41 protein-coding genes are annotated in these 45926 nt (G+C 38.6%); 21 read left to right on the forward strand and 20 right to left on the reverse strand.

The genetic code is table 11. The annotated features are described in order from the left end of the window. Nucleotides 1-110: 110 nt before the first annotated feature. Both BI291_RS05075 and BI291_RS05080 read right to left on the reverse strand, forming a co-directional pair. Nucleotides 111-1427: a hypothetical protein gene (locus tag BI291_RS05075; protein ID WP_074496671.1), complete on the reverse strand. Its 1317-nt coding sequence runs from the start codon at nucleotides 1425-1427 to the stop codon at nucleotides 111-113. A 63-nt stretch (nucleotides 1428-1490) separates the two neighbouring features. Further along, nucleotides 1491-2081: a hypothetical protein gene (locus tag BI291_RS05080; protein ID WP_074496672.1), complete on the reverse strand. Its 591-nt coding sequence runs from the start codon at nucleotides 2079-2081 to the stop codon at nucleotides 1491-1493. Between the two features lie 153 nt (nucleotides 2082-2234). Here BI291_RS05080 and BI291_RS05085 point away from each other — a divergent pair, with 153 nt between their 5' ends. Together BI291_RS05085 and yfbR are read left to right on the forward strand one after the other, a co-directional pair. After that, entirely contained in the window at nucleotides 2235-3452 is a 1218-nt protein-coding gene (locus BI291_RS05085; RefSeq protein WP_074496673.1) for a pyridoxal phosphate-dependent aminotransferase, read from the forward strand. 12 nt (nucleotides 3453-3464) lie between these two features. Next, on the forward strand, nucleotides 3465-4082 hold the full coding sequence (gene yfbR / locus BI291_RS05090) for a 5'-deoxynucleotidase (RefSeq protein ID WP_074496674.1): 618 nt from the start codon (nucleotides 3465-3467) through the stop codon (nucleotides 4080-4082). 35 nt (nucleotides 4083-4117) lie between these two features. Here the strand turns inward: yfbR and BI291_RS05095 are convergent, their stop codons facing one another. The 4 genes from BI291_RS05095 to BI291_RS05110 all read right to left on the reverse strand — a co-directional run bounded on the left by BI291_RS05095 (nucleotide 4118) and on the right by BI291_RS05110 (nucleotide 9796). Then, entirely contained in the window at nucleotides 4118-4648 is a 531-nt protein-coding gene (locus BI291_RS05095) for a VC2046/SO_2500 family protein (RefSeq protein WP_074496675.1), read from the reverse strand. Between the two features lie 128 nt (nucleotides 4649-4776). Further along, complete coding sequence (gene deoA, locus BI291_RS05100; RefSeq protein WP_074496676.1) at nucleotides 4777-6084, reverse strand: thymidine phosphorylase; 1308 nt, start codon at nucleotides 6082-6084, stop codon at nucleotides 4777-4779. Nucleotides 6085-6095: 11 nt separating this feature from the next. Next, nucleotides 6096-6512: a cytidine deaminase gene (gene cdd / locus BI291_RS05105; protein WP_074496731.1), complete on the reverse strand. Its 417-nt coding sequence runs from the start codon at nucleotides 6510-6512 to the stop codon at nucleotides 6096-6098. A 107-nt stretch (nucleotides 6513-6619) separates the two neighbouring features. Beyond that, nucleotides 6620-9796 carry a TonB-dependent receptor gene (locus tag BI291_RS05110; RefSeq protein WP_074496677.1) on the reverse strand — a complete coding sequence of 1059 codons (3177 nt, stop codon included), beginning with the start codon at nucleotides 9794-9796 and terminating at the stop codon, nucleotides 6620-6622. 638 nt (nucleotides 9797-10434) lie between these two features. Between BI291_RS05110 and BI291_RS05115 the strand changes: the two genes are divergently transcribed. The 4 genes from BI291_RS05115 (at nucleotide 10435) to BI291_RS05130 (ending at nucleotide 14662) form a co-directional block, all read left to right on the forward strand. After that, nucleotides 10435-11064, forward strand: a complete 630-nt coding sequence (locus BI291_RS05115; protein ID WP_074496678.1) for a TetR/AcrR family transcriptional regulator — start codon at nucleotides 10435-10437, stop codon at nucleotides 11062-11064. Between the two features lie 2 nt (nucleotides 11065-11066). Further along, nucleotides 11067-12245: an endonuclease/exonuclease/phosphatase family protein gene (locus BI291_RS05120; RefSeq protein WP_074496679.1), complete on the forward strand. Its 1179-nt coding sequence runs from the start codon at nucleotides 11067-11069 to the stop codon at nucleotides 12243-12245. 16 nt (nucleotides 12246-12261) lie between these two features. Further along, the gene (locus tag BI291_RS05125) at nucleotides 12262-13644 is read left to right on the forward strand and encodes an alkaline phosphatase (RefSeq protein ID WP_074496680.1); all 1383 of its coding nucleotides are present in this window, start codon (nucleotides 12262-12264) and stop codon (nucleotides 13642-13644) included. Nucleotides 13645-13804: 160 nt separating this feature from the next. Beyond that, nucleotides 13805-14662 (forward strand): GyrI-like domain-containing protein, encoded by an 858-nt coding sequence (locus BI291_RS05130; protein ID WP_074496681.1) that lies wholly within the window; start codon nucleotides 13805-13807, stop codon nucleotides 14660-14662. Between the two features lie 79 nt (nucleotides 14663-14741). On the opposite strand, the gene greA is transcribed toward BI291_RS05130, so the two are convergent. From greA to BI291_RS05160, 6 genes are all read right to left on the reverse strand, one after another. Next, the gene (greA, locus tag BI291_RS05135; RefSeq protein ID WP_074496682.1) at nucleotides 14742-15218 is read right to left on the reverse strand and encodes a transcription elongation factor GreA; all 477 of its coding nucleotides are present in this window, start codon (nucleotides 15216-15218) and stop codon (nucleotides 14742-14744) included. Between the two features lie 113 nt (nucleotides 15219-15331). Beyond that, nucleotides 15332-18556 (reverse strand): carbamoyl-phosphate synthase large subunit, encoded by a 3225-nt coding sequence (gene carB, locus BI291_RS05140; RefSeq protein WP_074496683.1) that lies wholly within the window; start codon nucleotides 18554-18556, stop codon nucleotides 15332-15334. Between the two features lie 21 nt (nucleotides 18557-18577). Beyond that, the gene (gene carA / locus BI291_RS05145) at nucleotides 18578-19708 is read right to left on the reverse strand and encodes a glutamine-hydrolyzing carbamoyl-phosphate synthase small subunit (RefSeq protein WP_074496684.1); all 1131 of its coding nucleotides are present in this window, start codon (nucleotides 19706-19708) and stop codon (nucleotides 18578-18580) included. Between the two features lie 255 nt (nucleotides 19709-19963). Further along, nucleotides 19964-20773 (reverse strand): 4-hydroxy-tetrahydrodipicolinate reductase, encoded by an 810-nt coding sequence (dapB, locus tag BI291_RS05150; protein WP_074496685.1) that lies wholly within the window; start codon nucleotides 20771-20773, stop codon nucleotides 19964-19966. 21 nt (nucleotides 20774-20794) lie between these two features. Further along, entirely contained in the window at nucleotides 20795-21226 is a 432-nt protein-coding gene (locus tag BI291_RS05155) for a hypothetical protein (RefSeq protein ID WP_074496686.1), read from the reverse strand. Nucleotides 21227-21278: 52 nt separating this feature from the next. Next, entirely contained in the window at nucleotides 21279-21902 is a 624-nt protein-coding gene (locus tag BI291_RS05160) for an FKBP-type peptidyl-prolyl cis-trans isomerase (protein ID WP_074496687.1), read from the reverse strand. Between the two features lie 274 nt (nucleotides 21903-22176). Between BI291_RS05160 and BI291_RS05165 the strand changes: the two genes are divergently transcribed. Next, nucleotides 22177-23499, forward strand: coding sequence for a Na+/H+ antiporter NhaC family protein (locus tag BI291_RS05165; protein WP_074496688.1), 1323 nt, complete (start codon nucleotides 22177-22179; stop codon nucleotides 23497-23499). 95 nt (nucleotides 23500-23594) lie between these two features. Here BI291_RS05165 and bamC read toward each other — a convergent pair whose 3' ends face one another. After that, nucleotides 23595-24686, reverse strand: coding sequence for an outer membrane protein assembly factor BamC (bamC, locus tag BI291_RS05170; protein WP_074496689.1), 1092 nt, complete (start codon nucleotides 24684-24686; stop codon nucleotides 23595-23597). Between the two features lie 351 nt (nucleotides 24687-25037). Between bamC and BI291_RS05175 the strand changes: the two genes are divergently transcribed. After that, nucleotides 25038-25568 carry a glycine cleavage system protein R gene (locus BI291_RS05175; protein WP_074496690.1) on the forward strand — a complete coding sequence of 177 codons (531 nt, stop codon included), beginning with the start codon at nucleotides 25038-25040 and terminating at the stop codon, nucleotides 25566-25568. Between the two features lie 14 nt (nucleotides 25569-25582). Next, a complete protein-coding gene (gene bcp / locus BI291_RS05180; RefSeq protein WP_074496691.1) occupies nucleotides 25583-26050 on the forward strand; it encodes a thioredoxin-dependent thiol peroxidase in 468 nt (155 codons plus the stop codon). 69 nt (nucleotides 26051-26119) lie between these two features. Here the strand turns inward: bcp and BI291_RS05185 are convergent, their stop codons facing one another. Further along, entirely contained in the window at nucleotides 26120-27184 is a 1065-nt protein-coding gene (locus BI291_RS05185) for an AI-2E family transporter (RefSeq protein ID WP_074496692.1), read from the reverse strand. 4 nt (nucleotides 27185-27188) lie between these two features. Next, nucleotides 27189-27416 (reverse strand): sulfurtransferase TusA family protein, encoded by a 228-nt coding sequence (locus tag BI291_RS18725; protein WP_139302564.1) that lies wholly within the window; start codon nucleotides 27414-27416, stop codon nucleotides 27189-27191. A 103-nt stretch (nucleotides 27417-27519) separates the two neighbouring features. On the opposite strand from BI291_RS18725, the gene BI291_RS05195 reads away from it, so the two are divergent. The 5 genes from BI291_RS05195 to BI291_RS05215 all read left to right on the forward strand — a co-directional run bounded on the left by BI291_RS05195 (nucleotide 27520) and on the right by BI291_RS05215 (nucleotide 32440). Next, nucleotides 27520-28116 (forward strand): hypothetical protein, encoded by a 597-nt coding sequence (locus BI291_RS05195; protein ID WP_074496694.1) that lies wholly within the window; start codon nucleotides 27520-27522, stop codon nucleotides 28114-28116. Further along, nucleotides 28113-29630: a M48 family metalloprotease gene (locus tag BI291_RS05200; protein WP_254849523.1), complete on the forward strand. Its 1518-nt coding sequence runs from the start codon at nucleotides 28113-28115 to the stop codon at nucleotides 29628-29630. Before BI291_RS05195 ends, BI291_RS05200 begins: the two co-directional genes overlap by 4 nt. Before the next feature lie 7 nt (nucleotides 29631-29637). Further along, a complete protein-coding gene (gene arsC / locus BI291_RS05205) occupies nucleotides 29638-29976 on the forward strand; it encodes an arsenate reductase (glutaredoxin) (RefSeq protein WP_074496696.1) in 339 nt (112 codons plus the stop codon). 10 nt (nucleotides 29977-29986) lie between these two features. Continuing rightward, nucleotides 29987-30388: a DUF2069 domain-containing protein gene (locus BI291_RS05210; RefSeq protein WP_074496698.1), complete on the forward strand. Its 402-nt coding sequence runs from the start codon at nucleotides 29987-29989 to the stop codon at nucleotides 30386-30388. Between the two features lie 84 nt (nucleotides 30389-30472). Continuing rightward, entirely contained in the window at nucleotides 30473-32440 is a 1968-nt protein-coding gene (locus tag BI291_RS05215) for a hypothetical protein (RefSeq protein WP_074496701.1), read from the forward strand. Nucleotides 32441-32442: 2 nt separating this feature from the next. Here the strand turns inward: BI291_RS05215 and hda are convergent, their stop codons facing one another. Both hda and BI291_RS05225 read right to left on the reverse strand, forming a co-directional pair. Further along, the gene (hda, locus tag BI291_RS05220) at nucleotides 32443-33159 is read right to left on the reverse strand and encodes a DnaA regulatory inactivator Hda (RefSeq protein ID WP_083601909.1); all 717 of its coding nucleotides are present in this window, start codon (nucleotides 33157-33159) and stop codon (nucleotides 32443-32445) included. Beyond that, nucleotides 33156-34301: a DUF2066 domain-containing protein gene (locus tag BI291_RS05225; RefSeq protein ID WP_074496706.1), complete on the reverse strand. Its 1146-nt coding sequence runs from the start codon at nucleotides 34299-34301 to the stop codon at nucleotides 33156-33158. The genes hda and BI291_RS05225 overlap by 4 nt, the downstream gene beginning before the upstream one ends. A gap of 165 nt (nucleotides 34302-34466) precedes the next feature. On the opposite strand from BI291_RS05225, the gene purM reads away from it, so the two are divergent. Genes purM through BI291_RS05240 form a run of 3 tightly spaced genes read left to right on the forward strand, consistent with a single transcriptional unit; the run spans nucleotide 34467 to nucleotide 36925 of the window. Continuing rightward, nucleotides 34467-35513, forward strand: coding sequence for a phosphoribosylformylglycinamidine cyclo-ligase (gene purM / locus BI291_RS05230; protein WP_074496708.1), 1047 nt, complete (start codon nucleotides 34467-34469; stop codon nucleotides 35511-35513). A 7-nt stretch (nucleotides 35514-35520) separates the two neighbouring features. Next, entirely contained in the window at nucleotides 35521-36162 is a 642-nt protein-coding gene (purN, locus tag BI291_RS05235; RefSeq protein WP_074496711.1) for a phosphoribosylglycinamide formyltransferase, read from the forward strand. 22 nt (nucleotides 36163-36184) lie between these two features. After that, complete coding sequence (locus tag BI291_RS05240; RefSeq protein WP_074496713.1) at nucleotides 36185-36925, forward strand: DUF3108 domain-containing protein; 741 nt, start codon at nucleotides 36185-36187, stop codon at nucleotides 36923-36925. A 9-nt stretch (nucleotides 36926-36934) separates the two neighbouring features. Here the strand turns inward: BI291_RS05240 and BI291_RS05245 are convergent, their stop codons facing one another. Continuing rightward, entirely contained in the window at nucleotides 36935-37741 is an 807-nt protein-coding gene (locus BI291_RS05245; protein ID WP_074496715.1) for a class II glutamine amidotransferase, read from the reverse strand. A 153-nt stretch (nucleotides 37742-37894) separates the two neighbouring features. On the opposite strand from BI291_RS05245, the gene fadE reads away from it, so the two are divergent. The 4 genes from fadE to BI291_RS05265 all read left to right on the forward strand — a co-directional run bounded on the left by fadE (nucleotide 37895) and on the right by BI291_RS05265 (nucleotide 43625). Beyond that, nucleotides 37895-40333: an acyl-CoA dehydrogenase FadE gene (gene fadE / locus BI291_RS05250; RefSeq protein WP_074496718.1), complete on the forward strand. Its 2439-nt coding sequence runs from the start codon at nucleotides 37895-37897 to the stop codon at nucleotides 40331-40333. Between the two features lie 190 nt (nucleotides 40334-40523). Further along, a complete protein-coding gene (locus BI291_RS05255; RefSeq protein ID WP_074496720.1) occupies nucleotides 40524-41417 on the forward strand; it encodes an acyltransferase in 894 nt (297 codons plus the stop codon). 82 nt (nucleotides 41418-41499) lie between these two features. Continuing rightward, a complete protein-coding gene (locus BI291_RS05260) occupies nucleotides 41500-42168 on the forward strand; it encodes a TetR/AcrR family transcriptional regulator (protein WP_074496722.1) in 669 nt (222 codons plus the stop codon). A gap of 83 nt (nucleotides 42169-42251) precedes the next feature. Beyond that, a complete protein-coding gene (locus BI291_RS05265) occupies nucleotides 42252-43625 on the forward strand; it encodes an aldehyde dehydrogenase family protein (RefSeq protein WP_074496724.1) in 1374 nt (457 codons plus the stop codon). 110 nt (nucleotides 43626-43735) lie between these two features. On the opposite strand, the gene BI291_RS05270 is transcribed toward BI291_RS05265, so the two are convergent. After that, complete coding sequence (locus BI291_RS05270) at nucleotides 43736-45547, reverse strand: acyl-CoA dehydrogenase C-terminal domain-containing protein (protein ID WP_074496726.1); 1812 nt, start codon at nucleotides 45545-45547, stop codon at nucleotides 43736-43738. A gap of 183 nt (nucleotides 45548-45730) precedes the next feature. Further along, nucleotides 45731-45926: hypothetical protein (locus BI291_RS18495; RefSeq protein ID WP_074496728.1), on the reverse strand; the 196-nt coding region annotated here is incomplete at its 5' end.

Below are 45926 nucleotides of genomic sequence, written 5' to 3' on the forward strand. Positions count from 1 at the left end.
AGCCACACAAAGAAAAGCTGCAATTTATTGCGGCTTTTTTTATGTCTATTTTTAGAGTTTAAGGTTATCAACTACCGCTAGAGCGGTGGACTGTGCTACTTTAAAACCTGTTACCAACCTAACTGATACAAAGGTAACGTTTCTAATCGTGCATCTATTTCTTTTAACATTTGTTGGTAATCTTGATTATTGATATCACGATACGTTTGTTCAAATTCAGTTTGCGAAATTCCTTCATTAAGGCCTTGAATACTTGGCAATAACGCTTCATCAGTTATCGTTAATAGTAATGATTGCGCGCGCTTAGCTTTATTCTCACTTGCAACTACTATCTGGGCAAAACGAGTACCTGCCCTATCCGCCATTAAATCGGCAAAACTAAAGCCTGAACCACCTCGATTACTGTCTAAAAATTCTTTGTATTCACCAATAGCATCACTAGCCCCCAAAGTACTGAACATTTGAATAGCCATAGAATAGACGAAATGTTTTTGTAAATCATTTCGTCCCCGCAATGTTGCGTTACTTCTCAATTTATTACGAACAACAAGCTGATCAAAATCATCATCGATAATATCTCCCACGAGTAATTCAAAACGATCAGCACCAAAATAAATAATAAGTGCCATCGCTGCAGACTGGTTTTGTACAGTAGTATTGGTATTAGCTATTGAGTTAGATCGCTGACTGGCAAGCGAAAAGACTTCTCTAACATACCCAGCCAATGAAGCATTTGATTGTTGTTTTGCTGCATATTGAGCAATCGATTGATAATAAATAGCAATTTCCTTGGCGTTACCAAATAGCGATAAGTCATCTCTTAAGCGCATTAACAATGATTTATCATTATTTCGTGCCAGTAAACGCGTATCAAAGTACATATCAAACTCAACAAATGATTCACTGATAGACACACGTTTAATAATCGCCAACATATCATCAACTAGATTCGGCTGAATGAAAAAATCAGACATCAAACGCACCAAGGTAATAAAATGATGCCCGGCTAATGAAAGATGACCTATATTAACTTGTTCAATCATTAGCCCACGTTCAGAAGGCAACACCTTTATAGATACATTAAGGTATTTAATTAATTCAGGTAATGGCAAGGTCACTGACAATGAAGCATTTAATGCTTTGGGGGTTAGCGTTACATTGGCTGCAGATTGTGGCACAGCACGATGTAACAGTGCTGCTAAACCGTCTAGTTCATCTTTAGTTATTCGAACTTGTTGTTGGCCCTGCTGTTTAGCGCTAGTAATTAATTTTTTAACTAATTGTTGACTTTGCTTAGCTTTTTGCGCGGAAATTTGATGAAGCTGAACAGTTTTAGGCTGGGTTTGCAAAGACAACAATACAAGTGCACAAAAGGCAAAAATAAAAATAAACGTAAAAATAACAAAACAACGAAAGAGAGTTTTCAAAATACGATAACAGCTTGTTAAAAGTTAAGTGCTAGTGTACTAAAAACACAGCAACATTAAAGGTTAAACATCCAGTAAATCCCAATAAATAACGCGATCAAATTTAAAGGCAAGTTGCCGGTTTAATGATTTAAACGTTGAAACTTTACCTGCGTTTGGTGCGAAACATTGCCAAATAAATTGATGACAATTATTTTCAATCAAATGATAATTTCGATACTGATAGATTTGCTCAATTGCTCTTAGCGCGGCTTGTTCACTTGCTATAGGTTTAGCAGTAGAGTCGCATGCTATAAATACATTTTTTCCCGAACGCTCTTTAGTAAATCGAGCCAATGAAACAGGCTTTATCAGCCCTTCTCCGCCAAGTTCAATAATGGTATCGTCGTCTACCCAAATACCGGTATGATCAAGTACCCCACCAATTCCACAACATATTAGCGCACCAACAACGGGTTTCACTCGCTGCTCTGTTGCCATCAACTCAGATGGATATATAGCCACAGGCGATTCATGCCGATTTAAATCCCTAATACGTTGTGGCAATAAATATCTTAGCCGGCGCTGTTGTTGCTTTTTTCGATCAGTTGACAGCTCATTTAATGTTAACGCAGAAATTGCTGCCGCACCTAACCAAACTAAGGGTAATGGCATACTCCCTCCAAAATACGCAGTGTTTAATAACAAGATGACGACCTTTTAATGAAAAGGCTATAAAAAAAATGCAAGTAACTGTTTCATTGCTGGAAATAGTTGGCACAATAGAGTGTAAATTCACACTAAATCATTTAATAAAAGTAGTAAATAATGCAGAGCGTCAAAAAATCTTCCAAACTTAATAATGTCTGTTATGAAATTAGAGGGCAAATAGCGGCTGAAGCTCGTCGTTTGGAAGATGAAGGCCATAAAATTTTAAAACTCAATATTGGTAACCCTGCACCGTTTGGTTTTGAAGCGCCTGATGATATTTTAAAAGACGTTATACATAACTTACCTACCGCACAAGGCTACTGCGACTCAAAAGGCATATACTCTGCGCGTGTGGCTGTCATGCAGTATTTTCAACAAAATGGCATATTAGGCCTTAATGTCGATGATATCTTTATTGGCAACGGCGTTAGCGAATTAATCGTCATGTCAATGCAAGGTTTACTGAATGATGGTGATGAAGTCTTAATTCCTGCACCTGACTATCCATTATGGACAGCGGCAGTATCATTATCAGGCGGCACACCTGTACATTACCAATGTGACGAAGAAAACAACTGGTTTCCAAACTTGGATGACATTGAAAGTAAGATAACTGAAAACACAAAAGCTTTGGTGTTAATTAACCCAAATAACCCTACAGGTTCAGTGTATTCAGAAGAAGTTTTACAAGGCCTTTTAGCGCTCGCAAGGAAACATCAATTAATTGTTTTTAGTGATGAAATCTACGATAAAATTTTATATAACGGTGCTAAGCATATTCCAACAGCCAGTTTAGCCAATGACGTATTAATTATTACTATGGGTGGCTTATCAAAAAACTATCGAATCGCAGGGTTTAGAGCTGGATGGATGGTGATAACTGGTCCTAAATTACATGCAGAAGACTTTTTAGAAGGGTTGAACATACTTGCCTCTATGCGACTATGTGCAAATGTTCCTTGTCAGCACGCTATTCAAACGGCATTAGGTGGTTATCAAAGCATCAATGAATTAATCAGCGATAATGGCCGCTTAATTAAGCAGCGTAATATTGCCCATAAGATGATAAACGATATTGATGGACTTTCATGCAATAGCGCCATGGGCGCACTGTACTTGTTTGTTAAAGTTGATGCTGAAAAGTTCAACATTACCAATGATGAGAAAATGGTACTTGATCTACTAAAACAAGAAAAAATATTGGTGGTCCATGGCAGTGCTTTCAATATCCCGCAAAAAAATTATTTTCGTTTAGTTTTCTTACCGCATAAAGATGAATTAATTCCGGCTTTAGAGCGAATAAAAGACTTTTTTTCTACCTATAAACAAGCATAAATTGGAGTCAATATGGCGACGCTAAAACCGAAAAAACAAAGTACGTTTTTAGCATGGATGTTCCGCATGCCGTTGATCAAACGATGGGCATTAATGTTTTGTGTGAAACCTGAAAACGTTGCTGAACATTCACACCAAGTAGCCATAGTGGCACACTTGCTAGCGGTGATAAAAAATAAAAAATTCGGTGGTAATATCAATCCTGACAGAGCCGCAACGATTGCGCTTTATCACGAGGCAAGTGAAACCCGTTATGGGGATATAGTGTCCCCTACTAAGTATGCAAACCCTGAAATTGCCCGAGAGTTTAAAAAGATTGAATCGCATGCTGAACGAGAATGTTTGCAATCATTGCCCGAAGAATTTCAATCGGTATTTTACGACATTATTGTTCAAGATCATGTTGAACCTGCTTACAAGGCACTTGTAAAAGCTGCTGACATACTTGTCGCTTACATTAAAGCGGTTGATGAGCTTAATCATAACAACCATGAATTTGATCATGTAGAAGAACGTCTTGGTCGTAAGCTAGATGATTTGAAAAAAGACTTGCCCGAGGTTGAGTATTTCTTGGCAACCTTTTTACCCGCATGTTCTGCTACGGTTGATAAGCTGGCAAAAGACGGCTAATGATTAATACAGTTGTACTTGAAAGTTTGGCTAATTTAAATGACTTGAGGCTGCAAAGGTGAATTAACGACAGTATTTTGCAAAGTCTGTAGCCATGATTTAGCGTCAAATTCTTTACGTTTTGTCGGTAATACGTCTGATTTTTGATGCTTTAGCTGACAATATAAGCTTGTGTTTTCTAATACATTACTAGGAATATGACATTTATCATTTCTAAAAGCGATTGGTTTTTCCTTCAACATATTAGTCAAATGTATACTAGAAAATAAGCCTTTCTCAGCTAATTCTGCTTGGCCATATTGGCCAATTTGCGTAATCTGCGATAGCGCAAGAGGTGCTTTATCGGGCAATGAAAAATAACGCCTTAAGCTATCATCACTTACTTCTGGCTCGGTAATTTCATCATGAGGTAGATGAAATTGACTATGCATTCGAACATCATCAACCAGCATCGCCAACATTAATGAGAAGTCACTGTGCATAGGTTTGCGTACTGATTCATTCAGTCGTTGACCTAATTGTGCTTCTTCTAATAACGGTTTAGTTGTGGTTTCAGTGATAGCCAAAGTAAGTTCACTACAATAATGCTGACAACTTACTATCGGCAAAAAGATGAGTTACTTTAGCGATATTTCAGATATTTAATAATAAAAAAGCATGCGCTAAAAAACACATGCTTGCATTAAAAGCAGCACTAAACGATATGCTGATAGATTAGCGTTTGTTCTGGTGTGCTTTCTGAAATAGATACAGCATCAAGGTAACCTTGACTAGCTATCGCAAGCTCTTGTTTGTTATTAGCATGACAACGAGCAATCACATCGCCTGCGCAAACTTTAGCACCTAAAGGTTTAATAGCATTAAAACCTACACTATGATCAATTTTCTGACCATTTGCAGTGCGCCCACCTTTCATTCCTACCACTTGCATACCTATTTCACGGGTATTCATTTCACTAATGTAGCCACTTTTATCTGCCACAATATCACCGACCTGTTCGGCCTTTTGCATTGTTTTCCATGGGTTTTCGATAAAGTCAGTGGGACCACCCAACTGTGAAATCATACGATCAAATCGTTCTGCAGCTTGTCCTGAAGACAGCGCTTTATTGACTAAGACTTCAGCTGTACCTTTATCCTGTGTAACACCAGCGCTTATCAACATTGAACACGCAAGTTCGACAGTTACGCCATGTAATCTGGGACAACGACTTTTACCGGTTAAATAATCCACAGTCTCAATCATCTCTAACGCATTACCTGCCGAAAAACCTAACACTTGGTTCATGTCAGTGATAATAGCTTGTGTGCGCACACCTGCACCATTGGCAACACTAACAATAGACTTGGCGAGCGCTTGTGCTCCAGCTAAATCTGTCATCATGGCACCATTACCCACTTTAATATCCATCACTAATGAATCTAAACCGGCAGCCAATTTTTTGGATAAAATAGAAGCAGTGATCAATGGAATGGACTCGACAGTAGAGGTAACATCACGAATAGCATAGAGTCTTTTATCAGCTGGCGCTAAACGATCTGTTTGAGTAATAATCGCCATATTATTCTGTTTTACGAACTGCTTAAAATGTTCAACACTAGGCTGTACATCAACACCTGAAATACTTTCAAGCTTATCAGAAGTACCGCCGGTATGGCCCAAGCCTCTCCCTGCAATCATAGGTACATAAACACCACATGAAGCTACAATGGCTGCCAACATAAAGCTCACTTTATCTCCGACGCCACCTGTTGAGTGTTTATCAACTATTGGACCATCTAGTTCTGGCCATGACAAAACATCACCTGAACGCATCATATTATCTGTTAATGCAATCACCTCTTCTGTGACCATACCTTGTTGAAAGATCGCCATCGCCATCGCACCAACCTGGGCATCATTAAAAGTATTGTCGACTAAACCTGTCGCAAAAGCGTTTATTTGAGCATTATTAAGCGATTTTCCATCGCGTTTAAGACGTATTATTTCCTGTGGTAGCATGTTTAAAGTCCTTAGATTAAGTCTTTCGATAAAAAGGCATCGGGTAACAGATCCGCCACCGACCAGTGTTTTTGTTGATTCAAGTGGTTCACTGAGGTAACTTTTCCATCCTCAGGCATGAACTCTGCTATCACTTGTCTACACGCACCACAAGGAGGCGTGAGCTTCTCTTGCTCGGTATAAACAACAAGATGCTCAAACGTTTGATTACCCATTACTACCGCATTCGCGATGCAATTGCGTTCAGCACACACACCTAAACCATATGAAGCGTTCTCAACATTACAGCCATTGAATATTTGCTGATCTTTGGTCATTAAGCTTGCTCCTACCTGAAATTGACTATAGGGCGCGTATGCATTCTTGTAGGCAACTTTTGCCGCACTCACTAACGCATCAATGTTTTCAATTTTGTTGTTCTCTTGCATGTGCAACCTTAAAAATAAATTAACCATTTGGTCAGGTTTTATCTTAACGAATTCCATAAAAAAAGCCAACAGATTATCTGTTGGCTTTTTAGAGAGGTTAACTCAACTTAGAAAACGTACTTAATACCAATCTTCATTGACCAAGTAGACTCACGGTCTTTCCATTCAACTGGTGACTCACCTTGGCTTACGTTAGCACTTTCGTATACATATTGACCGGCATCATTAATGCTGTAATCAAGTATTTCTGTTGCTGACTGACCAAAAGGCAATTGATAAATTCTACCAGCATCCTCATCGAAAATTGCTAGCGCATTTTTAATATCAAAGTAGATTAATCCTTTATGACCTTCCATAAACCCTGGAATTTCTTGCTCTAAACGTAAGTCCATCGATGTTGTCCACGGAGCACGATATTCATTCTTAGGCAAGTAACCACCCGTTGAAGAAATACCTACTGTGTTTAACTCTGCCATAATTTCGTCATAGCTTAAGCCATTAACAAAATCTACTGCGGCATCATCTGCCCCTGTAGGAATATAAGGCAAGTTTGAGCTGGTTAAGTCAAGTTCACCTGAAATACCGTTTCTGTTGTTCCAACCCAATAAGTAACTGTATGGCCTACCTGATTTACGTTCCCAGAACATATGAAACGCAGTGTTGTAACCATCAAAAATTTCAGTATTATACGAAAGGTTTAACGTTAATCTGTGTTTAACTTCGTATGCAGAAGTTCCCACTTCAGGGTTTTCTGGATCAATCACTGGGTTATAATTATACGCAGTATTGGTAGAAGTACCTGTTGCATCAATTTTATTACGAATTGATGAATGCGTATAAGAGAAGTTAGCTTTAAAGCCAGTATCCCAGCTTTTCGCTAAGCTTAATGTTTCAATTAATGAATGACCACCAGAAGTGTTTGTTAGCAATACATCACGGTTATCACGATTAGGATCAGCTAATGTATATATTGGACGACCTTCTACAGTATAACCATTATTACCTTTAGACGTATCTAAGGTGCGTGATAAATCAGACCACGTCATGTCTTTTTCATTGTCTTTATAAAGTATTTCCGCACTGATACGCCAATCATCACCAAGACCATAATCTGAAAGATCCGCAATGTAATCTGCCGCTAAGCTATATTGCCAAGTTGTTGGTATTTCAAAATTCGGGTCTATGGCATCAATATTTGTATTAGGACCACCAAGCACAGTATTAGCAACTTGATCTTGCGCATGCTGAGGAACACTATTTAAATCAGCATTTTGCAAAAAGGTATTTTCTGCAATTACATCATTAAAACTTTTATATGACGCGATTCGTGAACCGTCATTCGTGAATGCATTTGAAATAAATACATTTGGACGACCACCACTAAAACGACCAACACCACCACGAATTGTTAATTCATCCGTTGCATCCCATGTAAAACCTACACGTGGCATAAACACATCTAAACCATCAAGGTTTTCATTGTTGCTATAACCGTAACGATCAATAAACCCTTGGTTTGCATTTGGCTTATCATCATTAATAGTTAGCTCATATCGTAAGCCATAAGTAACGTTTAATGTATCTGTTACATCCCAGCTATCTTCAATATATAATGCATGATTGCCTAAACTAAATGCCGCTGCTGCATCATCACGATTTAAGCTTGGGTTATTTTGATATTCGAACCAGTTTGCATTACCGTTTTCAAAGTCATCAATGCTGTCAAAATACCAAGAACCGAGATAATGCTGCATAAAGATGTTATACACATCTACTTTTTCATATTCCCAGCCAAATGAAATAGCGTGATCTTCATGAAGGTATTCACCGCTAATTCTAAACTGGAAAGTTTCATTGGTTAATTCATTAGCATGACGGCTATCATCAGGACCGATCATAATTTGACCGCCATTTACCGTATCAATTTTCGCTTCACCAAATGCTAATCCGCCTAATGGAATTTGGCCATTGACTGATTCTTTATGAGAAATTTTTACTTCGGTAGAAAAGTTTTCATTCCAGTTAGAGAACACCTGCCCAACATACGTATCAAACTCATTTGAGCGATTATACCAGTGTGAAGATAAATACAGCTGATCTGAGTAACCAGAACCTTGGTTACCAGCACTGTTACTGAAGCCGTGTGAATAAGTTAATGAAGCACGATGATCATCATTGATGTTCCAGTCTAATTTTAAAGAATATTTTTCATCTTCTAATGGAATTGAATCATTCCAGCTACCTGCATCATAACCATATTTAGATTGAGCAATGTTTACAACACGATCAACCTCTGCTTGAGAAATTTGGCTAACCTTATTCGCCACACTTGCATCAGATGGGCCTTTATCAACGGCACTTGGCGATTCAAACGTTTCATATGATGCGAAAAAGAACAATGTATCCTTGATGATTGGACCACCTAATGTAGCGCCCCAAGTTTCTTCGTCAAAACTTAAATCGATATCCTCACCCGTTTCAGGATGCTCAGGTGTTCCAGCCCATGAATCTTTTGCTTGCTCAATGAACATTGAACCATGAAATTCATTCGTACCTGACTTAGTTACAACACTAATTTTACCACCAGAGAAACCACCTTCTTTAGCAGTAAAAGGCGCTACTGCCACACTAATTTGGTCGATTGAATCAAAAGAGATAGGTGAACGTTCAGTTGGATACCCATTGCCTGCTAAACCAAAATCATCATTAAGGTTAACACCGTCAACTGCTAAGCTATTATATCTAGGGTTAGAACCGGCAAGAGATAATGACACGCCGTCATTTCCTACTACAGCCATAGGGTTTTGACGTACAATATCTTTTAGATCACGATTAAACGCAGGTGACTTTGTTAAATCATCACCACTAAAAATACTTGAAGAACCTTTAGAAGGGTCAAAAAACTCACCAGCCCCTGTTACAGCAATTCGTTCGATGTCTTCACTAGATAATGTTTCACTGATTCGGAAAACATCACCTAACGTAATATAAATACCTTCAAGTTTTTTATCTTTATGCGTATCTGAATCAATAGTAACCGTGTAAGGACCACCTACACGCAAACCTCGAGCAGAGAATGCTCCAGAGTCGTTTACTGTTAATACTTTTTTTGTACCTGATGGTTCATGGACTATAGTAATAGTTGCGTCTTTAACCGCCGCACCTTGCGAAGTTAAAATATTACCACGCATAGAAGAAGACGTATCATCAGCAAAAACAGGTGTAGATAATCCAAGTGCGAGGATCACTGCACCCGAAATGAGTGAGAGGCGTTGGGTTTTCATGTTGTTAATTTCCCTTGGTGTATGTTTTATTTTATTAGTCATACATTTTGTTGACCAGTTGTTCAAAAAGCACAACAAAGATGTACGGTTCAAAGTCTTTATTTATTATAAATTAGAGCAGACTTTTTTTACACTTTTATTACACTATTTCACAAACATGATAAATACAAGTTAAAAAACAATTAAACATCAGCGTTAAAAAACCGACCAAAAAAATAAAAATAGATATAAAACAAATGGTTAAACATTAATTACTCTAATGGCATTTATTTTGATTTTTTCTCTATTTTAATATGATTTTTTTCTAAAGAATCGACACCTTATAATATAACCATTTAGTCAAGATATTAATAAGTATCCATATAAACAAATAAAAACAATGAGTTACATATTAAAACTTAAATAACCAAATAATCATATAATATTTCATTCACAATACTAATTATTCATTTCATATCGAATAACTTAGCTTTTGTAAAAGTGTCTTTATAAGCGTTATAATCATCACTTTATTAACGCTATTTATTGCGATAAAGGCGAACTACCGCATTGTGATTGCATGCAGAATACAATCTCTGCTAGTGTAAGCAGCATTAAAATAGTCGACCGATTAGACAACCATAATAATAAGTAAACATATGACTGATACTTCAAACAAAAAGCAAGGAAAGATCCGCATCAAAAGCGAGCAAAAAATATTAATTGCTGCGCAAGATGAATTCATAACCCATGGCTATAAAGGTGCTACCGTTCAATCAATAGCAGACCAAGCCGGATTGCCAAAAGCAAATGTATTGTACTATTTTAAAAATAAAGAAAATATTTACCATGCGGTATTAGAACAAACATTAGACATGTGGGATGAAGGAATTGGTGATATTATTTATGAAGATGGCCCGAAAGTCGCCATCGAAAAGTTTGTTGCTGCTAAAGTTAACATGTCATTTAAAGCACCTAAAGCGTCTAAAATATATGCCATGGAGATTATTCAAGGCGCACAACATTTAAAAGAATTTGCTCGAACATATCTAAGAAAGTGGGTTAGAGAAAAATCAAAAGTGTTTCAACAGTGGATTAACGAAGGAAGGATGACAGAAGTAGATCCTGTCAACTTAATTTTCTTAATTTGGTCAACAACGCAACACTATGCTGATTTTGAAACACAAATTCTGACGATAATGAACCGTGCAGATTATGAGGAAGAGGATATAGAGCATGTTACGCAGTTTCTAACAGGCTTTATTTTAAAAGGACTAGGAATAAAATAAACATGAAACTACTTATTACAATTACAGGCTTTTTACTGCTAATGTCTACTCACGTTCAAGCGAAAAAACCGATACGCGTTGCAACCTTTAATGTCAGTATGGAAGCGTTAAATTATATTCAACAAAACGATAACAGCAAGGTCACAGGTACAGAACTTCTTGATGCAATGAAAAATGAGCATCAACAAATCAAAAATATTGCCGAAATTATTCAACGTGTGAACCCTGATATATTATTAATCAATGAGATTGATAACCATAGAAATGTTGGCCGAGAAGCCATGCTAACATTCATGGATAACTTTTTATCGGTTGGTCAAAATGGACAACAGCCGATCCATTATTCTTTTTCGTACCAATCGCCAGTAAACACAGGTGTTTTATTACCAGCAGATGCTAATGGTGATGGAAAAATAACACACCCTAGCGACACTCACGGTTTTGGATATTTTCCAGGACAATATTCAATGGCGATAATGTCGCGCTACCCCATTGATGCTCAATATATTAGAACCTTTCAGAAATTTAAATGGAGTGATATGCCTGGCGCATTAAAGCCAGTAGACCCTAAAACTGGAGAAGATTACTACTCTAAAGAAGTATGGCAAGCATTAAGGTTATCTTCTAAAACCCATTGGGATATACCTATTCGAATATACGATACCACATTACACGTACTCGCCAGTCACCCTACTCCACCAGTATTTGATGGACCAGAAGATAGAAATGGTAAACGTAATCACGATGAAATACGATTTTGGCATGATTATATAACACCAGGTAAAAGTGATTATATCTATGATGACAACAAAAAATCTGGTGGCTTAAATAAAGGCGATTTGTTCGTGATTGCTGGAGATTTAAATGCATCCCCAGTTGAAGGCGATGCTATCAATAGCAGTATAAGTGCACTCATTGATCATCCTAATGTTCAAGATCCTAAACCAAGTAGTAATGCAGCGTCACAACACTCACCAGACAACAAACATGCCGCTAATCATACGGCCTATTGGCGTATGAGAGCAGACTATTTATTACCTTCTAAGCATGGCTTTAAAGTGGTTGATTCAGGTGTTTTTTGGCCAGAAATAAATGATGATAATTACCGGTTAATAGAGTCTAGAAAGGCGTCTTCAGATCATCGTTTAGTCTGGGTTGATATTTTATTAACCGATTATTAATTTTATGGAAAAGCAAATGAAAAAACTGTTAATCTCTCTTGCTGTTGCTTCAATCACTTTAGGTTGTAATGCGACAAGTGAAGTCACCAAACAACCTGTAACAAAAACCCCCATTACTAATGTGATTATGATTGTTGCGGATGGCATGGGCCCAGCTTTCCCTACAGCATACCGTTATTATGCCGACAACCCATCAACACCCAATATAGAGCAAACTGTTTTTGACAAACATCTTGTTGGCATGAGCAGCACCTATCCAGCCCAGGAATCTGGCCGAGTTACTGACTCTGCTGCTGGTGCAACTGCCCTAGCAGCGGGTGTTAAAACATATAATTCAGCCATTAGTGTTGATGTCAACAAACAGCCCGTTGAAACGGTATTACAACGCGCCAAAGCACTAGGTAAAAAAACGGGTGTGGTCGTAACTTCACAAGTTAATCATGCTACACCAGCGGCATACATCACTCACAATGAAAGTCGAAAAAACTATAATGCCATTGCTGATAGCTATATTGATAATGGGATAAATGTCGATGTGTTATTCGGTGGTGGTTGGCAGTATTTCATTCGAGATGATAGAAATTTAGTGAATGAGTTCAAACAAGCAGGTTTTGATTATATCGACAACTTCGAACTACTTTCGCAAACAAATACAAACAATAAACTACTTGGTTTATTCGCAGATGTTGGTTTACCTCCAGCCTTAGATAATGGCGGAGGTAAATTATTAGAAATGACGAAAACCGCGTTGTCTCATTTAGAAAACCCTAATGGCTTTTTTATGCTAGTTGAAGCAAGCCAAGTTGATTGGGCTGGGCACAGCAACGATATAAATAGTGCAATGGCTGAAATGCACGATTTAGCACAAACATTAGCGTATTTAGAAAGTTATGTTGATTCTAATCCAAATACACAAGTAATTTTAACTGCAGATCATAGCACTGGTGGCTTAACATTAGCGGCTAAAGGTGAATACCGATGGTCACCTGAAATGCTACGAGAGATGAAAACATCAACGTCTGCTGCCGCTCAAGTTCTGGCTGATAGTGAAATTTCAAAAACAAGCCTAAGTGCTGCACTAGCAAATATAACACTAGAAGACGAAGATGTTACAAACGTTATTGAAGCGAAAGAAAAAGCGTTATCTAAGCTACAAGCATATTTACAGTTAACCCCTGAGCAACAAAAGAAGCAACGTAAACCAAGTGTTAAGTATGCGCTGTATCGCGCATTAAATAGCATTATTGATCGCAAAACGAATACAGGCTGGACAACCTCCGGTCATACAGCGGTAGATGTACCTGTTTACGCCATTGGTGCCCAAAGTGCTATTTTTGAAGGATTAATAGATAACACTGATATTGCGAAGGGTGTGTTTACCTTGATTGAAAATAACTAGGGTTAATGAATTACTGTTAAACTAATCGCATTAAACACAAACGCGAAGTTCTTCACGAATAAAAGCCAGCAAATTCAATTGCTGGCTTTTTTACGCAAGTTTTATCAAGCACACTTGAGTTCATCGGTTTAAAGTAGCTAAAAATCATTCAGGATTGTCAATGTCGCAATATTCTATAAAGATACAAACGCTGATTAACTATATTGAAGAAAACCTCGCGGAGTCTCTTACCCTTTCAGAGTTAAGTAAGCAATCGGCTATTTCAAGTTTTCATCTTCATCGATTATTTAGCGCCCAAGTAAAAAAACCACTTCGTCAGTACGTGCAAACAAGACGATTGATTCGTGCTGCTCATCAAGTGTATTTACGCGATCAAGATATTACCGACATTGCTTTTGATGCCGGCTATCAATCTTTAGAGGCGTTTAGTAGAGCATTTAAAAAGAAGTTTAAACAATCTCCTCGTGATTTTCGATTAACACCAAACAATAAACCATGGCTTATTACGCCAGCATTAGCTAAAGAGGAAGCTAACATGATCCATTATAATAATAATGACGTATCAATTATTGATTTTCCACGTACCTGTGTTGCCACCTACCGACATCAAGGCGATCCCGCAAACATAATGGCCAGTGTGCAACATTTTATTCAATGGCGAAGAGCACATCACACACCTCCTGATCAGTCTAAAACCTTTAATTTACTTTACAGTGATCCAGAACAAGCTGAACCAAGTGCATTCATTTTTGACATTTGCGCAGAAACTAAACATGAACTTTCAAATGAACAATATCAAATTTTCAGTCAAATAATTCCTAAAATGAAATGTGCAAAATTACCTTATCAAGGGCCCGACCAAGGGCTAGCAACCGCACTTAACTTTCTCTACAGTGATTGGTTAAACCATAATGATGAAACTCTTGCTGACTTTCCCTGTATCATTGAACGATTAACCATGTACCCTGATGTCGCGCCACATCAAGCAACATTAAATATCTATTTGCCGCTACAATAACGAAATAACACCGTCAATATTGCAAAAAAAACCGATAAACAAGGTTTATCGGTTTTTTAACAGCTGAACCTAGCAAATATTACTTATGTTCTACCGCGATAATTTCATATTCAACCAAACCAGATGGCGTGGTAATTTCAACCTCAGAATCAACCGTTTTACCAATTAGCCCGCGAGCAATCGGTGAATTTACTGAAATGCGATTATTTTTAATATCGGCTTCATCATCACCTACAATTTGGTAAGTCATTTCTTCTTCTGTATCTATGTTTAAAAGCGTTACTGTAACACCAAAAATCACTTTACCATTATTAGGAATTTTAGTTACGTCAATAACTTGTGCGTTACCAAGTTTACCTTCGATATCTTGAATGCGCCCTTCACAAAAGCCCTGCTGTTCACGGGCTGCATGATATTCTGCATTTTCCTTTAAATCACCATGTTCACGAGCTTCAGCAATTGCCTCAATGATTTCAGGGCGCTTTTCTGATTTCAAATAGTTCAATTCATCACGCAAGGCTTCAGCACCTTTAAGCGTCATAGGGTATTGATTCATTATTTCCTTTTCCTAAAAGATAAAGGTGGTCAAAACCACCTTTATATCAAACTTTATTACCAATAATGACTAGCTTAACAGAACTGTCATCATTCGACAAAGAATACTCTACGTTAGCCTTTAGCGCATAACGCATGTAATTCCTGAATAGAGTTAACCGTTTTAAGTGCATCTGCTGCATGTGCTTGGCATGATGCATAAGCGGCATTCAATGTCGTAGTATAAGGTACTTTATAACGTAATGCCCCACCTCGCAATACTTTAGAGTCTTCAATGGCTTTACGCCCTTCTGTCGTATTAATGATGTAGTTATATTCGCTATTTTTAATTCTATCAAGAATATGTGGGCGACCTTCATGTACTTTATTGACAAGACGACACGGTACATTGGCTTCACCTAACACAACAGCAGTGCCGTGCGTAGCATCTATTTCATAGCCAAGTTCCACCATTTTTCTACCCAGTTCAACAACACGTTCTTTGTCGCTGTTTCTGACAGAAATAAGCGCTCTACCTGATTTAGGCACCGATACACCAGCACCAAGGTTAGCTTTAGCGTATGCATCTTCAAACGTTTTACCTACGCCCATTACTTCACCTGTAGAACGCATTTCAGGACCTACAAGAGGGTCACTACCATGGAACTTATTAAACGGGATAACCACTTCTTTTACAGAGAAATAAGGTGGAATGACTTCTTCGGTAATACCAAGCTCAGCCAGTTTTTTACCTGCCATTACTCGTGCACCAATTTTTGCTAAAGGAACTGACGTTGCTTTAGAAACAAACGGCACAGTACGTGCTGCACGCGGGTTAACTTCAATGAGGTAAACCTGACCATCCTTCACTGCCATCTGAGTATTCATTAAGCCAACAACACCTAATTCAAAGGCAAGATCTGATACTTGCTTACGCATAACATCTTGTACTTCTTGGTTCAAGCTATACGCAGGTAATGAACATGCGGAATCACCAGAGTGAACACCTGCTTGTTCGATGTGTTGCATAATACCGCCAACAACAACACTTTCGCCATCACATAACACATCAATATCAACTTCAATCGCATCATCTAAAAAGTGATCAAGCAATACTGGCGCTTCATTGGACACACTTACCGCTTCGTTCATATAACGGCGTAAGTCTTCTAGGTCGTATACAATTTCCATTGCACGGCCACCTAAAACATATGATGGACGAACCACTAAAGGAAACCCGATCGCTTCTGCTTTTACAAGCGCTTCTTCTACAGAAGTAACCGTTGCATTCTCAGGTTGTAATAACTCTAAACGCTCAACCGCTTGTTGAAAACGTTCTCTATCCTCTGCACGGTCAATAGCATCAGGGGAAGTACCAATAATCGGAACACCTGCTGCTTCTAACGCTCGTGCTAATTTCAACGGTGTTTGACCGCCATATTGCACAATAACGCCGACAGGCTTTTCAACACGTACAATTTCTAATACGTCTTCAAAAGTAATCGGTTCAAAGTACAAACGATCTGACGTATCATAATCGGTAGACACTGTTTCAGGGTTACAGTTAACCATTATTGTTTCATAACCGTCTTCACGCAATGCTAATGCAGCATGTACACAACAGTAGTCAAACTCTATACCTTGACCAATGCGGTTAGGACCACCACCTAAAATAATAATTTTCTTATTATCAGTAGGCGCAGATTCACACTCTTCATCATAGCTTGAATACATATAGGCAGTGTCTGATTTAAACTCTGCTGCACAGGTATCAACACGCTTGTAAACAGGGAATATTTCAGCACTATGACGTTTTTTACGTATCTCAGTTTCACTAACACCAATTAATGATGCTAAGCGTAAGTCCGCAAAACCTTTACGTTTCAATTGACGTAAGTACTCAGGTGTTAGCCCCGCCATACCATTTTCTGCAACATTTTGTTCTTCAAGTACAATATCTTCAATTTGCACAAGGAACCAGCGATCAATTTTGGTCAACCGGAAGACATCATCAACCGAAAGACCTAAACGGAATGCATCAGCAACGTACCAAATTCGATCAGCACCGGCTTCTTGAAGCTCATGCATAATCTTTGTTTTTGCACCCGGTTGAGTGACATCAACTTGTGGGTCAAAACCAGAAGCACCAACTTCTAAACCACGCAATGCTTTTTGCATCGATTCTTGTTGGTTACGGCCAATTGCCATGACTTCACCCACAGACTTCATTTGCGTGGTCAAGCGATCTTCAGAACCAGCAAATTTTTCAAAGTTAAAACGTGGGATTTTAGTCACAACGTAATCAATGGTAGGTTCGAATGATGCTGGCGTTGCACCACCGGTAATATCATTTGAAAGTTCATCAAGGGTATAACCAACAGCCAGTTTGGCAGCAATTTTAGCAATTGGGAAACCTGTCGCTTTAGATGCTAGTGCCGACGAACGTGAAACACGCGGGTTCATTTCAATAATAACCATTCGGCCAGTATCTGGGCAAACGCCAAACTGTACGTTTGAACCACCCGTTTCAACACCAATTTCACGCAATACCGCCAAAGAAGCGTTACGCATTATTTGGTATTCTTTATCCGTTAGCGTTTGAGCAGGTGCAACCGTGATTGAGTCACCCGTATGAATACCCATCGGGTCAAAGTTTTCAATAGAACAGATGATAATACAGTTATCATTTTTGTCCCTAACCACTTCCATTTCATATTCTTTCCAACCAATTAATGATTCATCAATTAATAATTCGTTGGTAGGTGAAAGATCTAAGCCTCGTGTACAAATGGTTTCAAATTCTTCTTGGTTATAAGCAATACCACCGCCTGTACCACCCATAGTGAACGAAGGACGAATGATACAAGGAAAACCGATGCGTTTAGCGGTTGCTTTAGCTTCTTCCATTGAGTGAACAATTTCAGCACGTGGCGTTTCAAGCCCAATGCTTTTCATTGCTTTATCGAAACGACTGCGATCTTCGGCTTTGTCTATCGCATCAGCTGTTGCACCAATCATTTCAACATCAAATTCTTTTAAAACACCATTCGCTTCTAATTCTAGCGCGCAGTTTAATGCCGTTTGGCCCCCCATTGTTGGTAGCACAGCATCAGGGCGTTCTTTTTCAATGATATTACGTACAACTTCCCAATGAATAGGCTCAATATACGTTGCATCGGCCATGTCAGGATCTGTCATGATCGTTGCAGGGTTAGAGTTCACTAAAATAACTCGAAAACCTTCTTCACGCAAAGCTTTACATGCTTGAGCGCCTGAATAGTCAAACTCACAGGCTTGACCGATTACAATAGGACCAGCACCTAAGATTAGGATACTTTTTATGTCATTACGTTTTGGCATAGTGTTTAAATCTCCACAATCTTATGAGTTACGAGCGTTGATAAGTTCAATAAAGTGATCAAATAACGGTGCTGCATCGTGGGGGCCTGGGCTTGCTTCAGGGTGCCCTTGAAAACTAAATGCAGGCTTGTCAGTACGGTGTATACCTTGTAGAGAACCATCAAATAATGACTTGTGCGTTATTTTTAAATTTTCAGGTAAATTCTCTTCGTCGACAGCGAAACCATGATTTTGCGAAGTGATCATCACAACATTACGATCAAAATCTTTTACTGGATGGTTTGCACCATGATGACCAAATTTCATTTTGGTTGTTTTTGCACCACTAGCTAAACCAAGTAGCTGATGACCTAAACAAATACCAAAAATTGGAATATCGGTTGTAAGAAAAGCGTTAATAGCCTTAATCGCATAATCACAGGGTTCAGGGTCGCCAGGGCCATTTGATAGAAATATTCCATCAGGTTTAAGGGCTAGTACTTCTTCGGCAGTTGTTTGCGCAGGCACTACTGTAAGTTTACAACCTCTGTCCACTAACATACGTAAAATGTTACGTTTCGCACCAAAATCATAGGCAACTACGTGAAAGTCAAACTTTTCAGGTGTTACATGACCTGTGCCTAATTGCCAACTTCCTTCTGTCCATTGGTAAAATTCTTTAACAGAAACCACTTTCGCTAAATCCATTCCTTTTAAGCCAGGAAATGCTTTTGCTTTTGCTAAAGCAGTTGCTTCATCAATGTTTTCACCAGCAACGATGCAACCATTTTGAGCACCTTTTTCTCGTAATATACGTGTTAATTTACGTGTATCGATATCGGCAATACCAACGATATTATTACGAATAAGGTATTCAGTAAGCGTTTCTTCGTTTCTGAAGTTACTAGCAAGTAATGGTAAATCCCGAATAACAAGGCCTTTAGCCCAAATAGTCTCAGACTCTTCGTCTTCTTTATTTGTGCCTGTGTTGCCAATATGGGGATAAGTGAGGGTAATAATTTGTTCTGCGTACGAGGGATCAGTTAATATTTCTTGGTAACCAGTCATTGAAGTATTAAATACTACTTCACCAACGGCGGCCCCTTCTGCACCAATAGCGGTGCCCTTAAATGTTGTGCCATCTTCTAGCACTAAAATTGCAGATTTAGTCAATTTAACCTCCGAAAAGAAGAAATAAATCTTAATATTTTACACCATCAAAACATGGTGATATTAAGCGCGAAAGTTGCTTTATTAATCTGCCAATCAATTCACAAAAAACAAATTTTTGACAAATTCCGCGCATTCTACGCTGATTTAATAATAACGTCCAGTTAAAAATGTAAAAAGTAGCCTTTAGCCGCGAAATTGTATCTAAAGGGTTAAAAAGTACATTTTACTTAGTTAATACTTAACAATAAACTAGGCCTAAACGTCTTTTAACCCTAGTACATCCTGCATGTCATAAAAACCGGGTTTTGCTGTGTTAAGCCATGTAGCTGCACGCATTGCACCTAAAGCAAAAGTCATGCGTGTGGTTGCTTTATGCGTAATTTCTAATCGTTCACCCAAATCAGCAAAAAAAGCAGTATGCTCACCAACAATGTCACCCGCTCTGACGGTAGCAAAGCCAATAGTATCTTGTTTCCGTTCGTCGCTTATACCTTCTCGGCCATAAACAGCAACTTTATTAAGATCACGCCCCAAGGTATCTGCAATGACTTGGCCCATTTTCATTGCCGTTCCTGACGGAGCATCTTTTTTAAACCGGTGGTGTGCCTCAAAAATCTCAATATCGGTAAAATCACCAACCGCTTTGGCCGCCATTTCTAATAGTTTGAATAGAACATTCACCCCTACACTGGTATTTGGCGCTAAAATTACCGGAATATCTCGGGCATATTCTTTTACTTTCTCTACTTGCTCATCACTAAATCCTGTAGTACCAATGACTATCGCTTTATTATGTTGTTGGCACCAAGCTAAATGCTCAAAGGTTGACTCAATAGAAGTAAAGTCGATAAACACATCAGCAGCAAGTAATGATGAAAGTTCAGTCGTTGCCTTTACGTCTATCTTACCTATGCCAGCTAATTCGCCTAAATCAACTTGAGAAAAAGAAGAGCTTGCTCTAACCGTGCCACCAACCAACAAGGTTTGTTGATGTTCTACTGCAGCCTGTATTAAGTTTCTACCCATTCGACCGCTGCTTCCCAAAACAGCTACGTTAACGTTCATAGTATTGTTCATTTCCAAAGTCTAAATATTATCAAAATTAATAGTTGTGCTAAGATGCTTTAACTCACTAAGATCATGTGATATCACATGACGAATTTTTGCCTTCCCCTGAGCAGTCAATTCTATATGATAAAAAGCACAAAATTCTGCAAACGTTTGTTGGTTCTGGTCAATAAATTGCCAATGCAAACAAACTAATGCAAGTTCAGTGTTTATGGTATCAAAACTGCCATACGGCACCTTTATTTCTGCCACATTAGCAACAGATAACTGAGAAAATATTTCAAGCAGAGTACATTCTAATTGTGCATCATCAACGATATATTGCATTTCTTCGGGTGTAGTTAACGTGCAAGGCGTTTGATAGCAACTTGCTACCTCAGCAAGGTTTTGCTGAATAAAGCCGGCAAGATAACGTTTAAACAATGCGTTTATGTCTGCTGCAACTAACATTATATTGATCCCATAAAAAAGCCGGGAACACCCGGCTTATCGTTTTGTTTAATTAGCTGATGATGTCTAATAACTCAACATCAAACACTAAAGCAGCGTATGGAGGTATTGCTCCTTGAGAGCCTCTTTCGCCATAAGCTAGGTTATAAGGTACATGTAAACGCCATTTAGAACCTACTGGCATTAATTGTAGTGCTTCAGTCCAACCTTGAATGACGCCACCAACAGGAAACTCCGCAGGTTGACCTCTATCATAAGAGCTATCAAAAACATCACCGTTAATGAATGTACCGTGGTAATGCGTACGTACTGTACTTTGAGCTGTTGGTTTTTCCCCTTCACCTTCAGTGATCACTTCATATTGAAGACCAGACTCTAAAACAACAACGTCATCACGCTTAGCGTTTTCTACTAAATAAGCTTCGCCTTCAGCAGCTTTTACTTTTGCTTCTTCTTGTTCTTGTTCTTGTAGTTTTTTTGAAACAACGGAAAAGGCTTCATTTAAATCAGCTTCAGATACTTGGCTATCTGCAGCTGCCATTGCGTCAGCTAAACCCGCTTGAACGGCAGTAACATCAAAATCTTTAAAAGGGTTGTTGCGAAGTTGATCACCCAGTTGACGGCCTACACCGTAGCTTACGCGTTGTTCAATAGTTTCAAATAATTTATCAGACATAATATTCACTTTTTTAGCTACCTACCTTTTACAGTAGATATGGATAGAAAATTCGCGCTAGGATAGCACAAACCATTGTATGTCTGTAGTCACAATCGGGCTCATTTTGTTATTTATTATAATTAAACCAAGCACCACGCTTTATAGCTGGATTGACGCCATATTCGATTAATTATTTGCTCGGCCTAAAATATTTGCACAGAAAAGTCATAGACATTTAGAAAAAAAACTTTATTGTTGGCAATAATAAAAATTATTCTTTTGAAATATTCCAATGACAGATCAATCCGCAACAACTGCGCCTACTAAGAACTTATTTAGCCTGTTTCCATTTGCTGTTTTTCTCAGTATATTTTTAGGTACTGGTATCGTGTTAACCATGCAAGGAGTTGAATTTGCGTTTTATCAACTTCCTGCGAGCATCGCTATTATTCCAGCCATCATTATTGCAATTTTTATGGGTAGGCAACCTATCAGTGAACAGATAGGACAGTTTATTAATGGTGCTGGCCACCCGAACATTATTACCATGTGTTTCATTTATTTGTTAGCAGGGGCATTCGCCGTTGTTGCCAAAGCGACTGGAAGTGTTGACGCGAGTGTTCAACTTGGCCTTTCCTTATTCCCAGATTTTTTACTTTTACCGGGTTTATTTTTAGTTGCCGCTTTTATCTCTACTGCTATGGGTACATCAATGGGCACTATCGCTGCAATTGCCCCTATAGCACTAGGCTTGGTTGAAGCTTCTGATGTCGATAGTAGTGTCATTGCAGGGGTGATTATATCGGGCGCTATCTTTGGTGATAACTTGTCTATTATCTCTGATACAACAATTGCATCGACCCGATCTCAGGGGGCGAAAATGAAAGACAAGTTTAAAGTGAACTTCACCTTTGCTGTACCCGCTGCCATATTATGTATTATTTTATTTGCCAGTATGGGCGTTACTATGCCTACTATTGCCGCAAGTGAAACAAATATCATTGGTCTTCTTCCTTATATCGCCATCCTTATACTGGCGCTACTTGGCGTCAATGTATTTATCGTTTTAGTCATAGGTATTGTTTTAGCTGCCGGTGTTGGTATGTGGCAAACAGGTTACGCTTTATCAACCTGGATCAGTGACATCAATCAAGGGTTCGCCAATATGCAAGATTTATTCATATTAGCGCTATTCATTGGTGGTTTAAGTGAATTAATCAAGAGACAAGGTGGCTTAGCGGCATTAACAGACCTTGTAGAACGTATTACAAGACGTATTTATCGTAATAATAACAAACGGGCAGCTGGCTTTGGCATTGCTTGTTTAGCTTTCATTTGTAACTTTTTTACCGCAAACAATACCGTATCTATAATTGTTACAGGCGAGACCGCTAAAGAGCTCGCAGAAGATGGCGCGTTGTCACCTGCACATTCTGCTAGTATTTTAGATATATTTGCTTGCATTAACCAAGGCTTATTACCATATGGCGCTCAAGCATTACTGCTTGGAACAACATTGCAATTATCACCATTAGCAGTGGTGTCACATGCCTACTACCCAATGATTTTACTATTTGTAGCAAGCTTTGCATTTTGGCGAGTGACAAAGAAGTAACAGCGTAGCTTACAAAAAACAGTTATTTCTTTAATAAAGTTTTGACATAAAAAAGGCCAGTTTTACTGGCCTTTTAACGTTAAGTTATCGTTCAATTAATAAATGTCACGAAATGATAATGCCGCTTCCATCACGGGGAAAATACGCGTTAAGGTTTCTTGGTCTAACACGTTGCCTTGATCATCTATAATCGTCACTGTTGTTTTACTATCATCTTCTATCGATTCAAGTACAAACTGATATTGTTGGTCAGACAACTCAAGCACAGGCACGTCATCACCCCATAGTTTGTCCCATAAACCAACATCTGGCTTAACAAAGTCAACATAATATATTTTTTTAGACTCATTAAGATCAGTAACGGTAAAGCCATAATCTTCAAAGAAAATAGGCATATTCGGCCATAACGAGTCTAATGCCATCTCAACAATATATGCTGGCTGTCCCTGTGAATTCTCACCCGTAGAGACCAACTTTTGATTAGCGCGCATCAAACGATTTTCTTGTTGTTGTTTACGATATTGAAAATCAACTTGCGCAACAATCTCATTTAACATTGCCATTTCAGCACGTTCTTGATCCAGTAATGCCATTTTTTTCGAGGTACCTGATTGATCGGTACGCATATAATCAACTAACTTAACAGATAAAGCGACACTTCTACCATGAGGCTTCGTTTCAAATTGATAGCGAAACCTAAAACTCTCTGTTAACTCGACTTCCTCAAATAACCAAACTCCTGATTCTTTCTCACGGTTATACCACTGAGATTCGTAAATCAGGTTTTCTGCATCGATAACATCTAGGCCAACACCATCATCTTCAAGCTGAGTTTTTAACGCCTGATAGATAAAATCGAGCAAATCACGCTCTTCAAGCACTTGATCAAACCAAATTTTCGCATTATGCGTGGTTGATTCAACACGAGAAGAAGTGGCAACAGGCAATACCAAAGAAGGCGCTCTTACGTCAACTTCACGACCAATAGAACCCTGATGATTAATGTTATCTGGCACCTCAAAATCTTGCTTTTTTTTCGGTGCAGATAAATCTTTGGGAATTGATAATGTTCTTGCTTCCTTTATTTCGGCGTATTCAAAATCGCCGCTGGCTTGTTTTTTACTAACGTTACTACATCCTGCTACAGCTAATGCTACTAGCGAGAAACCAAAAAGCTTACGATTCATTCATACTCCCAACGTATTCACTATACATGTTTATCAATCTTATTAATGTAAGTGACAAGATAGACGCTTTGTTTAAGACAAAGTTCATTTATTATATGGATTAATTAAGGCTACATGGTACTTGTAGAGCTATGCAAACTCAAGAATTATTCTTGAGCATAACACTAAATAACTTGGAACTGTTCAACTTTAACTCATTGCAAAACAGGTTATTAAACGCGTTGACTTGTAGACCTAGTAGCGGCATCCACGCAATTATAAGTCATCGCAGAAATCAGAAATATTGACGGGTGCACTATTGTTCAATTTTCGGTACAATACTGCCCCCTTTTCAACTGATATAGGTAAAAAATGTCATCACAGTATTTGGTACTAACTGTTATGGGGCCTGATCGAACAGGTAGTGTTAGTAATTTAACAAAACTTGCGAGTGAATGTAGCTGTAATATTGTTGACAGTAAAATGGCAATTTTTGGCCTTGAATTTACCATGATCATGTTACTAAAAGGTAGTGCAAAAGCCATTAACCAACTTGAAAGCAAGTTGCCTGCTGTTGCCATCAAGCGTGATTTGATCACCATGATGAAACGCACCTCTGACTATAAACGGCAAGACTATACAGAACATTATCAAGTTGACTATGCTGGTATTGATCAGCCAGGTCTTTTAAAAGCTGTTACCGCCTTTTTTGCGACCCGAAGTATCGATATTTCTTCATTAAAATCAGAGATCGACCCTGAAACAAATCATATGAGTGCCATGGTGCACATCGCGCTTAATGAAAAAATGCCGATTGAAGAATTAGAGAAAGACTTTTTTGCATTATGTGAACAAATTGACGTTCAAGGCCGTATTAGAAAAGTCACACAACACTCTTTATAAATAGGAACATAATTATGAAAACATTAACCGTTGGTGAAACTGCTCCGCTGTTTTCTTTATTGAATGAAAATGAAGAAAGCATCAACTTAGCCGATTATATTGGTAAAAAGCAGGTGTTAGTATATTTTTATCCTAAAGCCATGACACCTGGTTGTACTGTACAAGCACAAAACTTAAGAGACAGTAAAGCAGCTCTTGAAGAACACAACACGGTTGTTTTTGGTATTAGCCCTGATGCCCCTAAAAAACTAAACAAGTTCTGCCAACGTGATGAATTAAATTTCACCTTACTTTCAGATGAAGATCATCAAGTTGCTGAAGAATTTGGTGTATGGGGATTAAAAAAATTCATGGGCCGTGAATATGATGGTATTCATCGTATTAGTTTTCTTATCGGACTAGATGGCAAAATTAAACATGTTTTTGATAAATTCAAAACCAAAAACCACCATGAAGTCGTTTTAGACGTTCTTGCAAGCTAACTTGACAGCTTACTAAAGTCTTTCAAATGAGGGCAGATATCTACTGCCCTTTTTAATGTGCTTCACACCTTATTGAGGCGTAGCAAACTCAGCACTTGGCCATGCATTTAGCACTGCTTTTACCAATGTTGCTAACGGAATAGCGAAAAACACTCCCCAAAATCCCCACATACCACCAAAAATGATCACGGCAATAATAATGGTAACAGGGTGCAAATTTACCGCTTCTGAAAACAATAACGGTACTAATAAATTACCATCTAATGCCTGTATGATGGCATAAGCAATCATGACATAGCCAAAGTCCGTCGTAACACCCCATTGAAAAAGTGCAACGACCATCACCGGAAAAGTCACTAACGTTGCGCCAACGTATGGCACTAATACTGACAGCCCCACTAACACACCCAACAATAATGAATAATTTAACCCTAAAATGGTGAATGTGATCGTTGATACTGCGCCAATAATGATTATTTCAATCACTTTACCGCGAATATAATTCATAATTTGTAGGTTCATTTCATCACCCACCTGAGATGCCATACGACGTTCCTTGGGGAAAAACGACATAAAACTAGCAAATAATTCTTGTTTATCTTTAAGAAAGAAAAACACCATAATGGGTACAAGTATTAGGTAAATCATTAAGGCAACAACATCTGAAATAGAGTTCAATGATGCTTGTAAAATCAACTGTCCCCAATCTATAAACTTTTCTTTCGTAAGCGTTAATACTGATTCAATTTGATCCGCTTTAATAAACTCAGGATACCTTTCAGGTAAAGTTAATAAATATTCTTGACCATGCGCCAACATCGCTGGTACTTCTTGTAATAAATTACTACTTTGTCGCCAAATAATCGGCATTAAGCCCAGCATGGTGACAAGCGTTATCCCGACAAACAAGCAAACAACAATCACGGAAGACCATTTGCGCGAAAGTCCTAAATGCGATAAGCGATTAACCGGTAAGTCCAAGAGAAAGGCAATCGCTATTGCAACTAAAATCGGCATTAATAAACCTGATAGAAAGTAAACAGCGATAAACGCAATCAATAAAATAACCACAAGTGTGACTGCTTGAGGATCAGAGAATTTTTTTTTGTACCATTGAGAGAAGAAAGAAAACATATACTCACTTACCTGTTGTTATACGAAGCTCCGTCACCTTAATGTTAAGCTGTGACTGCTGAAAATGATAACCTTTTTGTTGAAGAAACTTTGGAATATCCGATAAAGAACTAGGATCAGATATTTGAATAACACAAACATCGTGTTTTGTTAATTTTTTTAACAAAACACGCATCTTCACTAAAGGCAATGGACACTTGTCATTTGTGCCATCGTATTGATAAATCGTCAACGTTTAAACACCAAATCACACTTTCGTTTGATTATCTTATTTGCGACAATTGATTACAATAACATATATAATATATATTTAATTAACGATATGGTTTTGATGAATGAATAATGCGCCCTTTCCCTTCGACTTGAAAACAATCAATGCGAAGAAAAAGCAACTTGCTTGGGGAGATGTGCCGCCAATTTATCAGCTAACCAGTAATGCCTTAAGCGAATTAGAAAGTATACTAACACACGGGTTTGAAAGTGCTTACCGTCAAATATTGGATAGAAACAGCTGGAATTTGTCATTATTAAAAGCTTCTCAAAATGAAAAAGGCGACATTGTTGTCAAACATAAGCCTAAAATTGCATTGCAACATGTTTACACAAAACACGATTACGAATTGCATTGTTTTCCAGTGATGAATGGTGAAAAATTAGCGGTTAGTTTGCATAAACATCCTAGGTGCCCTTTTATTCATTGGGTACCTGAAACTATGCAAATGCTATTTCGTATTAATGCTATTGTGTCTTTTATCATTTTTTCATATAAAAAAGGTGATGAAGCTGACTTAGCGTTAATTCGTTTTGCTCATAACAAAACAATGGAGTTAATTGATATTTTAACGGAATCATTTGAGGTCGTTGACGTCATAGGTTATAACATTGCTCAATTTTGCCAAGAAATTGGGCACCGAAGCCAAGTAGAAAAATGAGCGCTAATTTGAATAAAATCATCTCTTCAATGAAATCATCTCGCAGTATTCATCGTTTCTGTATAAAACCGATTTTACATTCTGCCTTAATTTCTTATGCACTTTTTAGCGCGCATTTACACGCACAAGAAAATAATCGAAATGCGTTACCAGATATAGGCGCAGCAGGGATCAGTGTTCTATCTATCGAAAAAGAACGGCAGGTTGGCGATGCAATGATGCGTCAGTTGCGAGCTACGCAACCTATTGTTCATGATCCTATTCTGAATGAATACATCAACGACCTTGGTAATCGTATGGTGCGAAATGCCAACGACGTAAATTATAGCTTCAAGTTCTTTTTTCTAAACAATCATGAATTAAACGCCTTCGCCTTTTTTGGTGGTCATATCGGTATTCATACCGGTTTATTAGCCGCCGCAGATACAGAAAGTGAACTTGCATCTGTTGTGGCGCATGAAATATCTCACGTAACCCAGCGCCATTTAGCACGTAGAATTGAAACACAGCAACAAAACCGAACATTATCAACAGCAGGATTAATTTCAGGAGTGTTATTAACGCTCATTAATCCAACCGTAGGTATGGCTGCATTAAGTACCAGTATGGCGGCTTCACAACAAGCAGCAATTAACTATACTCGAGGTAACGAAAAAGAAGCGGATCGCGTAGGTATTAGATTGCTAGTAGATAGTGGCTTTGATCCAATGGGTGCACCTAATTTTTTTGGTAAAATGGCTGAAACATATCGTTATACGAGCAAGCCGCCTGCAATGTTACTCACTCATCCTTTACCTGAATCTCGTATTTCTGATGCACGCGTGAGAGCACAAAACTATAATACCCGTAACGTCAGACCTAGTTTAGCTTTCCACCTAGCAAAAGCACGAATAGAAGCGCGCTATCAAGGTGAAGCGAAGAATAATATTTTGACATTCAAAAAACGAATAAATAAAAAACAATATGCCTTCAAAGCCGCAGCTGAATATGCTCTCGCTGTCGCTTATTTTGAAAATAAAGAGTATGAGCAATCACAACAAATATTGTTAGATTTACTCGCTGCTGATGAACATAATTTGTTTTATATTGATGTATTAACGGATATTTATATCAACACCAAAAATTTTGACGCTGCACTTGAAATGTTAAGCAAATTAAACAAGCTCATGCCAAATAACCAAGTTGTTGCACTTAATTATAGTAATGCGCTTATTGAAGCTGAAAAATACGCAGAAGCTGAAACACTTTTAGAAGACTATTTAATTTTACAACCTGACAGTTACATTGCCTACGATTTGTTAGTCACGGTTTACCGAAAACAAAAGAAAATGGCAATGATGCATGCAGCAAAAGCTGAAATCATTGCTTTATTAGGCGGCTTTTCACGTGCAGTTGATGAACTGCAAACAGGCTATAATTTCGCTGATGAGTCACCATTGATTAGAAAGCGCATTAAAGCCAGAATTTTACAATTTCAATCTCAAGAAGAAAAACTTAAACGCTTAAGCAAATAGGACAAATATGTTAACCATTTATCACAACCCAAGATGCTCAAAAAGCCGTCAAACATTGCAATTATTGGAAGAAAACAATGCTGAAATCAACGTTATTGAGTATTTAAAAACACCACTTAATGAGTCAGAGATTCAAGGTTTAATGACAAAATTAGGTGTTTCAGCCATTGGAATGATGCGAACAAAAGAAACTGAATTTAAAGAACAACATTTGAAAGATGCCGATGAACAAACATTAATAGCTGCCATGGCAAATACCCCTAAATTAATAGAACGCCCTATTGTCGTTAATCAAAACAAAGCAGTGATTGGTCGTCCTCCTGAAAATGTTTTAGCCATTTTATAAGTCACCATAGATGAAGCAGTACTTTTCAACCCAACAACATAAAAAAATAGCCCTAACAGGCTATTTTTCGTTATTAATTTATATACCACTCTGGTTATTATGGTTAAATCCTTCAGATGAACTTTCACCAACACTTAGCTTATTATTTTTTTGGCTCCCATTATTGTTTCCGCTTCGAGGATTACTGAAAGGAAACCCCTACACCTTTGCTTGGTCAAACTTTATTGTCATGTGGTACTTTCTACATGGCCTGACGACTCTTTGGGTATCAACCAGCGACTTTTGGTGGGCTATTATTGAACTAACCTTTGCCACTATGATGTTTATCTCTGGCACCTACTTTGCGAAATATCGCGGGCAAGAACTCGGTCTTAGTATTCGTAAGAAAAAAGATACAGATCAGGCTGATTAAATGAAACATTAGCAATTAACAGTATATTAACAAGTGTGTTAGTATTTTCCGGCTAAATTTAACAAACATATGAAGTATTAAACGATGAAAAAAACTCTTATTACAATATCGTTAGGGCTCGCCCTTTCCGCATGTGGCGGCGGTGGTTCCTCATCAACAAAAGCACCAACAACACCTATCACACCACCGGTAAATAGTACATCGGCAGAGGTTGTACAAGCAGAACAAACAGTAGCACTAGGTCAATCCACTGAATTAGTACTGTTAGCACCTGGTAGCACGATCAGTGATATTCAATGGCAGCAAACGGCAGGTGATACCCTTGAAGTTTATGCTACCACCAGTAAGGTTATTGGCTTTACACCAACGGTTGCGGGTGATTATAGCTTTGAAATCACCTTTAACGAAAATGGTCAACAACAGTCATTAACTAAAGAGTTTACCGTAACAAGTGATGTAGCTGCATTAACTGCTCGACTTGGTCATGCGGTAGTTGAAGGTAATAGCGTTTCATTAATCTCATACGCACCTCAATTAATTGATTTAACTGAGCAAGAGCAAGCAAGTTTATCGTGGACCAAAACTCAGGGTCCAGATGTAGAATTTACTGCTGAAAGCACTGATGGCAAAGTTGCCGTTTTTTTTGATGCTCCTAACGTAAGCGAAGACACCCTGTTAACTTTCACCGTATCGGGTACGCTTAACGGTGAATCAGTTTCTGATGATATATCAATATTAGTTGAAAGCAGTACTACTGTCCTTGGGGAAAGAAATTACGTTCCATTTGATGAACGTATCGCTGATGTATTCTTATACAACGAAAATTCACCTGCGGGTCAAAAGCTCATTGATTGTGTGTATTCAAACAAAGCGACTTACAGCAACTCATGTAACTTTAACCAAACGCCATTAATAGCGCATATTTCTGAAACACCAACTGTTGACGAAATTATGGATCGTGTGGTGGTTTCACACCAATGGATGGGCGATCAATTTAAAAAGTTCCTTGAACAGTATGATGAACACGATGACTTTAAAAACTTGTTAAGAGCCACCACCGCAGTTGTGCTTTCTTATGATATTCGCCCGTCATTTTACCATCCATATACTGGCGCCATTTATCTTGACCCAAGTGATTTATGGGAAACACCCACACAACGTGACACGATAAACCAAGCCCCTGATTTTCGCGCGGGCTTTGGTAGCGAATTGCAGTTTGAAATTCCATGGCGCTATGTAAAAGATAACGAATATGCTAGTTATTACTACCCTCTTCGCTTTAGAAGTACTCGCTCAATGAAAAATGCTGAGTACGATTTTGCTTCATTGCTCTACCATGAACTTGCTCATGCCAATGATTACTTCCCATCTACGAGTTGGGATGAATTAAACGAAAGCAATACTACTTTCTTAACGTTAGTAAACCGACTTTTTACTGATCAAGAAATTCAATCTGACGATTTACAACGAGCATTACCGTTAGACCAGGGTTGGGCGACAGGTGGGCAAAATGAAATGACGAAACTTGGTCAAGTCCGCTTCCAAGATCCAACATTAATTACTGAGCAACAAAAAGCCTACACCATGGAAGATGTTGCCAACCTGTTTAAAACAGAAGGTGCACCGCAATTTTACAGCTATAGTTCAACACGTGAAGATTATGCCATTTTATTCGATGGTTTTATGATGAAAGTACGCTACGGTGTAGATCGTGATGTTGCTGTAAGCGACCAAGACTATGATGATATTGTATGGGGCCAACGTGGCCGTGAAGGCGAAACACAAATAAAGCCGCGCGTGCAATTTGTTACTGAGCGTATTATTCCTGAATTTGCAACAGAAGCAGCAGATTTTCTTGCAAATATGCCAGCAGCAACACCGTTAGATCCATCTAAAAGCTGGTCAGAAAATATCAATATTTCAGAAGGTGCTACCATTAACGCACACTCTTTAGCGGGGCAATTAGCCACTAAAGCTAAACAAATTGATACTAGGTTGATCCCAAAAGATGGAGAAAAGCGCCACGGTAAAGGCCGTAAATTCGTTTACTAAGCTTAACGGTTAAGTAACACTTCTTTAATAAAGGGAATAGTGATACGTCGCTGTTCCCTTATTGACGCTTTATCAAGGGTATCTAATGCGGCCAATAAGCTGGTCATATCACGGTTTATTCTTGCCAATAAGAATCGCCCTACTTCTTCACTAATATATAAACCACGTTGCTGCCCTCGACATTGTAAGGCTTCAAGCTTTTCATCGTCATTCAAAGGTTTTATTTGTAACACATGGCCCCAACTCAACCGAGAAATTAAATCAGGTAAAGTCAAGCCTAATTCATTTACCCCTTTATCACCTGAAATTATAATACGTTTATCGTATTCTATAACCCGGTTATACAAATCAAAAACCGCTTGCTGCCATTGTATATCTTGATTAATGCATTGAATATCATCCAAGCAAATCACATCAATGTTTTCTAAACCCTGTAGCATTTCAGGTGATAACTGTTCTTTCTCAGTAAAAGAAAGACAAACCGACGATAAGTTCACACTTTGCGCAAAAGCACAGCAAGCATGCAATAAATGCGATTTTCCAACATCATTAAGGCCAAACAAATAAGTACTATGGATACTTGAATCAATTAACTGTTCTTGTGCAATAAAGCTTGAAAGTAATCTCGTTGCAGGCTCATTAATCGATGATCGATAACTCTCAAACGTTTCGTCGTCAGGTAATTGTACCGATAACGAAAGTTGTGGCGTTGGGCTCAAAGCGACTCCCAATAAAACAAAGGGGTACCTTGCAATGAAGTAGGATCTAACGGATCAGCATATCGTTTCAGCGACTTATTTAACTTAAGTGCGGCCAAAAAGGCTTGCTCTGACCCTAATAATGATAAACTGAAGCGTCGCTCATTACCCTGTGCTTTAACTAGCTTCACCGCTTTAACAGCAGAAAGTTGCGATAAAAACTGAGTAACCTCAACATACTTAGCCAAGCTATCAACATTAGCGACATCTATCACATAATCTAAATTCATATCTGTAGTGACGGCGTAACGTTTTGCCACCATATCACTAATCTGACTTAACGTTTCAGCTAAAAGTGTTTGTTTGTTTTGACCATAAACACGCTCACCAAAATGCGGAAGTTGATCAGTATTCAACATTGATAAAAAGCTCCAATCTAGCGCCACAGTTGGTTGACAATCATCGCTACAATTGTTGCCAAGTGATAGTTGTTCTTCTGACAACAAACTGTTATCAGATAAACGAACCACCACAATTGCCTCGGGTTGATAACGCATTGAAGCGCGCACAATTGGTCGAGTAAATCGCCCCCAAAGTTCATATGTTGTAATTTGGTTACTATCAAGTAAGTCCATTATGGGCAAGGTAAAAGGCAAACCTCTATTATCTTCAACCGCCTTTACAACATCATTAATCGGGTTATCAATGTCGGCACTAATGATATTTCGGGTTAACTGTTGTTCTTCAATTACCCATAACACAATTTGCGGTCGTAAACTCCCCCATATAGGCAAGTTAGCCCCAACAAATAATTGATTAATTTTACTTTCATCGAAGGTAACAACCAACAAACTTTTATCGTTTTTACGCTCATAACGAAAATTATTCACAAAAGATTGATAACGAGCTCGTTGCTGTTTAATTGTTGGGTTTTGTAAGATATCCGTTTGACCACTAATTTTAACCAATACGATATCTAATGCCTTTTTAAATGCAGCATTCCTTGCTTGTACGCTTTGATTCGATACTTCAACACGGGCTAAATACAGATCTTTTACTTCTACAGCATTAACGTGCTTAACGATTATTGCATTGAACAACATCACTAAAAAAAACGGTACACAGCGCATAGTAAAGCCAACAAAAATTTGTTTCATAACCATTATGTTACCACAAGAAATTGTCGCTAAAAATCGATAAATATCGCAAAGAAAAAAATAATTCATTGAAAAGATTCTCAGGGCGCTTTTGCACTGGTAGAATATGCGCTCTTTATCTCTGCTCGATGCAGCAGGCAATATCAAACGGTTATAAATGAGGTTTCTCCCGTGAGTGAAGAAAAACAGTCACTAAGTTATAAAGATGCTGGTGTGGATATCGATGCAGGTAATGCGCTAGTTGAAAATATTAAAGGTGCGGTAAAACGTACCACTCGTCCAGAAGTGATGGGTGGCTTAGGTGGCTTTGGCTCTGTTTGCCAACTTCCTAGCGGTTACAAAGAGCCTGTGCTTGTAGCAGGTACAGACGGCGTAGGCACTAAACTTCGTTTAGCGATAGACCTAAACAAGCATGACACCGTGGGTATTGATTTAGTGGCAATGTGTGTAAACGATTTAATCGTACAAGGCGCGGAGCCATTATTCTTCTTAGATTACTATGCAACAGCCAAACTAGATGTTGACGTTGCATCATCTGTGGTTAGTGGTATTGCAGAAGGATGTGTTCAATCCAACTGTGCACTAGTTGGCGGTGAAACAGCCGAGATGCCAGGAATGTACCATAAGGGCGATTACGACATTGCCGGTTTCTGTGTTGGTGTTGCTGAAAAATCACGCTTACTTGATGGCAGTAAAGTTGCTGCTGGTGATCAACTCATTGCTTTAGGCTCCACTGGCGCGCACTCCAATGGTTACTCACTCATTCGTAAAGTATTAGAAGTGAATAACACCGATACCAATGAACTATTAGATGGTAAATCAATCGCTGAACGTTTATTAGCACCAACCAAAATTTATGTGAAATCAGTACTAGAACTTCTAAAAACAGTTGACGTACATGCCTTATCACACATTACTGGCGGTGGCTTTTGGGAGAATATCCCTCGGGTATTACCAGATAACGCACAAGCAATAATTAATGGTAATAGCTGGGAATGGCCAGTCATCTTTAACTGGTTACAAGAAAACGGTAATATCACACAACATGAAATGTATCGCACGTTTAACTGTGGTGTAGGCATGATCATCGTAGTGCCAGCAGATCAAGTTGATAACAGTTTAGCGATATTACAAGAACAAGGCGAAAATGCTTGGCATATTGGTGAAATAGCGACACTAAGCCAAGGTGATGAGCAAGTTGTGATCAATCAGGACTAATGCATCAATGACCTCTCGAATTCTTGTACTCATTTCGGGTAGTGGTTCTAACTTGCAGGCAATTATTGATGCCTGCAAGTCACCAGAATATCCAGGACAAGTTGTTGGTGTTATCTCTAATGTTGCCGATGCGTACGGCATTACCAGAGCCGCCAATGAAAATATCGATCATAGTATATTATCTCACCGTGATTTTTCTTCGCGAGAAGAATATGACAGTGCATTAATTAAGCTTATTGACAGTTACCAAGCAGATGTGATTGTATTAGCTGGTTTTATGCGAATTCTTACAGAAACATTTGTTAATACTTTCGCAGGAAAATTATTGAACATCCACCCTTCTTTATTGCCTAAGTATCAAGGATTAAATACGCACCAAAAAGCAATAGAGGCTGGTGACACAACGCACGGCGTTAGTGTACATTTTGTCACAGAAGAATTAGACGGTGGCCCCGTAATTTTACAGGCAAAAGTGCCTGTATTTGAAACAGATACTGTGCAAGTGTTAGCAAGCAGAGTGCACGAGCAAGAGCATCGTATATACCCTTTAGTAATAAAGTGGTTCTGCTCAGGAAGGTTAAAAATGCAAGGAGATGCAGTAATATTAGACGGTGAAGTATTACCTGCTAGTGGATACGCTAGCGAATAATAATTAAAATATAGAGGTAAGTATGATTAAAACGCTATGCTTAGCAACAACCATGTTATTTTCTTTATCAACATTCGGTGAGCAAGTTGTTAACGAGACTAAAAACAATGAAAGTATAGCTATATCCCCCTTTACTGCAGAATACAGTATTCTTCACAAATCATCTCCAGTGGGAAAAGGCAGTCGTTCATTAAAAGCGCTCGACAATGGTTTATTTGAATATAGTTATCAAACAAAGATTGAATGGTTAATCTTTTCTGATGAACGTGAAGAACGCTCGATATTAACAGTAAATAAACATCATGTTACTCCGCTTGAATATCATTATGAGCGTTCAGGTACTGGCAGAGATAAGTCATATTTCTGGACGTTCGATATTGCCGAGAATAAAGCAACCGATGAAAAAAATAATCAACTACATAACATTACGTTCCCTGAAAATATTCAAGATAAGCTGAGTTATCATTTACAGACGCGTTTACAGCTAAAAGAAAGTCCCGATCAGAAAGTATTTGTATACCCCGTTATTTCCACTTCTGGAAGTATTAAAAATTATGTTTATCAATACGATGGTACTGAAGAGTTAATGCTTCCTTATGGCAATTTACAAACAATAAGGTTAAAGCGTGAGGTCGTTGAGAAAAAGCGCATTACTTATGCTTGGTTCGCGCCTGAACTTGATTACGCATTAGTGAAATTATACCAATCAAAATCAGGAGCTGAGCAATTTGAAGCTCAGCTGACAAACTTCACTAAACAGTAAGACCATTCCTTAGTCAGTATTTTTTATCAAGGTTGGAGTCTGTCCCTTTAAAATAGGCTCCCCTAATTTAAATAACAACCATTCACCTGCTTGCATTTTATGCCAACGTTCATCACCCGTTAATGGTTGTGTTGCGATCACAGTGACAACATCATTTGCTGTGGTAACCTGTTGAAAGTCAACCGTCATTTCTGCATCAATCAAATTTGCTTCGCCAAAGGGTGCTCGACGAGTAATCCAATGTAAGTTATTGGAACAGTATGAAAATAAGCAATCACCGTTAGATAACAATAAATTGAATACGCCCAATCGGTTTATTTTCTCACTCAGTGTTGCAATATAAGCAAATAGCGCTTCATCATCTGGCTCTTCAATACCAAAGTGCAAATGAATTTGATCCAGTATCCAACAAAAGGCATGTTCACTGTCTGTAGTACCCACCGGCAGGTGATATTTTACAGGTAATGTTTCTTGAAAGTCTTTCAATTGCCCGTTATGCGCATATGTCCAATGTTTTCCCCACATGTGCCGCGTAAATGGGTGGGTATTTTCTAAACATACAGCGCCAGAATTTGCTTGCCTTATATGACAAATAACCGCTTCACTTTTAATCGGGTATTCTGTCACCAACGTAGCAATTGGAGATTGAGCACTTGGTAACGGATCTTTAAAGCTTCGGCAGCCTTTACCTTCATAAAAGGTAATACCCCAACCATCCTTATGAGGACCTGTATTACCTCCTCGTTGCATTAAACCACTAAAGCTAAAGCAAATATCGGTTGGGACATTCGCACTCATCGCTAGTAACTCACACATAATATTAATAAATCAATAAGATAACTTAATAAAGATTATAACACTGCAAAGCAAAAATTTACCGCTATATTATAAAAGAAAGCATTGAAAATAGTTAAGAAGCGATCTATGCTTACTTAGTGGTCAGACCTCTAAATTATATAAAGGTGTAATGTGGAATTATTAACTTGGTTTATTTGCGCAATCGCCCTAACAGGCTTCATGGCGTACAATCGTGCCTCACTCTCAACCTATACACTGTCGTTTGCAATTTTGATGGCATTAGGGACAGTTTTTCAAGTAGTGTCATTTTTCGGTTGGCTTTTATTTGTCATCATCGCACTACCTTTCAATATTCGTGATTTTCGGAAAACATATATCAGTCAACCACTGCTAACAATGTTTCAGAAAATCATGCCTGAAATGTCGCGAACAGAAAAAGAAGCGATAGATGCAGGTACAACGTGGTTTGAAGCGGATTTATTTCGCGGAAATCCAGATTGGCAAAAGTTGCACAATTACCCTGCCCCTCGCTTAACAGCCGAAGAACAAGCGTTTTTAGACGGCCCTGTTGAAGAGGTATGTAAAATGGTTGACGACTGGGAGACAACTCACGACCGCGCTGATATGTCTCCTGAAGTTTGGCAATATTTAAAAGACAATAAGTTTTTTGCCATGATCATTAAAAAAGAATATGGCGGCCTGGCTTTCAGTGCTTTTGCGCAATCTCGCGTGTTACAAAAACTTTCTGGGGCAAGTACTGTACTTGCCAGCACAGTAGGTGTACCAAATTCTTTAGGTCCCGGCGAATTACTACAGCACTATGGAACAAAAGAACAACAAGATCATTACTTACCAAGATTGGTTAAAGGCGATGAAATTCCGTGTTTTGCTTTAACCAGCCCAGAAGCTGGTTCAGATGCTGGTGCAATCCCTGATTATGGTATCGTTTGTAAGGGTGAATTTAACGGTGAAGAAGTGTTAGGTATGAAACTAACATGGAATAAACGTTATATTACGTTAGCGCCTGTTGCCACCGTGCTAGGCCTGGCATTCAAACTTCAAGATCCTGATGGGCTTCTTGGAGAGACAAAAGATTTAGGCATTACCTGTGCATTAATCCCTACAGATATAGATGGTGTGGATGTTGGCAGACGCCATTTCCCACTAAATGTTCCTTTCCAAAACGGTCCAACTAAAGGTAAAGATGTTTTTGTACCACTTGATTTTATCATTGGTGGTCCCAAAATGGCTGGCCAAGGTTGGAGAATGTTAGTGGAGTGTTTATCTGTTGGTCGTGCAATAACATTGCCGTCGAACAGTGCTGGTGGCATCAAATCTATCGCACTTGCCACAGGAGCGTATAGTCGTATTCGTCGACAATTTAAATTGCCAATCGGCAAAATGGAAGGTGTAGAAGAAGCGCTAGCAAGAATTGGCGGTAATGCTTATTTAATGGATGCCGTAACAACCATGAGTACAGGTGCTATTGATCTTGGTGAAAAACCATCCGTTATTTCGGCAATAGCTAAATATCATTTAACAGAAAAAATGCGCAGTTGTGTGACTGACGCCATGGACATTCATGGCGGGAAAGGCATTTGCATGGGGCCAAATAACTATTTAGCACGTGGCTATCAAGGTGCTCCTGTTGCTATTACTGTAGAAGGCGCCAATATTTTAACGCGCAGCATGATTATTTATGGCCAAGGTGCAATTCGTTGTCACCCTTATGTACTTGCTGAATTAGGCGCTGCGAATAACCCTGATCCAAAAGAAGCACTTGAGCAATTCGATCACGCTTTATTTGGTCATATTGGTTTTGCTATGAGCAACATTGTTCGCACTAAATGGTTAGCATTTACTGGCGCACGTTTTACCAACGCACCTTTTAATGATCATACTCGTCGCTACTATCAATTAATGCAACGCTTCAGCGCCAATTTAGCCATGTTATCTGATATTGCAATGTTAACGCTTGGCGGTGACTTAAAACGTAAAGAACGCATCTCTGCACGATTAGGCGACATTTTAAGTTATCTTTATCTTGCTAGTGCAAGCTTAAAACGCTTCAATGATCAAGGCCGTCAACAGGGTGATATTCCTTTAGTTAATTGGGCAGTAGAAGATAGCTTATATCGTGCACAGCAAGCAATTGATGAACTAATCAGTAACTTTCCAAACAAAGTGGTTGCCGTTGCTTTACGCTTAATGATTTTCCCGTTTGGTACGTGGTTAACTAAACCTTCTGATCTTACTGATCATCAGGTTGCTAGACTTTTACAGACGCCAAGTGAAGCAAGAGATCGATTAGGTGCTGGCCAATACCTTACCGATGATGGCGCCAATAACTTCGGTGCACTAGAAAGTGCCCTAAGCTTATTAATTGCGTGTGAACCTATTTATGACAAAGTTTGTAAAGCACTCAATGAAAAACTACCTTTCTATTACTTAGATAAGGTGGCAGAAAAAGGCTTAGCAGAAAAAGCGATTTCTCAAGAAGAAGCAGACATGTTGGTCAATGCTGAAAAAAGAAGGCTACAAGTGATCAACGTCGACGATTTTGATCATAATGAACTCGTTTCAGGTACCTTTGCTAAAAGTGAATCATGAAATCACTCAACACTTAAATAAGATTGTTGTATAGCATTAGAGCAACAATGGTAAAAAGCCTAATTTAGCAATGCGCTATTTTAGGCTTTTTTTGTCTCTGTAATCTCTGTGTGATCCTAAAAATCAATACCCAAGTCGATAAAAAGCCAGTAGAATAAAGCGAAGTAGTGGTTACTATAAATTTTGTAAGATGTTGTCATTTCTACCTTCTTTTTTCTTAATGCCGATAAGTTTTTCACTTTTTTGTTTAAATTTGGCGTTATGTGGCTCATTTGTTTTTCTTGGTGGGGTCTGTAAATTATTACTGCCTTTTTCCGCTTTTCACCGTGCTTTAGTGCACCCAATGAATTTTTTCTATCGTTTATGGGCACTTAACAATTACCTGCTCATCATTATCTTTAATCGCGTTTCTTGGACAATAAAGGGCGACGCAGCACTGAATAAAAAGGCTTGGTATTTGCTAATTGCCAATCATCAAAGTTGGTTAGACATCTTTATTCTTTCACACTTTGCCCGAACACGGATTCCGGCCCCAAAATATTTTCTAAAAAATTCATTAAAGAAAGTGCCATTCGTTGGCATGGCCTGCTGGGCACTTGATATGCCATTTATGAAAAGGTATAGCAAAAGCTATATTAAAAAACATCCACATCTTATCGGTAAAGACATAGCGACAACTAAACAATCTTGTGAAAAGTTCAAACACCAACCTACGACAATTATAAACTTTGTTGAAGGTACACGCTTTACCAAAGAAAAACATCTAAGACAAAAAAACAACTTTAAGCATTTACTTACCCCTAAACCCAGCGGCATTGCATTTACTGTTCAAGCCATGGGTGAGCAATTTGATAAAGTATTATTGGTCTCATTGATTTACCCTCAAAATCCAGGACATATTATGAAAGATACACTTCAAGGAAAGTTAAAAGAGGTGATTATCGATATTGAACAAATTAATCGCAACGAATTATTACAAGGCGACTATAATAACGATGTAAACTACAAACGTAACTTTCATCGATGGCTAACACAACTTTGGCATCTAAGCGACATAAAAATTAACAAATATTTGACAAGGTAAGCGCTTCCAAGGCTACGGTTTCATTGAACTAAGACACAAAAAACGTTAATTTATTGTTACATGAATTACACTGGATGGTCTAATGTCGCAAACACAGGAACACATCGTTGTTAAACGCCGCTCAAAGGGTGAATTAACACGTCTAAAAATACTTAATTCAGCTATTGAAGTATTGGCAGAAAACGGTATAAAGGGAACGACTCATCGCGCGATTGCAAACCAAGCACAACTTCAACTTTCCCTGACAACGTATTATTTTAAAGACATACAGCAATTAGTGCATGAAGCCTTTTTACTTAGCTCAAACCGCACTATTGAGATAGCAACAAATGCTTGGCAAACAGTCTTTGAGCTATTAGATAGCTACACGAAAACACGATTGAAAAACATGTCTGTTCGACGCGAACTTGCCACAACACTGTCAACCATAGCCTGCAATTATCTCGTTAATAAAATTAAAGAAAACCCGATAGATTTAGCGGTTGAGCAGTTTATGTTTACCGAGGTTCAGGTGTCGCCTGAATTACAACAGTTAGCCGCCACGCATAGAACTGCACTAATGGCCCCTTTTGAGAAGTTATGTACTTACTTCTCGCCAGAAACATCAACAATTGATGCCGATATAATGCTCACGGTTTTCACACAACTAGAATATCGTAACCTTGTTGATCCTTCAGCGGTAAACACTGCGTATATCTATAGTGTTGTAGAGCGATTAATTATGGCAGTTCTACGTGTTAAAAGAAAATAAATCAACACGATTATCTTTGTACAATCGTTCAAAAAAGAAGTAAAGTGTTCTTCTACTATTTTTAGTTTTCGACAGAGGATTTCGTGACTTTTAAACAACTTGTAGCAGATCAAAAGACATATTTTAATACGCTTGTCACTCGTGATATTCAATGGCGTAAAACTCAATTACGTCAAATCAATAAAATGGTTCAAGAAAATGAGCAACGTTTTTTAGATGTCTTATCTGAAGATCTTGGTAAGCCGTCCTTAGAAAGCTGGATGACAGAAGTTTCTTACGTTGCTGGTGACGTTGATCATGTCATTAAACGGTTGAACAAATGGTCAAAGAAGCGAAGAGTATCAACGCCGATTGTTGCACAACCAGGCCGTTCATACATTCAGCCAGAGCCTTTAGGTAGCGTTTTAATTATTGGTGCATGGAACTACCCTGTACAGCTTGTACTAGCTCCACTTGTTGCAGCAATTTCTGCGGGTAATTGTGCGATAATCAAACCTTCAGAGCTTGCACCGGCAACCTCTGCATTACTCGCTTCACTTGTTCCACAATATTTAGACAGTAATGCTATTTCAGTTGTTGAAGGCGCTGTTGACGAAACTACCGCATTACTCGCACTTCCATTTGATCATATTATGTACACAGGTAATGGACAAGTTGCTCGAATAATCATGACTGCCGCAGCCAAAAACCTGACACCCGTTACCTTAGAATTAGGTGGTAAAAGCCCTGTTTTCGTTGATCGAAGTGCTGATATCAACATCAGTGCACAGCGTATTGCATGGGGTAAGTGGCTGAATGCAGGACAAACTTGTATTGCTCCAGATTATGTCATGGTTGAGCATTCTTTATTGCCAGCATTCATTACAGCGCTAAAAAAACAACTTCAAACTATGTTTGGCACAAATCCTAAAGTGAGTAAGTCTTACGGACGCATTGTTAATCAACGACACTGTGAAAGAATTGCGAGTTATCTCACCAGTGGTGACATTGTTCATGGTGGCGATATTGACATTGATGAACGATACATTTCACCAACGATTGTCGTTGATCCCGACTTAGATAGCCCTTTAATGACGGAAGAAATCTTTGGTGCGATATTACCTATTATTACTGTGCAAAATTTCGAGGCAGCAAAAGCAACGGTAGTGACAAGAGACAAACCATTAGCCGCGTATTTATTTACCCGCGATAAAACTCAGGAACAACAATGGTTAAACGAGATCAGTAGCGGCAGTTTATGCGTAAATGATGTGATAATGTTTAACGCCGTGCCAGATCTGCCATTTGGTGGTGTAGGTCCTAGCGGAATGGGACAATACAGTGGTAAGGCGGGGTTTGATAACTTCAGCCACTTAAAGTCGGTATTAAAACGTCCGTTCTTAAAAGATTTACCTGTTCGTTTCGCGCCATTTACTGCTTTAAAGTTTAAGCTGTTAAAGCTTATTAGGCACTTGTAGACTTTCATTCTACCGCTTCATTATTTAATCGGAATAGTTAACCATAACCAGACAGTAAAAAAGCGCCTAAGGCGCTTTTATTTTAATGGTAATATATCAACTCACCATCTTTACAATAACTCTTGATCTAACTGCATTAACGATTTTGGATCTGACATCATCGTTGCCGCAAGTGACTTAGTTCTTGGTAAAATACGCTCAAAGTAGAACTCTGCTGTTTTGATTTTTGCACGGTAAAAGTCTCTGTTATCTACCTCTCCTGCAAGTTTTTCATAAGCAGACTGTGCCATTTGTGCCCAGAAGTATGCCATGACGATGTACCCAGAATACATTAAATAATCTACTGATGCTGAACCAACAAAATCACGATCTTTCTTTGCTTTCAACGAAAGCCTAAGCGTATATTGTTGCCAATTAGCTACCGCTTTAGTTAACGGCCAGATAAATTTATTCATTTGACGTTTATGAGGATTACTTGAAAGCATACTTTTATCTTTACACCAACCCAACACTTCCATTGAAAAACTTTTCAATGATTTACCTCGGCTCAATAAAATTTTACGTCCGAGTAAGTCAAGCGCTTGTATTCCTGTGGTCCCTTCATATAGAGTGGCTATTCTAACATCTCGAACAATTTGCTCCATACCCCACTCTTTTATATAGCCGTGACCACCAAATACTTGTACGCCTAAATTCGCACTTTCTACACCAACTTCTGTTAAGAACGCTTTCAAAATTGGTGTGATAAAACCAAGTCTGTAGTCTGCACGTTTGCGTGCTTTCTCGTCTTTAGCATGCTCTATTTCATCAGCAAGTTTCGCTGCATAATAGATCATCGCACGACCACCTTCAGCAAACGCTTTTTGGGTCATCAGCATTTTCCGTACATCAGGATGTACAATAATGGGGTCTGCTACTTTGTCTGGCGCTTTTTTACCAGAAAGCGAGCGCATTGATAAACGCTCTTTTGCATACATTAAGGCATTTTGATATGAAAGCTCTGTGGCACACACGCCCTGTAATGCGGTACCTATTCGTGCAGTATTCATAAAGGTAAACATACATTCCAAACCTTTATTAGCAGGACCGATCAGCTCTCCTTTAGCACCATCAAAATTAAGTACAGCCGTCGCGCTACCTTTAATACCCATTTTGTCTTCTATAGAGCCACATTCAACAGCATTTCTATCGGTGATTTCACCTGAGTCACTGATGTTCATTTTAGGCACGATGAATAATGAAATACCTTTGGTACCAGCAGGAGCATCAGGTAAACGCGCTAAAACAATATGCACGATGTTTTCAGTCAGATCATGTTCACCTGCAGAAATGAAAATCTTTGTTCCTGTGATTGCATAAGTGCCATCGTCATTAGGGATAGCTTTCGTTTTCACTTGACCTAAGTCAGTACCACATTGCGGCTCGGTTAAGCACATAGTGCCGGTCCAAACTCCTTCTGTTAGCCGTGTAAGGTACGTTTCTTTTTGTTTATCACTACCATGAATATCAATCGTATTCATAGCGCCATGACTAAGACCGGGATACATAGCCCACGACCAATTCGCAGTGCCCATCATTTCTGATTTAATCATACCCATTGAAGGAGGCAAACCTTGCCCGCCGTACTCAGTGCCATGAGATAACGACTGCCAACCACCTGCAACATATTGATCGTATGCTTCTTTAAATCCTTTCGGCGTTTTTACTGCTCCGTTATCAAATCGACAACCTTCTTTATCGCCAGATTGATTTATCGGTAATAGCTCTTGTTCACAAAATTTCGCGCACTCTTCAAAAATCGCATCAACAAGATCCGGAGTCGCTTCTTCAAACTCTGGAAATTTTTCATAATGAGGATAAAAGCTTAAAACGTCTTCAAATAAAAATTTTATGTCTGTAATTGGTGCTTTATATGTCAGCATAAAAGCTCTCCATTCTGGTATGACCTGTTATAATTATCTCAATACTAGATAACTCTACGACATAAATCAACTGGTCTTACCTCTATATTTGCTAACCAGCAACTTTAACCAATTAAAGCATAGCAGTAATTGGGCTAAAATTAACACCAATTCGCATAAAGATTAAGCCAGTTCAGAGCGATGTCAGAGGTGGGAGAATAAGCGAAACGCGTGCAGGTATAGTTGTTCTACATCAAACACGTTTTGCGCAATTATCGCGCCTCTAACACGCTCCCAAAGGGCGATTTTAAACGCTTCATAGCCTGTGTTGTTGATTTTAACAAGGACGCTACAAGGATGTAGCTTATTAGAGAACGCAGGAGCACGTTCTCCTGAATAA

It is taken from the genome of Thalassotalea sp. PP2-459 (assembly GCF_001913705.1).
Classification (GTDB): Bacteria; Pseudomonadota; Gammaproteobacteria; order Enterobacterales; family Alteromonadaceae; genus Thalassotalea_C; species Thalassotalea_C hakodatensis.

Coding starts and splice junctions, on each gene's coding strand:
- BI291_RS05080 (WP_074496672.1), bottom strand. CDS start 2,081: ATGCCATTACCCTTAGTTTGGTTAGGTGCGGCAGCAATTTCTGCGTTA.
- BI291_RS05085 (WP_074496673.1), top strand. CDS start 2,235: ATGCAGAGCGTCAAAAAATCTTCCAAACTTAATAATGTCTGTTATGAA.
- yfbR (WP_074496674.1), top strand. CDS start 3,465: ATGGCGACGCTAAAACCGAAAAAACAAAGTACGTTTTTAGCATGGATG.
- deoA (WP_074496676.1), bottom strand. CDS start 6,084: ATGCTACCACAGGAAATAATACGTCTTAAACGCGATGGAAAATCGCTT.
- cdd (WP_074496731.1), bottom strand. CDS start 6,512: ATGCAAGAGAACAACAAAATTGAAAACATTGATGCGTTAGTGAGTGCG.
- BI291_RS05110 (WP_074496677.1), bottom strand. CDS start 9,796: ATGAAAACCCAACGCCTCTCACTCATTTCGGGTGCAGTGATCCTCGCA.
- BI291_RS05115 (WP_074496678.1), top strand. CDS start 10,435: ATGACTGATACTTCAAACAAAAAGCAAGGAAAGATCCGCATCAAAAGC.
- BI291_RS05120 (WP_074496679.1), top strand. CDS start 11,067: ATGAAACTACTTATTACAATTACAGGCTTTTTACTGCTAATGTCTACT.
- BI291_RS05125 (WP_074496680.1), top strand. CDS start 12,262: ATGAAAAAACTGTTAATCTCTCTTGCTGTTGCTTCAATCACTTTAGGT.
- BI291_RS05130 (WP_074496681.1), top strand. CDS start 13,805: ATGTCGCAATATTCTATAAAGATACAAACGCTGATTAACTATATTGAA.
- greA (WP_074496682.1), bottom strand. CDS start 15,218: ATGAATCAATACCCTATGACGCTTAAAGGTGCTGAAGCCTTGCGTGAT.
- carB (WP_074496683.1), bottom strand. CDS start 18,556: ATGCCAAAACGTAATGACATAAAAAGTATCCTAATCTTAGGTGCTGGT.
- dapB (WP_074496685.1), bottom strand. CDS start 20,773: ATGAACGTTAACGTAGCTGTTTTGGGAAGCAGCGGTCGAATGGGTAGA.
- BI291_RS05155 (WP_074496686.1), bottom strand. CDS start 21,226: ATGTTAGTTGCAGCAGACATAAACGCATTGTTTAAACGTTATCTTGCC.
- BI291_RS05160 (WP_074496687.1), bottom strand. CDS start 21,902: ATGTCTGATAAATTATTTGAAACTATTGAACAACGCGTAAGCTACGGT.
- BI291_RS05165 (WP_074496688.1), top strand. CDS start 22,177: ATGACAGATCAATCCGCAACAACTGCGCCTACTAAGAACTTATTTAGC.
- bamC (WP_074496689.1), bottom strand. CDS start 24,686: ATGAATCGTAAGCTTTTTGGTTTCTCGCTAGTAGCATTAGCTGTAGCA.
- BI291_RS05175 (WP_074496690.1), top strand. CDS start 25,038: ATGTCATCACAGTATTTGGTACTAACTGTTATGGGGCCTGATCGAACA.
- bcp (WP_074496691.1), top strand. CDS start 25,583: ATGAAAACATTAACCGTTGGTGAAACTGCTCCGCTGTTTTCTTTATTG.
- BI291_RS05185 (WP_074496692.1), bottom strand. CDS start 27,184: ATGTTTTCTTTCTTCTCTCAATGGTACAAAAAAAAATTCTCTGATCCT.
- BI291_RS05195 (WP_074496694.1), top strand. CDS start 27,520: ATGAATAATGCGCCCTTTCCCTTCGACTTGAAAACAATCAATGCGAAG.
- BI291_RS05200 (WP_254849523.1), top strand. CDS start 28,113: ATGAGCGCTAATTTGAATAAAATCATCTCTTCAATGAAATCATCTCGC.
- arsC (WP_074496696.1), top strand. CDS start 29,638: ATGTTAACCATTTATCACAACCCAAGATGCTCAAAAAGCCGTCAAACA.
- BI291_RS05210 (WP_074496698.1), top strand. CDS start 29,987: ATGAAGCAGTACTTTTCAACCCAACAACATAAAAAAATAGCCCTAACA.
- BI291_RS05215 (WP_074496701.1), top strand. CDS start 30,473: ATGAAAAAAACTCTTATTACAATATCGTTAGGGCTCGCCCTTTCCGCA.
- BI291_RS05225 (WP_074496706.1), bottom strand. CDS start 34,301: ATGGTTATGAAACAAATTTTTGTTGGCTTTACTATGCGCTGTGTACCG.
- purN (WP_074496711.1), top strand. CDS start 35,521: ATGACCTCTCGAATTCTTGTACTCATTTCGGGTAGTGGTTCTAACTTG.
- BI291_RS05240 (WP_074496713.1), top strand. CDS start 36,185: ATGATTAAAACGCTATGCTTAGCAACAACCATGTTATTTTCTTTATCA.
- BI291_RS05245 (WP_074496715.1), bottom strand. CDS start 37,741: ATGTGTGAGTTACTAGCGATGAGTGCGAATGTCCCAACCGATATTTGC.
- BI291_RS05255 (WP_074496720.1), top strand. CDS start 40,524: ATGTTGTCATTTCTACCTTCTTTTTTCTTAATGCCGATAAGTTTTTCA.
- BI291_RS05260 (WP_074496722.1), top strand. CDS start 41,500: ATGTCGCAAACACAGGAACACATCGTTGTTAAACGCCGCTCAAAGGGT.
- BI291_RS05270 (WP_074496726.1), bottom strand. CDS start 45,547: ATGCTGACATATAAAGCACCAATTACAGACATAAAATTTTTATTTGAA.